This is a genomic window from uncultured Paracoccus sp., from assembly GCF_947496875.1.
GTDB lineage: Bacteria > Pseudomonadota > Alphaproteobacteria > Rhodobacterales > Rhodobacteraceae > Paracoccus.
Genome location: NZ_CANMEH010000001.1, coordinates 115,344 through 171,176 on the forward strand (window position 1 = coordinate 115,344; position 55,833 = coordinate 171,176).

The window sequence follows — 55,833 nt, forward strand, 5'->3', positions numbered from 1 at the left end:
GGCTTGTTGTAATAGGGCGTCACCACCAGCGCGGCGTCGGCGCCGACCTGTTCGGCGTGCTGGATCAGGCCGATCCCCTCGCGCGTCGAGTTGGACCCCGCCCCGGCGATCACGGGGATGCGGCCGGCGACGATGCGCACGACCTCCTCGATCACCAGGCGGTGCTCGTCATGGGTGAGGGTCGGGCTTTCCCCGGTGGTGCCGACCGGGACCAGGCCGTGGCTGCCCTGGTCGATCTGCCACTCGATCAGCCTCTCCAGTGCGGGCAGGTCCAGCTCTCCCTCCTCGGTGAAGGGGGTGACGAGCGCGGGCAGCGAGCCTCGGAACATGATGGCATCCTGACGATCGGGTGTGTCACAGGCGGGCATATCGCCCGCGGCGCGGCTTGCCAAGGATTTGAGTTGCCGTGACGGGGCGGCCTTCGCACAGTGCAACCATGAGACGATCGCTTCGCGCCCATGTGGCCGTTCTGACACTGACTGTGCTCGCCGTGGTGGTACCGCCGCAGGGGGCGCGGGCCGAGGACGCTGCCGCGCTGACGCGGGCCTGGGCCGCGGCGGGTGCGCGGGACTGGGCCGGTGCGCAGGACGCGGCGCGTCAGTCCGGGCCGATCGCGCAGGACCTCGTGCTGTGGCAGCAGTTGCGCGCGGGTCACGGCACCTGGCAAGATTACCGCGATTTTGCCCGCCGCAATGCCGACTGGCCGGGGCTGGACCTGCTGCATCGTCAGGGCGAGGCGCTGCTGCGGCCCGATCTGCCCCCGGACGAGATCATCGGCTGGTTCGGCACTCGGCGCCCGACGACACTGACCGGCGAAACCGCATTGCTGGCGGCGCTGCGGGCGACCGACCCGCAGGCCGCCGACGCCGAGGCGATCCGGTTCTGGATCGAGACGCCGCTGGACCGCGCCGAACTGGCCAGCTTTGCCGCGGCGCAGGGCGAGTTGCTGGCACCGCACCATGCCGACCGCCTGGCCCGCCTGCTGGACCAGGGCGAGTGGGCGGCGGCCGAACTGATGCTGACCCCGGGGATTGCGGCACCGCCGCGTCGCCCGCCCGACCGGCCGTCCGGTCCCGCCGGCGACCCGGCGAACGCCGCTGGCCTCGGCACGGGCAGCGGCGGGGGTGACGTGCGGACACCGACCCCGCCGCTGGTCACCGAGCCCGCGGCCGATCTGGCCCGCGCCCGGATCGCCCTGCAGGCTGGCCGACCCGGCGTCGACGACCTGATCAAGGCGCTGCCCCCGGCCCTGCGCGATGATGCCGGGCTGGCGATGGACCGGTTCACATGGCGGGTCGCGGCCAAGCAGACCGACGCTGCCCGCGCGCTGCTGCTGGAGCGGTCGGGATCGGCCGAGGCGCTGCGCGATCCCGCCCGCTGGGCGTCGTTCCGCGTCGATCATGCCCGCGCGGCGCTGCGGGCCGGGGACTGGGCGCTGGCCGGACGCTTGGCGGCGGCGCATTTCCTGCCCGCCGATCACCGCGATCACGCCGATCTCGAATGGCTGGCCGGCTATGCCGCCCTGCGGGCCGGTGATCCTGATCGCGCCCTGGGCCATTTCCGCCACCTGCAGACGGTCGTCGGCAGCACGATCTCCACCGCCCGCGCGCTGTACTGGCAGGGCCGCGCGATGCAGGCCGACGGCGATGCCGACGGCGCCCGCGCCGCCTATGCCCGCGCGGCACGCGACCAGTCGGCCTATTACGGCCAACTGGCGGCCGAGCGGCTGGGACTGCCGATGGATCCGGCGCTGGCGGTCGGCGGGCCTGCGGTGGACAGCCTGCCGGACTGGCGCGGATCGGAACTGCGGTCCAGCCGGGTCTGGCAGGCGGCGCTGTGGCTGGTCGCCGCCGGTGATCCGGCCAGCGCCCAGCGGTTCCTGCTGCATCTTGCCGGAACGGCGCCGGCCGAGCAGATCGGCGGCATGGCGCGGCTGATGATGGAGCTGCGCCGCCCCTGGGATGCGCTGCGCCTGTCCAAGCAGGCGACGGCCAAGGGGGTGGTGTTTCCCGCGGCGCATTTCCCGCTGACCGGGCTGGAACGCAGCGAGTTGGGCCTGCCCGCCGAGCTGGTCCTGGCCATCGCGCGTCAGGAAAGCGAGTTCAACCACAGCGTCAGCAGCCATGCCGGGGCCAAGGGGCTGATGCAGGTGATGCCCGAAACCGCCCGGGCCATGGCGCGCCGGATCGACGAGCCCTTCGTGCAGGCGCGGCTGACCACCGACGCGGCGTACAACGCGCGGCTGGGGGCGGCCTATCTGCAGGGGCTGCGCGAACGGTTCGGCGCCTCGATCGCGCTGGTTGCCGCAGGCTACAATGCCGGGCCGGGGCGGTCGGCCCGCTGGCTGCGCGACTTCGGCGATCTGCGCCAGCCGGGGCCCGACGGCGCCGACCCGGTGGACTGGGTCGAGATGATTCCGTTCGACGAGACCCGCAACTACGTGATGCGGGTGGCCGAGGCGCTGCCGGTCTATCGCGCCCGCATCGCGGGACGGCCGGCGCCGATCGTGCCGACCTGGGATCTGCGTGGCGGGCTGTTGCCGCTGCCGGCGCTGTCGCCGCTGCGGCTGGCGCTGTCGGATCGCCCACCCGGCCGGCCGATCCGGGTCGCGGCGGCGCCGCCCGGGGCCGCGCTGGCGATCCGGATGCCGTGGCGGGGTCCCGCGGCCTCGGGCGATGAGGCCACGCCGGGGCAGGCCGTGCCCGGTCGCCCGCCGGCCGACGCGACGACGATGCGCTATCCGCAGGGCGCAGCGGTGGACCTGTCCATCGCCCTGCAGCGGGCGAGGCCGCTGATGGCGGGGGACCGTGCGCCCCCGGCCGGAACGCTCAGCGCCGCGGGTCAGCCATCCGGGCGCGGATCTGGGCCCGCCACCAGGTGAACAGTCCGGCCGCCACGACGATGACGGCGCCCAGCACGACATTGGGCGCGACACGCTCGCCGAACAGCAGCACGCCGATGATGCTGACCCAGACCAGCTGGGTATAGGCAAAGGGCTGCAGGCTGGACGCCTCGGCCAGCTCGTAGGCGCGGATCAGCAGGTAATGCCCCAGCACTGCGGTCAGGCACAGCCCCAGCATCCACGGCCAGTCGACAAGGGCCATCGGGGTGGCGTTGGCCAGCCCGACCACGGTGATCCCGGCCGCGCCGGCAATGCCGGTCCAGAAAAAGCTGACCGTCGCCGGGTCATCGCGCGAGACCAGCCGGGTCAGCAGCCCGTAGACGGCGAACATCAGCGACGAGATCAGCGGCAGCGCCGCCCAGGGGCTGAAGACCCGCAGCCCCGGCTGCAGGATGATCAGGATCCCGACGAACCCGACCCCGACCGCCAGCCAGCGCCGCCAGCCCACCCGTTCGCCCAGCATCGGACCCGACAGCGCCACCACCAGCAGCGGATAGGCGGTGAACAGCGCGTGGGTTTCCACCAGTCCCAGATGGACGAACGACATCTGCATCAGCGAGACCTCGGCCACCAGCAGCAGGCCGCGCAGGGTCTGCAGGACCGGGCGGCGGGTCCGCGCCGCGGCGCGCAGCCCACCCGCGGCGCGCGCCGCCATCACCGCGACGAACGCCGCGAAGAACCAGTAGCGCAGCATGACCACGAAATAGGTCGGGTAGCGTTCGCCCAGGTGCCGCGACAGGGCGTCCTGCCAGGCGAACACCAGGCTGACCAGGCACATGATCAGGATCGCCCGGTTCTGCTGCCCGGACGAGGTCGCATCCCGCGGCGCCGCCGACGGCTCGACCGTCGTGATCCCGGCGGCCGGGGTCAGGGGGGTCGAGGCCGCCAGCGCCGCCGGCACGGCCAGCGCCTGGTCCGGGGCCGGCGTGGTCAGCGCCGGGCTGGCCTGCGCGGGATCGGGATCACCCGCCGCAGGACGGTCCGGCAGGTCGTGAAGGGCGGGGGGCATGGCGGCAGGGATGCGGAGCGGTGGCCGCTCAGCTTTCGCGGATGATCTGGGCCAGGCCGTCGAACAGCTGCGTGTTCGCGGCGATCAGGGCGCCCGATTCGAGGGGGGAGCCGTTCGGTTCGACCGCCTCGACGAAGCCGCCGGCTTCCTTGACCAGCAGGATGCCGGCCGCCACGTCCCACGGCTGGATGCCGCGTTCCCAGTAGCCGTCGAAGCGCCCGGCCGCGACATAGGCGAGGTCCAGCGCCGCGGACCCCCAGCGCCGCACCCCGGCGACCTGCGGCATCAGCCGCGCCAGATCCTTGAGCGTGGCGGGCAGGTCGCGGCGGCCGCCGAAGGGCACGCCGGTGGCGAAGATCGACTCGATCAGCCGGCGCCGACCCGACACCCGTAACCGGCTGTCGTTGAGGAACGCGCCGGCCCCGCGCTCGGCGCTGAACAGCTCGTCCTTGGCCGGGTCCAGGATCACCGCCGCGACGATTTCTCCCTTGTGTTCCAAGGCGATGCTGACGCCCCAGTGGGGCAGCCCGTGCAGGAAGTTGGTGGTGCCGTCCAGCGGATCGACGATCCAGCGGCGGGTCGGATCCTCGCCCGGCTCGGCGCCGGTTTCCTCGCCCACCCAGCCATAATTCGGGCGGGCGCCGCGCAGTTCTTCCTTGATGATGCGCTCGGCCTCGCGGTCGGCGCGGGTGACGAAATCGCCGGCGCCCTTGACGCTGACCTGCAGGTTCTCGACCTCGCGGAAGTCCTTGACGAGGCTGCGGCCGGCCTTGCGCGCGGCCTTGATCATGATGTTGAGATTGGCGCTGGCCATGCGGTCGGTCCTTTCGGGGTTGCCGGCGGGCATAGGCGAGACGGGGCGGAAAGGGAAGCCGGGGTGGGCGCGGGCGCGGCGCCCGTCGGGGCGTTGCGGGATATGCGATGTTCATGCAGCGTTCATGCAGTTTTCATGCATCGTTCCGGTGGGCAGCGAACGTTGCGTCGCGGTCCCCGCGGGAGCGGTCCGGTCCTCGGGGTGGCGGTCCGCCGCCGGTCTCGTCGGGCCGCAGTGTGGCCAGGATGGCTGCGGCGCCTGCCACGACCAGCGCATCCTCGACCAGCCCGGTGGCGGTCTGGCCGTGGTCCTCCATCGCCGCCATGCGCGCCCGCCAGCCCGGCCAGGATGCGATCACCGCGGTGGCCCCGCCGACCGCCGCGCCCCGCCAGAACCGGCCGCGCGGTGCGAGGGCGCCGCCGGCGATGCCGCCGGTGACCAGCCGCGCGACCAGCCCGGCCGGCACGATGCGGTCGGGCGCGGCCTTCATCTTGTCGCCGGCCAGTTCGGCCAGGGCCAGCGCCAAGGCCCCGGCGACCACCACGGGGTCCCCCATGATGCGCGGCGCGGCGCGGTCGCGCGGCAGGTCGCCGCGTGCGGCCGGCACGGCGATGGCGGCCAGCGGCGTCATCGAACGCTGGCCCCCGACGAGGCCCATGAGGAACGAGGCGAGCATGGCGAACTCCTGCACCGGTTCGGGCCCAACGTCGGGCGTGACCGGTCCGGTTCCGCCGGACCCGCAGCGGCGGTCGATAACGGCTGGGGCCCCGGCAGGGCGGATCAGCGCGCCGCGCGGGCCAGGCGCAGCATGTCGGCGGCAAAGGGCAGGTCGCGGTCCTTGTCGCGCAGCGCGGCATAGAGCCGGCGGGTGACCGGCGGATCGCCCAGCGGCAGGGTGACCAGATCGGGATTGTCGCGTTCCCGCGCCATCACCCAGTCGGGCAGCACCGTGATGCCGCGCCCCGAGGCGACCAGCAGCAGCGCCACGTCGGTCAGCTCGATCTCGCGCACCGCGGCGGGCCGGGCACCGGCGGGGTCGAGGAAATGGCTGAACACGTCCAGCCGCGCGCGGTGCATCGGATAGGTGATCAGAGTTTCGGCCGCGAGGTCGGAGGGCAGCGCATGGCTGCGCCCGGCCAGCCGGTGGCCGGCGGGGACCACCAGCAGCGGCCGATAGTCGAACAGCGGCTCGAACACGACGCCGGGCAGATCCTCGGGGTCGGACGAGACGACCAGATCCGCCTCGCCCCGGACCAGCGCCGGCAGGGCGGTGAAGGCGAGACCGGCGCGGATATCGATGTCGATCTGCGGCCACTGGTGGCGGAACGCGTCCAGCGCCGGCAGCAGCCAGTTGAAGCAGGCGTGGCATTCCATGGCGATGTGCATCCGGCCGCCGCGGGTCGCGGCCGGGCCGCGGAACTCGGCCTCGACCGCCTCGACCTGGGGCAGAACCGCCTGGGCCAGCCGCAGCAGCCGCATGCCGGCGGGGGACAGGCGCAGCGGCCGGGTCTGGCGCAGGAACAGCGCCACGCCCGCCTGATCCTCGAGCCCGCGGATCTGGTGGGACAGGGCCGACTGGGTGATGTTGAGCACCTCGGCGGCGCGGCCCAGCCCGCCCTTGTCGTGGATGGCGCGGATCGTCCGCAGGTGGCGCAGTTCCAGATGCATGAGGGGGATTCATGGAGAAGTTGTGGGGTATGAATTTGTCTCACGCCCGCGGCTGTGGCACAAGCGGCGTTCGAAAGGATCCGCCATGACCTCGCCCGCCCCCTCCAGCGCCACTTCCGGCGCCCCCATCAGCCCGGCCGCCAGTGCCGCCGCGAGCCCGGCCGCCGGCCCGTCCCGTCAGCCGGACGCGCAGCGGTCTGCCGCACCGGCGGTCAGCTTCGAGTTCTTTCCGCCCAAGTCGCTCGACCAGTCGTTCCGGCTGTGGGAGACGGCGCGGGCGCTGGCGCCGCTGAACCCGGATTTCGTGTCGGTGACCTATGGCGCGGGCGGCACCACGCGGCAGCTGACCCACGAGGCGGTGGTGGCGCTCGCCGGGCATTACGGCCTGACCGTGGCGGCCCATCTGACCTGCGTGGACGCGACGCGCGAGCAGACGATGCAGATCGTGGACGATTATGCCCGCGCCGGGGTGCGCGAGATCGTGGCGCTGCGCGGCGACGCCCCGGCCGGCCAGGACCGGTTCGTCCCGCATCCCGACGGGTTCGCCGATTCGGTCGAACTGATCGCCGCGATCGCGGCGCGGGGCGGTTTCACGATCCGCTGCGGCGCCTATCCGGAGCCGCATCCCGACAGTCCCGACACGACCGCCGACGTGACCTGGCTGAAGCGCAAGATCGACGCCGGCGCGTCATCGGCGATCACCCAGTTCTTCTTTGACCCCGACACCTATTTCCGGTTCCGCGATGCCTGCACCGCGGCAGGGATCGACGCGCCGATCATCCCCGGCATCCTGCCGATCCAGTCCTGGGCGGGGGCCAAGCGGTTCGCCGCGCGCTGCGGCACGGCGGTACCGCAATGGGCCGAGGACGCGTTCACGGCCGCCGGCAAGGCGGGCGAGCGGCAACTGGCCACCGATCTGGCGACCGACCTCGGCCGCCGGCTGATCGAGGGCGGGGTGGACCGGCTGCATTTCTATACGCTGAACCGGCCGGAGCTGGTGCTGGACGTCTGCGCGGCGCTGGGCGTGCAGGCCGACCCGGCGCGCGCCGTGGCCTGACCGGCTGATCCGAATCTTGCCGCAGGGTCGGACGGTCAGCTCAGCGCGAGCGCCGTAACCTGCCGCATTTCCCCGAAACCGTTGAAGCGGGTGTTGGTGACCACCGAATAGGCGCCGGCCCCGTGGAAGATGACGTAGTCGCCTTCGGCGATGTCGTCGGGCAGCGACATCTCGCCCGGCAGCCGGTCGACCGAATCGCAGGTCGGGCCGAACACGGTGCGGCCGTGATCGCCGCCGGCCCGGCGGGTGCCGTCGGGGGTCAGCACCTCGAGCCGGTCGAGGTTGCCGATGATCGGCAGCTCGGTCAGGCCGCCATAGACGCCGTCGTTCAGGAACACCGCCTGGCCGTCGCGCACCGCCTTGACCCGGGTGATCAGCGAGAACGCGTCGGCGCACAGCCCCCGACCGGGTTCGCAGACCAGCGCCGGGGCATCCGGGCCGAACGCCTCGGCCGTGGTCCGCCCGATCAGGTCGAAGATCGCTTGCAGGTCCGGTTCGACCCCGTGCACCCGCCAGGACGGAAAGCCGCCGCCCACGTTCAGCCGGGCGGCGCGGACGCCGGCGGCGTCACAGATCTCGCGGGCGGTCCGGATATAGGTTTCCCAGGCGCCCGGGTCCACGCACTGGGTGCCCGGGTGGAAGGTCAGCGAGGCGATGTAGCCGCGCGCCGCCACGTCGCGCAGCAGCTCGGCGGCGAGTTCCGGCGGGGCCCCGAATTTCGAGCCGAAATCATAGGCGGCGCCCAGCACCGGCAGCTTGAAGCGGGGCGAGATCTCGCAGCCCTCGACCGGCACCTGAGCGAACAACTTGTCCAGTTCGCTGCGGCTGTCGACTGACCAGGCCTTGATCCCGGCCTGCACGGCATGGGCGATTTCCGGCTGGCTGCGGACCGGGTTGTGGTAGTGCCGGGCCGCCATCGGGGCGAGCCGGCCGATCAGGTCGATTTCGAAGGGCGAGGCGACGTCGAAGCCACGAATCCCCGCGGTGACGAGGTTCTGGATCACCGCCTCGTCCGGATTCGATTTCACCGCATAGGTCACCAGGCCGGGGAATCCGGCGATGAACTGGCGCGCCCGGTCCTGCAGCAGCGTCGGCGCGAACACCATCACCGGGTTTTCCGGTTGCAGGCTGCGGATGATTTCTGCCGGATTGTCCCAGACGGTCTTGGCCTGCCGGCCCTCGCTCAGTCCCATGCGGCTTTCCTCCGGTCGGTTGCGGGCACAACGCAGAATTGCGCCAATAGGGTTCCGGGAGGACGGGGAAAAGAGGTTTTTCGCGGGCGCGGCGCTAGCCGGCCGCGACCGCTGCGGGGCGGGGCGCGGCGTCAGCCCGGGCCAGCCGGAACCGGTCCACGAAGTCCTGTCCGCGCGCGGGATCGCCGCGCAGCGTCACCAGCCCGGCGCCGGTCACCTCGGCCAGCTTCCGGGGGCCGTAGACGGCGGCGGCCATGGCGTTTGGCGGGCCGCTGAACAGCAGGTCGCCCGCCGGCCGGGCGGCCCGGCGAACCTGCATCCCGGCGTCGGTCAGGGTGACGGCAAAGCCTTCGTCGTCCATCGCGAAGCCCGCCTGCAAGGGGGTGGAGGGCGGGTCCACCAGCATCGCCTGCATCGACAGCATCAGCGCCGTGGGGCTGATCGGCAGGGTCGGGTCGTGGCCGGGAATGCCAGCCCCCCAGTGGCACAGCGCCCGCAGCACCGGACCCAGCGCCAGACCCTGCGCGGTCAGTTCGTAGACCTGGACGCTGGCCGGGGGCGGCAGGTCGGCGCGCCGCAGGATGCCCGCCGATTCGAGGTCGGCCAGCCGCCGGGTCAGCATGTTGGTGGCGATCCCCGGGACCCGCGCCCGGATCGCGCCGAACCGTTTCGGCCCCAGCATCAGTTCGCGCACGATCAGCAGCGCCCAGCGGTCGCCGATCAGGTCGAGCGCGTGGGCCGCGATGCAGCCCTCGCCATAGGTTCTGCGGGTGTCCGGCAAGTTTCTGCCTCCGTGCTGGTCCATTGAAAGTTGTCAGTTGCAAAATGCAAGTAAGATCGGCAGGCTGCGGTTGCAAGACGCAGCTTTCCAGGACGCAGGCCTTCGAGGACGCAGGCCCACATCGAAAGGAACGCGGGATGACCTATTACACGGGATCGGTCGCGGCGGTGCCCACGGCGAATCGGGACTCGTATCGCGACCATGCCAGACGCGCCTGGCCGCATTTCGAAAAGCGCGGTGCGCGGCGCATCGTGGAATGCTGGGGCGAGGACGTGCCGCCCGGCAAGGTGACCGACTTCCAGCGCGCGGTTCAGGCGACGGCCGACGAGACGGTGGTGTTCTCCTGGATCGAATGGCCGGACCGGGAAACCTGTGACGCGGCCTGGCAGGACATGATGGCCGACCCGAACATCCCCGTCGAGATGGGCGAGATGCCGTTCGACGGCAAGCGCATGATCTGGGGCGGGTTCGCGCCGCTGGTCGCCGAGGGAAGCGACCGCGGGGTGGGGTATGTCCAGGGCTTCGTCACCCCGGTGCCGACCGGCAACAAGGCGCCCTACGAGGCGATGGCCCGCAGCGCGTGGGACGAGATGTTCCGCCCCAATGGCTGTCTGGGCAGCGTCGAATGCTGGGGCGAGGACGTGCCCCGCGGCAAGCAGACCGACTTCTATCGCGCGGTTGATGCCAGGGACGACGAGACGATCGTGTTTTCCTGGGCGGCGTGGCCCGATCGCGCCACCTGCGACGCCGCCGCCCGCGCGATGGAGGCGAGCATGGCCGGCCAGCCGATGCCCGAGATGCCGTTCGACGGCAAGCGGATGTTCTGGGGCGGCTTTGCCCCGGTGTTCGACAGCGACCGCGACTGATCGCCGGCCTGTTGGCCGCATCGGATCGGCGGGATGATCGCCGACGGGGCCGGGCGGTCCGGCCCCGCCGCTGACCGCGAAAGGACGGACCCATGAACATGCACGGACGACCCTGCTGGTTCGAACTGTCGACCAGCGACGTGGACGGGGCAGCGGCCTTCTATGCGCCGCTGTTCGACTGGACGATCGGCGCCAGCGCGATGGAGGCCTTCGACTATCGCCTGGCCATGTCCGGCACCGAGGCGGTGGCCGGGTTGATGGGGCTGGAGCGCAGCCCGCCGGGCACGCCGCCGAACTGGATGATCTATGTCTGCGTGGATGATGCCGACGCCACCGCCGGGCTTGCCGCGGACCGGGGCGGCACCGTCCTACACCAGCCCACCGACATCCCGGACACCGGGCGATTCGCGGTGCTGGCCGACCCGCAGGGGGCGGTGTTCGGCATCCTCGCACCCGCGCCGATGGACCCGCCGCCATCGCCGGATCAGGGGGCCTTTAACCAGCAGAAGGCGGGGCGCGGCAACTGGGTGGAGCTGATGTCGACCGATCCGGGCGCGGGGTTCGCGTTCTACGCCGCCCTGTTCGGGTGGACCCGAGGCGAGGCGATCGACATGAGCGGTGGGGACATGGGCGGCCCCGCCGCGGCAGGGTCCGGCCCGGGCAGCATCTATCAGCTGTTCCGCTGGCAGGGCACGGATATCGGCGGGATGATGGGGCTGGGTGATGCGCCGATGCCGGTCTGGCTGCCCTATTTCGGCGCCAACGGAATCGACGCCGCCATCGAACGCGTCAGGGCGGGGGGCGGCAAGCTGTGCCACGGCCCGGTCGAGGTGCCGGGCGGCGCCTTCATCGCCGTGCTGAACGACCCGCAGGGCGCCTGGTTCGCCATCGTCGGGCCGAAGGACGTCACCCCCTGAGCCCCGGTCATGCGAGGAAACGCCATGCTGACGATCACCACCTTTGACTGGGTGCCCGAGATGGCCCGCGGCTATGTCCGCGACCTGCGGGTGCGCTGGGCGTGCGAGGAGGCGGGGCTGGATTACCGCGTCGACACGGTGCCGTCCGTGTCGAGAACGCCCGGGCACCTGGCCCGCCAGCCCTTTCACCAGGTGCCGATGCTGCGGGACGGCGACCTGTCGCTGTTCGAGACCGGCGCGATCCTGTTGCATCTGGCCGAGAAGTCCGACGCGCTGATGCCCGAGAGCACGCGGGCCGAAGTTACCCAATGGGTGATTTCCGCCCTGAACACGGTCGAGCTATGGGCGCTGCCGTGGCTGGTCGCCCGGTTCTTCGAGAAGGACGAGGCGGCGGCAACCAAGGCCTCTGTCCTGATGAACGAGCGGCTTCGGCAGATGAACGCGGTGCTGGAGGGGCGCGACTGGCTGGTGGCCGACCGTTTCACCGCCGCGGATATCATCATGGCCGACGTCCTGCGTCCCGTCCATGATCTCGGCGCCCTGGCCGATTTCCCGGCGGCCGCGGCCTATGTGACGCGGGCGACGGCAAGGCCGGCGTTCGGCAAGGCGCATGCCGACCAGCTGGCGCATTTCGAGGCCGCCGCGCCGCCGGCGAGCCTGGCTGCGTCCTGATCCCTGCCGCTTGGCCTTTGCCAAGCCAGCGGCTATTTCGGTCGGCAACCGAAAGGACGCCGACCGATGAGCATGGACAAGACCTTCGACGCCGCCGCCGCCGAGGCCCGGATCAGCGCGGACTGGGAACGGCAGGATGCCTTTCGCGCCGGCGCCAACGCCCGCCCGGGGGCCGAACCCTTCGCCGTGATGATCCCGCCGCCCAATGTCACTGGCAGCCTGCATATCGGCCACGCCTTCAACAACACGCTGCAGGACATCCTGGTGCGCTGGCACCGGATGCGCGGCTTTGACACGCTGTGGCAGCCGGGCCAGGACCACGCCGGCATCGCCACCCAGATGGTCGTCGAGCGGCGGATGGCCGAACGGGGCGAGCCCGGCCGGCGCGAGATCGGGCGCGAGGCGTTCGTGGAGAAGATCTGGGACTGGAAACAGGAATCCGGCGACACGATCATCAACCAGCTCAAGCGCCTCGGCGCCTCCTGCGACTGGTCGCGCAACGCCTTCACCATGTCCGGCGCCCCGGGCGCGCCGGCCGGCGAGGAGGGCAATTTCCACGACGCGGTGATCCGGGTCTTTGTCGACCTGTACGACAAGGGGATCATCTATCGCGGCAAGCGGCTGGTGAACTGGGACCCGCATTTCGAGACCGCGATCAGCGACCTGGAGGTCGAGAACCGCGAGGTGCCCGGTCATATGTGGCACTTCAAGTACCCGCTGGCGGTGAATCCCGACACCGGCGAACGAGAGACCTACGAGTATGTCGAGCGCGACGCCGACGGCACCGTCACCCTGCGCGAGACCCGCGACTATATCTCCATCGCCACGACCCGGCCCGAGACGATGCTGGGCGACGGCGCGGTGGCGGTTCACCCGTCGGACAACCGCTATGCGCCGATCGTCGGCAAGCTGTGCGAGATCCCGGTCGGGCCGCAGGCGCACCGCCGCCTGATCCCGATCATCACCGACGAGTATCCCGATCCCGATTTCGGGTCGGGCGCGGTCAAGATCACCGGGGCGCATGACTTCAACGACTATGGCGTGGCGATGCGCAACGGCATCCCGCTCTATGCGCTGATGGACGGGCGGGGGGCGATGCGCGCCGACGGGCTGCCCTACGAGGAATCGGCCGCCATCGCGACCCGCGCGGCGCGGGGCGAGGATGTCGGCGACGTGTCCACCGTCAACCTGGTCCCCGAGGAGCTGCGCGGCCTGGACCGGCTGGAGGCCCGCGCCATCATCGTCGATCAGATCACCGCCGAGGGGCTGGCCGTCACCGACGCCGAGGGCCGGCCGCTGGTCGAGAACAGGAAGATCATGCAGCCGTTCGGCGACCGCTCGAACGTGGTGATCGAGCCGATGCTGACCGACCAGTGGTTCGTCGACACCGCCCGCATCGTCGGCCCGGCCATCGCCGCCGTGCAGGACGGCCGCACTGAGATCCTGCCCGAGCAGCACCGCAAGGTGTATCTGCACTGGCTGGAAAACATCGAGCCCTGGACGATCAGCCGGCAGTTGTGGTGGGGCCACCAGATCCCGGTCTGGTACGGCATCGACCTGCATACCTCGACGTTCCGCGACGCCGAGGGCGACAACGCCCTGGACGAGGTCGAGCTGCTGTCGCTGCTGACCACGGATCACCTGATCCATTCCGGCGACCGCCATCATTGCGCGGCGCAGTTCGACGGCGTGGTCGACCGGTTCCGCGACGATCTGGCCGGCCTGCCGGCGCCGCTGCACGCCGCCCGGGTGATCGAGGTCGCCGACCGGGACGCGGCGGTGGCCGAGCTGGCCCGCAGCCTGGCCGACTACAACCTGTCGCAGGATCCCACCCATCTGGTCTATCCGGTCTGGCGCGACCCCGACGTGCTGGACACCTGGTTCTCGTCCGGCCTGTGGCCGATCGGGACGCTGGGCTGGCCCGAGAACACCCCCGATATGCGGCGGTATTTCCCGACCTCGACGCTGGTCACCGGGTTCGACATCATCTTCTTCTGGGTCGCCCGGATGATGATGATGCAGCTGGAGGTCGTCGGCGAGGTGCCGTTCCGCACCGTCTATGTGCACGGGCTGGTGCGCGACGAGAAGGGCGCCAAGATGTCGAAGTCGAAAGGCAACGTCATCGACCCGCTGGAGCTGATCGACGCCTATGGCGCCGATGCGCTGCGATTCACCCTGGCCGGCATGGCGGCGATGGGCCGCGACCCCAAGCTGGGCCCGAAGCATGTCGAGGCCAGCCGCAACTTCGTCACCAAGATCTGGAATGCCACCCGGTTTGCCGAGATGAACGGGGTGCGCGGCGGCGGGCCGCGGCCGGACCCGCAGCACATGGTCAACCGCTGGATCATCGGCGAGGTCGCCCGCGCCGCGCGCAGCACCGACGAGGCGCTGGCCTCGTACCGGTTCAACGACGCGGCGAACGGGCTCTATGGCTTTGTCTGGGGCACCGTCTGCGACTGGTACGTGGAGTTCGCCAAGCCGCTGTTCGACGGCGAACATGCCGCCGAGACCCGGGCCACGATGGGCTGGGTGCTGGACCAGTGCTATACCCTGCTGCACCCGGTCATGCCGTTCGTCACCGAGGAGCTGTGGCGCCTGACCGGCGACCGGGACCGGATGCTGGTGCATGGCGACTGGCCGGAACTGGGCGCGGACCTGATCGACCCGGCTGCCGACCGGCAGATGAACTGGGTGATCGGGCTGATCGAATCGATCCGCTCGGCCCGCGCCCAGATGGGCGTGCCCGCGGGCGCGCGGCTGGACCTGATCGTGACCGAGGCCGATGCCGCGGCGCGGGCCGCGCTGGACGCCAATGCGCAGCTGATCGAGCGCCTGGCGCGGGTGAATCCGCCGCGCGATGGCGCGGCGGTGCGGGGGACCATCGCGGTGGGCGCGCCGGGGGCGTCCTTTGTCCTGCCGATCGGCGACGTGATCGACGTGGCCGCCGAGACGGCGCGGCTGAACAAGGCGGTGGACAGGGCCACCAAGGACGCAAGCGGGCTGCGCGCGCGGCTGGGCAACGACCGCTTCGTCCAGAGCGCCGACCCCGAGGTGATCGAGGACACCCGCGCCAAGCTGGCGGCGCTGGAGGACGAGACCGGGCGGCTGAACGCCGCGCTGGCGCAGCTGCAGGCGATGTGATGCACTGGTTCGAGCGGATCGCGCAGCGCCAGATCGACGCCGCGGTGGCCCGGGGCGAGCTGACCGGCCTGCCGGGCGAGGGCAGGCCGCTGGACCCGGAACGTCTTCGGGAAAGCGCCGACGACGTGCTGCACCGGATGATGGCCGAGGCAGGCGTGGTCCCGGCCGAGATCGAGCTGGCCCGCGAGATCGCGGCCGCGCGGGCGGTGCTGGCGCAGATCGAGGACCCGGCCGAGCGCAAGCGCGTGCAGAGGCAGATCGCGATGAGCGAGCTGAAGCGCGCTGTCGCGCAGGACGCGCGGCGGCATTTCAGCCGCGGCTAGGCGTTATCCGCCGGCGCTGGCGCCCGGCCGCTACAGCCGGAATCCGTCGGGGATGCGGTTGGTGCCGTCCAGCACCAGGTCGGCGAGCAGTCCCGCGACGGCGGGCGCCATGCCGAAACCGATCTTGAACCCGCCATTCGCGACGAAATGGCCCGGACGTCCCGGCCACGGCCCGATCAGCGGCGCACGGCTGGCGGCCCGCGGCCGGAGGCCGGCCCAGCGATCGATGATCGCGGCCCCCTGCATCGCCGGGCAGAGGGCGACGGCGCGGGCGACCAACTCGTCCAGCTGCGCGTCGGTGCCGGTGCCAACGGCGTCCCGTTCGCTGGTCGATCCGACGGCGGTGGTGCCGTCCGCGTGGGGCACGATGTGGACGCCGTCGGCAAAGACCTGGGCGGCGTCGGGTGCGGCCAGCGCCAGCAGCGCCGACTGTCCCTTGACCCCGGTCCCCGCCGGCCGCCCCGTCTCGGCGGTCAGCGCCGCCAGCCCGTCGGTGCCGGTGGCCCAGATCACCGCGCCGGGCGGATCGGGCCACGCGTCCGGGTGCTGCGGTCCGGCGGCCTCGGTGACCGTGCCGCCGGTGGCGCGAATCGCCGCCGCCAGGGCCGCCAGCGCCCGCCTGGGGGCCAGCCGTGCCGTCAGGTTGTCGAACAGCCACAGCCCGTCCGGGCTGACGGAAACCAGAGGCCCGGCGGGCGCATCGGTCAGCCGCATCCGGAAGGGGTCGGGCCAGACCGCCGCCGCCGCCGCGATCCGCGCCTGCACCCGGTCCAGCGCTGCCGTTGCAACCGGCTGCAGCCGCCCCTGCCGGGCATAGCCCGGGTCAACACCGCCGGCGGTCGCGACCTCGGTCCACCAGGCAGCGGCCCCGACCAGCGCGTCCAGCTGCACCTGTTTCTTGGGGTTCCAGTTCTCCGGCGCGTGCGGGGCCAGCGCGCCGACGGTTCCGCCGCTGGAGCCCGCGCCGATCCGGTCCGCCTCGATCACCGTCACGCGGGCCCCGCGGCGGGCACATTCCCAGCCGCAGGCCAGGCCGAAGATGCCGGCGCCGATCACCGTGATGCGTCTTGCCATCCGCGCGGTCCCTCGTCATTGGCCCGGGGCGGAGGTAGCGCGAATGGACGACAGGCACCAGAACGGGCTGGACTGGCGCGACGGCGTGCCGGTGTCGCGGCGCTTCGACGATCCCTATTTCAGCCTGGCCGGGGGGCTGGCGGAAACCCGGCACGTGTTCCTGGCCGGCAACGACCTGCCGGCCCGCCTGCGCCCCGGTTTCCACGTGGCCGAGACGGGGTTCGGGACCGGACTGAACCTGCTGGCGCTGGCCGAGGTGGCGACCGTGCCGGTGCGCTTCACCAGCTTCGAGGCGTTCCCGTTGTCAGGGAACGATCTGGAGATCGCCCATGCCGCCTTTCCGTCGCTGGGCGCGCTGGCGCGGGACTTGCGGGCGGGATGGCCCGGGCCGCAATTCCGGGTCGGGGCGGTCGAGGTCACCCTGATCACGGGCGACGCGCGGGACACGCTGCCGCGCTGGACCGGTCAGGCCGACGCCTGGTTCCTTGACGGGTTCTCGCCCGCCAGGAACCCCGAGCTGTGGTCCGCCGCGCTGCTGGCCGAGGTCGCGCGCCACACCGCGCCGGGCGGCAGCTTTGCGACCTATACGGCGGCGGGCCATGTGCGCCGCGCCCTGGCGGACAGCGGGTTCACGGTGCGGCGCTGCCCGGGTTTCGCCGGGAAACGGCACATGAGCCGTGGCACCCTCAGCGCCGGACCTGCGGGATCCGGCTTGCGTGATAGCTGACCGGCCGGTGCGGCGGGTGGCCGTGGGTGCGGTTCCAGAACGCCCGGCCGCCCCGGCGCCGGAACACCGGATAGGCCAGCAGCACCCCGGCGGCGAACCCGCCGGCGTGGGCGAAATACGCGACCCCCACCTCGCCGCCCAGCATCGAATAGCCGGAAAACAGCTGCAGCGCGAACCAGATGCCCAGCATCACCCAGGCCGGGATGGTGAAGATCTTGATCAGGATGATGATGATCACCACGACATCGACCCGGGCCCTGGGGAACATCAGCAGATAGCCCCCCATCACCCCGGCGATCGCCCCCGACGCGCCGACCATCGGGATGCCGCTGGACGGGTCTACCACGATCTGCGCCGCGGCGGCGGCGAGCCCGCAGAGCAGGTAGAACAGCAGGAACCCGCCATGGCCCATCTGCTCTTCCAGGTTGTCGCCGAAGATCCACAGGAACAGCATGTTGCCGCCCAGATGCAGCAGCCCTGCATGCAGGAACATGTGGCTGAGCAGCCCCCAGGTGTTGATGCCATTCAGCACTGCGACGGGATAGAGCGCCAGATCCTCCCACAACTCGATCTGCCCGCCCAGCCAGGGCGAGGTCAGCAGGAACATCGCGATGTTCAGCCCGATCAGCGTCAGCGTGACATAGGGCGTCGTATGGGACGGGTTGTGGTCGCGGATCGGGAACATCGCGCTGGCCTTTCGCTGCGGCATCGGGCGCGGCCGCGCCGCCGGAGAAACGCGTGGCGTCCGGTGAAGTTGCGTGGCGGTCCGAAAACCCGGCGTGGTGCGTCGCCGGAACGGTCGTCAGGGCCCCAGCAGTCGGGGCAGCGGCCGGGGGGGCGAAGATGAGCGCGCGGATCCATGCCGAGCGGCTGAGATCCCCTAGATCCGGTGCGAGGTGAAAGGGTCAGCTGCCGCGGACTTCAAGCCGCCGCAGGACCCGATCAGGCGGCGAGGCCGCGGCTGCCCATTGCCAGGTATTTCTCGCGCCGGCTGCGGATCAGGTCGGCGGGCTTGGTGTCCCTGACCTCGTCCAGCATGGCGGCGATCTCGCGCCCGACCTCGGCGACCGCGTCCGGTCCGTCGCGCTGTGCGCCGCCGACCGGTTCGGTGATGATCCGGTCGATCACCCCCAGGCGTTTCAGGTCCTGCGCGGTCAGCCGCAGCGCCTCGGCCGCCTCGCGCATCTTGTCGGCGTCCTTCCACAGGATCGAGGCGCAGCCCTCGGGCGAGATCACCGAGTAGATCGAGTGTTCCAGCATCGCCACGCGGTCCGCGGTCGCCAGCGCCACGGCCCCGCCCGAGCCGCCCTCGCCGACGATGACGCTGACCAGCGGCACCCCGATCTGCAGGCATTTCTCGGTCGCGCGGGCGATCGCCTCGGACTGGCCGCGTTCCTCGGCGCCCTTGCCGGGATAGGCACCGGGCGTGTCGATCAGGGTGATCACCGGCAGCCCGAACCGGTCGGCCATGTCCATCAGGCGGATCGCCTTGCGATACCCCTCGGGGCGGGCCATGCCGAAATTGCGGTGGATCCGCGATTTCGTGTCGTTGCCCTTTTCATGCCCGATCACCACCACCGGCTGGTCGTGGAACCGCGCCAGCCCGCCCATCACCGCGTGGTCGTCGCCGAACGCCCGATCGCCGGCCAGCGGCGTCCATTCGCTGAACAGCGCGTCGATGTAGTCCTTGCAGTGCGGCCGGTCGGGGTGGCGCGCGACCAGCGTCTTTCGCCACGGGTCGAGGTTCTTGTAGAGGTCGCGCAGCAGGTCGGCCGCCTTGCGGTCCAGCGCCGTCGCTTCCTTTTCCAGGTCCACACCCTCGCCCTTGCGGGCCAAGGCGCGCAGTTCCTCGGCCTTGCCTTCCAGATCGGCGAGCGGCCGTTCGAATTCGAGATAGGTCATCGGGCAGTGCCTTTCGGTCGACGCGGTCTATATGCTGGGCGGGTCCGGCGATTGCAACGCGCCCGCCCCGCCGCTCAGCCCGGCGGGTCGTCCCAGCGGGACAGCGCAGCCTCGTCGGCGTCGGTGGCGGCGACCCAGTCGCGCGGCCCCTCGGGGCCGATGTCGCGTTTCCAGAACGGGGCGCGGGATTTCAGCCAGTCCATCAGGAAGTCGGCGGCCTCGAACGCGCCGCGCCGGTGCGGGGCCGCGGTCGCCACCATCATGATCGCCTCGCCCACCGCGATCCGGCCATGCCGGTGGACGACCAGCACGTCGGTCAGGCCGAAGCGCTGCATCGCGGCGGTCGCATGCGCCTGCAGCGCGCGCTCGGTCATGCCGGGATAATGTTCGATGTCCAGCGCCACGATCCCGCCATCGCCGCGAACCAGCCCGGTAAAGGTCACCACCGCGCCGGCGCCGCTGCCGAAGCCGTCCAGCAGCGTGGCCGGGTCGAAGGGCTGCGGCTGGACGAGGACCCGCATCAGCCGCCGGTCATCGGGGGAAAAAATGCGACCTCGCGCGCCCCGGTCAGCGGCGCGTCCAGGTCGGCCAGCTGCTGGTCGATCGCGACGCGCACCGCGGTCAGGTCGGACAGGGCCGCCGCGTGCCAGTCGTCGCGTCCGGCCAGGTCGGCGGCCAGGTCGCGCACCGTCGCGGCGTCGGTGTCGATGCGTTCGCGGGGGACGCCCACGCGTTCGCGCAGCCAGGCGAAATACAGCACGTCGAGTGTCATGGGCGATCCCTCAGCCACGGGCGGGCCTTGTTGAAATAGTCCCAGCCGGTGATCGCGGTCAGCAGCGCCGCGACCCAGATCGTCAGCAGCCCCATCTGGGTTGCGAGATCCGACCAGTCGTCCGACCACGGCAGCCGCGCCTCGCCCACCAGCGGCGGCCGGCCATCCTCGAAATACTCCAGTCCCGTGCCCAGGAACATGAACGAGATCGCGACCATCTGCGCCGTCGTCTTCCACTTGGCGATCTTGGTGACCTTCAGCTTGCCGGCATCCGCCCCCAGGAATTCGCGCAGGCCGCTGACGAACACCTCGCGGAACAGGATCACGGTCGCGGGCAGGATCAGCCACGGGTTCATGCCGGAATAGCCGGTGATCACGACCAGCGCGATCACCACCATCGCCTTGTCCGCGATCGGGTCCATCGCCGCGCCAAAGCGGCTTTCCTGGCCCCAGCTGCGCGCCAGATACCCGTCGAACCAGTCGGTCACCGCCGCCACCACGAACAGGGTCAGCGCCGCCCAGTCGGCGAAGGGCCGGCTGAAATACAGGAACATCAACGGCACACCCGGCGCGGCGATCAGGCGCAGCAGCGTCAGGATGTTGGGCAGGGTCCATTTCATGGCGGCAAGCTATCCCCGGGGGCGCGCAAGGAAAAGGGGAACCGGGACACGCGGCGGTCACGTTCGCCGGACGGCAGGCCCGTGCGGCGCCGCGCGACCCGCCTCAATCCGACCCGAACAGCCCCTTCAGCCCCCGGGTGACCAGGTTACCGACCTTGGGCCGGGGCTGGGTGAGGAAGGGCAGGGGGCGGCACACCTCCATCGCGGCGACGCCGACGCGGGCGGTCAGGGCCCCATTCACGATTCCCTCGCCGAAGCGGCGGCTGACTTTGGCCAGCACCCCGCCGCCCGCGACGGTCTGGATCAGGTCGTCGCCGGCCGCCACCGCGCCGGTCGCGACCAGATGCGCGATCACGGTGCGGGCCAGCCGCCAGCCACCGACCGCGCCCGCGCGCCCGCCATAGATTTCCGCCATCCGCCGGATCATCCGCAGATTCGCCGCCATCGCCGCGGCCACATCGGCCAGCGCCAGCGGGATCAGCGCCGTGGCGGCGGCCACGGTTCGGGCCGCGGCCTCGATCTCGCGCCGGGCCTGCTGGTCCAGCGGGGCCAGCAGCTCGGCCTCGGCCATGCCCAGCAGGGTCGCCGCGTCGAACACCTCGCCGCGCCGTTCGGCCAGGCGCTGCCGCGCCCAGGCAAGCTCCGGCCGCCGGGCATAGAGCGCGTCGAGCCGGTCGACGGTCGCCCGGGCGCCGGCCAGATCGCCCCGGGCCAGCGCGGCGCCGGCATCGCGGTGGATCGCGTCGATCCGGGCGAACCGCGCCCAGGCCGCGTATTCCCGCACGCCCACCGCCAGCGCAGCCAGGGTGAAGGCGGCGAACAGCGCGATGCCGACCCAGCCCAGCACCGGATAACGGGCCATTAGGTCGTCGAAGAACCGCAGTGCCGCCATCGCCAGCAGGAAGCTCAGCAGCGCGACCGCCGAATTGACGAAGAACCGGGTCACCGGGGACGGGCCGCCGCCGACGATCCGGGTCACCATCTCCATCGTGCGGGGGCGCGGCAGGGGCGCAGCGTGGCCGTCGTCGATCGGCGGCGCGTCGGCGGGGGACGGTGGCGCGGTGGCGCCGCGCGGGGGCCGGGCGTCGCGTCCGTCACCCCCGCCCGCCGCGCCGGCGCGCGGGGCGGCGTGGCCCGGCTGCGGCGGCGCATCACCTGCCCGCAGCGTCGGCCCCGACCCGCGGGTGGGCCGGGGCGAACCGGAGGTCGCGGAGGCCGGCCGCGCCGCGCCCTCGCTTCCCGGGTCGGCCGGCCCGTAGTCGATCAGCACCGGCCGCCGCCGCGGCGGCGGGGTGGTGCCGGGGTCGCGCGGCCCGTTCTCAGCCATGGGACACTCCATCCGATCCGGCGCCGCCCGGGACCGCGGCGCGCATCACAGCCGGTCCCCGAACAGGAACTCGGCGGCCCGGTCCAGCCGGATATGCGGCGGCCCGTCGCCGGTGCGCAGGGTGGCCGGCGCCGGGGCAAAGTTCATGATCGCATAGTCGGCATCCAGCCATTGCGTCGCCCCCGCGCGTGCCGGGGCCAGCAGGTCGGCGGGGTTGTCCGGCAGCTCGCCCGGATAGAAGGCCGCCTGGCGGCCATCCATCAGCGTGCCGCGCACCGCGGGCAGGTCCTGCCCGTCCTGGTGGATCATTTCCTCGGTCGTGGTGCGCAGGGCGGCGATCGCCATCGCATCGGTCCGGGCGCCTTGGAAATCGGCGCGGTCGCGGGCCTCGCGCAGCATCGCGGTCAGGATGTTGGTCAGCCGCTGGTGCTGGACGTGGTGCAGGTGGTCGGCCTTGGTGGCGGCGAACAGGATGCGTTCGACCCGGCGGGTGCCCAGCAGTTGCGCCAGCCATCCGGCCCGACCGGGGCGGAACGCCGACAGGATGTCGGCCATCGCCCGGCGGGTATCCTCGACCGCGCGGGGTCCGGCGTGGATCGCGCCCAGCACGTCGGTCAGCACCACCTGCCGGTCGATGCGGGCGAAATGGTCGCGGAAGAACGGCTTGACGACCCGCGACTTGTACGCGTCGAAGCGGCGCTGGAACTCGCGCGCGATCGGCCCCGGGCGGCCGCCGGGGGCCGGTGGCAGCGGCGCAAATGTCAGCGCCGGCGAGCCGTCCAGTTCCCCCGGCAGCAGGAACCGGCCCGGGGTGCAGTCGGAAAAGCCCGCGTCGCGCGCCGCGTGCAGATAGGCGGTATAGGCGGCCGCCAGCCGCTGCGCCGTCGGCTCGTCGAACCCCGCGCGGGCGTCCACGGATGACGCGGCGGCCAGGTAGGCGGCGGCGCCGGGGCGGTCCTGCATCCGGTCCAGCACCTCGGCCGACCAGGCGGCAAAGCTCTTGTCCATCAGCCGCAGGTCCAGCAGCCATTCGCCGGGATAGTCGACGATATCGAGATGCACGGTGCGGATACCCCGCAGCCCGCCGAACATGCCGCGGGGCTGCACCCGCAGCGACAGCCGCAGCTGGCTGACATGGCGGGTGCCCTCGGGCCAGTGCGGGTCGGGGCCGGTCAGCGCCGCCAGATGCCGTTCGAAGTCGAAGCGCGGCACCGTGTCGTCGGGCTGAGGCTGCAGCCAGGCGGCCTTCAGCGTGCCGTCGGCGGCGGCCCGCAGCGCCGGCATCCGGCCGCGGTCCAGCAGGTTCGCCACCATGGAGGTGATGAACACCGTCTTGCCCGCCCGGCTCAGCCCCGTGACGCCCAGCCGGATCACCGGATCGCCCAGACCCAGCCCCCGCATCAGCCCTTCGGCAGTATCACTCAGACCCATGCGTATCCCGGCCCCTCTGGAACGGCCCGCAACATAGGTCGGCCGCGACGGGATGTGTAGGGCGCGCCGGCCCGGCTGGCATCGGGGCGCGTTTCGCGGCACACCGGCGCCATGCCCGCCCCCCCCGCATCATACGCTTCGCCCAGTGACGGCTCGCCCCGCCTGCCGATCGAGGACGCGCTGCCGGAGCTGCGCCGGGCGCTGGCCGCGCAGGGCCGGGCGGTGCTGGTCGCACCGCCCGGCGCCGGCAAGACGACGCGGGTGCCGCTGGCGCTGCTGGACCGGATCGCCGGGCGCATCCTGATGCTGGAACCGCGGCGGCTGGCGGCGCGGGCCGCCGCCGAACGGATGGCGGCGACGCTGGGCGAGCGGCCGGGCGACACCGTCGGTTATCGCATCCGCGGCGAGGCGGTGCCCGGCGCCCGGATCGAGGTCGTGACCGAGGGCATCCTGACCCGGATGATCCAGTCGCAGCCCGATCTGCCCGGCGTGGGCTGCGTGATCTTCGACGAATTCCACGAGCGCAGCCTGAACGCGGATCTGGGGCTGGCGCTGGTCTGGGAGGCGCGCGCCGCGTTGCGCCCCGATCTGGCACTGCTGGTCATGTCGGCGACGCTGGACGCGGCCCCGGTCGCGGCGCTGCTGGACGACGCGCCGGTGGTGCGATCCGACGGGCAGGCCTTTCCGGTTGAGACCCGCTGGCTCGACCGTCCGCTGGCTGCAGGGGCGCGCCTGATCGCCGAGGCCGCGCGCCTGATCGCACGGGCCGCGGCCGAGACGCGCGCGGACCCCGGCGGCACGATCCTGGCGTTCCTGCCGGGCGAGGGCGAGATCCGCCGCGTCGCCGCGCTGCTGGCGGCCGAGCCCGGGCTGGAGGCCGAGATCGCCCCGCTGTTCGGGGCGATGGACCTGCGCGCCCAGCGGGCGGCGCTGGCCCCCCCGGGCGCGACGCGGCGGATCGTGCTGGCAACCTCGATTGCCGAAACCTCGCTGACCATCCCGGGCGTTCGGGTGGTGGTGGATGCCGGTCGCGCCCGGCGGTCGCGGTTCGATCCGGGGTCCGGGATGACCCGGCTGGTCACCGAGCGGGTCAGCCGGGCCGAGGCCGACCAGCGCCGCGGCCGCGCCGGGCGGGTGGCGCCGGGCATGTGCTACCGCATGTGGGCGCGGGCCGAGGAGGGCGCCCTGCCGGAATTCGCGCCGCCCGAGATCGCGACCGCGGACCTGACCGGACTGGCCCTGGAACTCGCCGCCTGGGGGACCGCCGACGGGACCGGGCTGGCGTTCCTGACCCCGCCGCCCGCCGCCCCGCTGGCCGAGGCGCGGGCGCTGCTGGCCGGGCTGGGGGCGCTGGACGACCCCGGGCCGGAGGGGCGGATCACCAACCATGGGCGCGCCCTGGCGGCGCTGCCGCTGCATCCGCGGCTGGGCCACATGTTGCTGACCGCCGGGCGGGGCGCGGCCGAGCTGGCGGCGCTGCTGGCCGATCGCGACCCGCTGCGCGGCGCGCCGGCCGATCTGGCGCTGCGGCTGCAGGCGCTGGCCGATCCGCGGGGCTTTGCGGCCCGGCATCCGTGGGACCTGCAGCCGGCAGCCATCGACCGGATTCGGGCCGAAGCCGCGCGGTTGCGCCGGATGGCGCCGGCGGCCCGTGCCGGTGCGCCGCTGTCCGTGGGGGGGATGGCCTCGCTCGCCTATCCCGACCGGATCGGCAGGCGGCGCCCGGGGACCGCGCCGCGCCATGTCCTGTCTGGCGGCCGGGGCGCGGTGATGGCGGAGGACGATCCGCTGGCGGCGGTGCCGCTGATCGTCGCCACCGACCTGGACGGAGACGCGCGCGAGGCGCGAATCCGCATGGCCGCGCCGCTGGATGAGACCGAGTTGCGGGCGCTGCACGGCGGCCGGATCGTCACCGAACAGCGGGTCGAATGGTCGCGCCGGGACGGTCGGGTGGTGGCCCGCGCCCAGGAACGGCTGGGCGCCTTGGTGCTGGCCGAGCGGGCGCTGGAGGACGTCGATCCGGGGCTGCTGGCGCGGGCGGCGGTCGAGGGGCTGCGCGACCTAGGGTTGCCGTGGACGGCGGCGGCGCGGCGGCTGCGGGCGCGCATGGCGCTGGTCGAGGGTTTGGGGCCGGTGGACGACGCGGCGCTGCTGGACGATCCGGGCTGGCTGCTGCCCTATCTCGGCGGGGCGCGCAGCGCCGCCGAGCTGAAGGCGCTGGACCTGGTGCCGGCGCTGCTGGCGCGGATCGGCTGGGACGGGCAGCAGCGCCTGGACCGCGTCGCACCGTCGCATTTCACCACCCCGCTGGGGCGCCGCGTGCCGATCGACTATGACGCCGAGGTGCCGACGATCTCGGCGCGCCTGCAGGAATTCCTGGGGGTCACGCAGCACCCGCAGGCGGGCGGACGGGCGCTGCGGGTGACGCTGCTGTCGCCGGCGTCACGGCCGATCGCGGTGACCACCGACCTGCCGGGATTCTGGGCCGGCGCCTATCCCGAGGTGCGCAAGGAGATGCGCGGCCGCTATCCCCGCCATGTCTGGCCCGAGGACCCGACGGCCGCTGATCCGACCCTGCGCGCCAAGCCGCGGGGGACCTGAAATCAGCGTGCAGGATCATGCGACGTTCACGCATGGTTCATGCAGTTTTCATGCATTGTTCCGGGCCGCGAACGGGATTGGCCAAGGGCATGCCGCGCCAGCCGCCGTCTGAAGACAGGGGCTGTCCGCAAACCTTATCGTCCGCTTTGCGGGACACAGCTGCGGTGGCTGGAAAGTCATGGCCGATGCCCGCGCTCTCCGTCCTGGATCTTTCGGAGGACACGGCAGGGGTTGCCCGCGGCAAGCACGCCGGCCGGAATGTCGCGGGTGACGACACTGCCCGCCCCGATCACGGCGCCCGCGCCGATGCTGACGCCCGGCAGGATGAGGGCGCCCGCCCCGACCCACACGTCGGGTCCGATCGTGATCGGCTGGCCATACTCTTCCTTGCGGCGCAGCCCGGCATCCAGCGGGTGCATCGGGGTCAGGATCTGCACGCCGGGCCCGAACATGCTGTAATCACCGATGGTGACCCTGCAGACGTCCAGCACCACGCAGTTGAAGTTGAAGAAGACGCGTTCGCCCAGCTCGATGTTGCTGCCGTAATCGCAATGGAAGGGTGGCTGCATCCAGACCGATTCGCCGCCTTTGCCGAAAAGGGCGATGCACAGATGCCGGCGAAGATCCTCTTCCGCGTCAGGGGAGGCGTTGAGCTGCTGGCAAAGATCCCTGGCCCGGCGTCTCTCGGCGACGAGAGCGGGATCGAGGGCGTTGTACAGGTCGCCGGCCAGCATCTTCTGTTTCGCCGTCTTCATCGGCCCCGCTCGTCACGACATTCACTGAGTCGATGGTCAGATAGGCATGGATGCGGATCGGTGACATGGTGAGCCGGGCGATGAGAAGGACCGGAGCGAAGACCGATGCCGCACGGCTCCCAAAAGAAAAGGCGCCGCGATTGCGGCGCCTGATCGGGATCGGGGCGGGCCGGATCAGAACCGGAAGGAGGCGTTCACGCTGATGGTGCCGAAATCCCAGTCGACCTCGTCGTCCAGCCCGTCGGCATCGACATCCTGATCCACCTCGAAGCTGCTGTTCATCCATTCGAGGCCGACCATGAAGCGCGGGGTCGCCATGAACTTGGCGCCCAGGCCATAGGCGAACCCGGTCTCGGTGGCGTCGCCCGAGGGCGAGTCGATTTCGGCGCGGGCCAGGCCGATCGCGGCATAGGGCAGCCACCTGCCGGCGTCATAGCCGGCCAGCAGCTTGCCGCGCAGCAGGTTGCCATCGACCTCGCCGAGTTCGTCGTCCAGGTCGAGCCCGTCGAACTCGAAATCGTCGAGCCTGTCATAGGACAGTTCCGCGCCGCCGACGAAGCGACCGTAATCGCGCAGGTAGCCGGCGTGCACACCATAGTTGCGCGCGTCGACGTCAATGTCGGACGGGACGAAGCCGGCCGGATAGTCGATCTCGCCGTCGGTCTTGCCGCCCTGCAGGCCGGCGTAGAAGCCGGTCCAGTCATTGCCGTATGACGCGACCGGCGCGACATCCAGCGGCGATTCGATCACCGGGGTTTCGACCACGGGCGCGGCGTAACCGCCGGCCGAGGCCGCAGCGGCGCTGACGGCGACGAGACCGGCGGCCAGAGACATCTTGAACATGACACCCTCGCAAAAGCTGTTGATGGGGTGAAGTTACGCCCCGGACGCCCGCATGTCAGCGGGGGCGGCGCGGTTTTGCCGCGGACTGTGGCCCGGTTAACACATAAGAAGATGTGAATGTATGACCGTTCAGGGTCTGATCACCACCGGGACGCCCTTGCCCACCATGGCAAAGATCTCTTCGATCTCCTCGTCGCCCACGGCGATGCAGCCGGCGGTCCAGTCGGGCTTGCGCACGGCGTTGCCGTAGGGGCCGCGACCGTGGATCATGATGTCGCTGCCGGCGCTGCGGCCGAAGGCCAGCGCCCGTTCGACGTCGGGGCTGTGCGGATAGGAGATGCCCAGCGACAGGTGGTACTGGCTGGCCGGATTGTGGCGATCGATGAAATAGACGCCCTCGGGCGTGCGGCCGTCGCCCTCGAACATCTTGGGGCCGACCGGCTGGTTGCCGAGATCGACCTGGTAGCCCTTGAGCACCTGGGTGCCGCTGAGCAGGTACATCCGGCGGTCGGACTTGTCGACGAAGATCTGGGTGACCGGCGGACCGGAATAGCTGCGGAACTTGGACGCGGGTTCCGTTCCCCCACAGGCCGCCAGCGCGGCCAGCATCGTCACCGCCAGGGTGGCGCGCATCATACGAATCATCTCTGCCCCATCTGCCGCTGTTTCAGCGTGTCGTTTGACGGAAATCTACCATCCGGGGCGCGGTCCCGCCAGCGCCGAGATGCAGCCGGAGCCAGGGGCGATACGTCGAATGCCGCCGATCAGCTGCGGCGGAACCCGGCGACAGTCTCGACATGGGCCGACCAGCGGAACTGGTCCACCACGTCGATCGTGGTCAGTTCATAGCCGCCCTGGACCAGCCGCCGCGCGTCGCGGGCGAAGGTGACCGGGTCGCAGCTGACCCAGGCCACCACCGGCACCCGGCTGTCGGCCAGCGCCGCGGCCTGGGCGGCGGCGCCGGCGCGCGGCGGGTCGATCACCACAGCGTCGAAGCGGGCCAGTTCGTCCGGCAGCAGGGGCCGGCGCGCGAGGTCGCGGGTTTCCGTGGTGACGCGGCGCAGCCCGGGGGCGGTGCGCCAGCCGGCGTCCAGCGCCGCCAGCGGTTCCGCGAGACCCTCAACCGCGTGCAGGTCGGCGGTTTCGGCCAGCGGCAGGGTGAAGGTGCCGATCCCGGCGTAGAGATCCGCGATCCGGGTGGCGCCGCCGACGATCCGGCGCACCGCCTGCAGCAACGCGGCCTCGCCCTCGGCCGTGGCCTGCAGGAAGGCGCCGGGCGGAGGCACCACCTGCGCGCGCCCCATCGGCAGCGCCGGCATGCGGCGGATCAGCGGCACGCCGCTCCAGTCCAGCCGCGCCCAGTCGGCGGCGTCCGCCAGCGCCGCCAGATCGGCCAGCAGCTCGGCGCTTGTGGGTTTGCCGCCGGTCACTGCCACGTCGAGACCTGCGGGGGTTTCGGTCACCGTCAGCGCCAGTTCGCCCGACCGCGAGCCGCCGCGCAGCACGAGTTCGCGCAGGTTGGGCAGGGCGGCCAGGATCGCCGGACGGACAACCAGGCAGTCGGTGACATCCACGACCTGGTCGGAGGCGCGGGCGTGGAACCCGACCAGCGCGCCTCGTTTCGTGCGCCGCCCGGACAGCACCGCGCGCCGGCGCGAGCGGGGCGGCGAGGTGTGGATGCCGTTCACCTGCGCCGTGATCCCCTGCGCCGCCAGCGCCGCGGTAACCACGCCGGTTTTCCAGCTGGCCACGAAATCGTCGCGGGCGTGCATCAGTCGGCAGCCGCCGCAGGCGCGGTAATGCGGGCAGGGGGCCCGGACCCGGTCGGGCGAAGGGGCGACGATCCGCGGCGCCGCGATCACGCCGGCGGCGGCGGTGCCCTCGATGTCTTCGCCGGGCAGGGTCATGGGGGCGAAGGCGCGGTCTGGCGGGTGGTCCGGTGCGCAGTCCGCGTCCGGTTGCGCCACCGCGACGCCATCGCCGCGGCGGTTCAGGCGGTCCACCCGCCAGCGGGTAAGCGAGCCGGTCGCAGTGGCAGCGACATGGGGTGAGGCGGGGGCCGGGACAGGCGCGTCCGCAGCCCCGCTCGCCCTCCCGATCGTCCTGCCGGCCGCCGGCGGGGTCACTCGGCCGCCTCTTGCCCGTCCCGGGCCTGCTGGTCGTCCTGTTCGTCGGTGGACAGGAACCCGCCCGACTGCCGGTTCCAGTAGCGGGCGTAGAGCCCGCCATGGGCCAGCAGCTGGGCATGGGTGCCCTGTTCGACGATCCGGCCGTCATGCAGGACCACGATGCGGTCCATCTCGGCGATGGTGGACAGGCGGTGGGCGATCGCCAGCACCGTCTTGCCGCGCATGACGCGGGTCAGCGCCTCCTGGATCAGGGCCTCGACCTCGCTGTCGAGCGCGCTGGTCGCCTCGTCCAGCACCAGGATCGGCGCGTCCTTCAGAAAGGCGCGGGCCAGGGCGATGCGCTGGCGCTGGCCGCCCGACAGCTTGACCCCGCGTTCGCCCAGATGCGCGTCGTAGCCGGTGCGGCCGGTGGCATCGCGCAGCCCCAGGATGAAGTCGTGCGCCTCGGCGGCGCGGGCGGCGGCGACCAGTTCCACCTCGGTGGCGTCGGGGCGGCCGTAGAGGATGTTCTCGCGCGCCGAGCGGTTGAACAGGGCGGTGTCCTGGGTGACCATGCCGATGTTGCGGCGCAGGCTCTCCTGGGTGACGCCGCGCACGTCCTGCCCGTCGATGCGGACGGCGCCGCTTTCGACGTCGTAGAGCCGCAGCAGCAGCGCGACCAGCGTCGACTTGCCCGCCCCCGAGGCGCCGACGATGCCGATCCGTTCGCCGGGGGCGACCGACAGGGTCAGGTCGGCGATGCCGCCGGTCTCGCGGCCATAGGCGAACGCCACCCGGTCGAAGTCGAGCCGCCCGGCCACCCGGCCCAGCCCCACGGCGTCGGGGGCATCGGTCAGGTCATGGGCGACGGTCAGGGTGTGCATCCCGTCCTCGACCTCGCCGATCGAGCCCCAGATGCCCATAAGCGCCATGCTGACCCAGCCGGTCATCTGCGCCAGCCGCAGCGAGATCGCGCCGGACGCGGCGATGTCGCCGGGCGTGGCCTGGCCGCGCGCCCACATCAGCATCGCGCCGCCCACCAGCACCACCGGCAGCAGCCCGGCGACGACGGTCAGGGACAGGCGGAACCAGGTGTTCACCCGCCCGAAATCCAGCGCCCGGTCGCGGAACGTGCCCATCGCGCCCAGCGCGGCCTGATCCTCGTATTCGTCGCTGGCGAACAGCTTGACGGTCTTGATGTTGGTGATCGTATCGACGACCTGGCCGGTGATCATCGCCCGGGCGCTGGCCCGGGCCTTGGACCGGCGGCGGATGCGGGGCAGGAAATAGCGGATCAGCTGCAGATACATCGCCAGCCAGACCAGCAGCACGACCGCGCCCCACATTTCCACCGACACCAGATAGATGGCGCTGCCCACCACCGCCGACAGCGCGAAGGTCGCGGTGTTGACCATCTCGCTGGCGACATCGGTGACGGCGCGGGCGGTCTGCATCTGCTTCTGCGCGATGCGGCCGGCAAAGTCGTTGTCGAAGAAGGCGACGGCGTGGCCCATCGTCCAGCGGTGCAGCCGCGACAGCACCAGCGGCAGGATGTTGGGGGTGATGATCACGTTCGAGGTGGCGGTCGACACGCCGATGATCGCCGGCCGGATCACCACGAAGAACAGCACGAACAGGGTGATCAGCGGCCAGTTGTCGCCCAGCGTGCGCCCGTCGGCCGTCCCGGCGGCCAGATCGACGACCGCGCCCAGCAGCATCGCCGAGGCGACCTCGGCGGCCCCCGACAGGGCCGAGGTCACCCCGGCCACGCCCAAGCCCGGCCAGGCGCCGCGCAGGCACCAGCGAAAGAACGCCAGCAGCGTCGCCGGCGGCGGCCCGTCGGCGGGGCGGAAGGCGTCGATCATGCGGGACAGGCGCTCGTGCATCAGTCGGCCTTTCCGGTCAGCCGGGCGATGTCGATCAGCGCCGGCGCGGGCAGCAGGAATCCCGATTCGATCCACGCGGCCTCGGCCGCCCGCAGCCCGGCGCCGAGGGCGGGCCCCTGTAGGTCGCCGGTCAGATCGGCGGCCCGGATCGGCAGGACCTGCGCGGCGGCGTGCCGGATCCGGTCCGGCCAGCCCGGCGGCGGGGTGGTGCCGCGGCCGGCCCGCAGCAGCGCGATCCGGGCGGCGCGGGCGGCGCCCAGACGATAAGCGGCCTCGTCTAGCGGTCCGGTGAAGCCCAGTTCCGCCAGGGCCCGCGTCTCATCGCGCGACAGGCGCAGCGCGGCGGCCGGATCGGCCCCGCCCAGCGCCGCCAGCCGAACCCGCCAGTCGGGCGCGATACCGTCAGCGTCGGGGAAATCGGCCCGGCGCAGCTCTGCCGCGATCCCCGCCTCGGCGGCGACGAGGGCAGGCAGCGCCGCCGCGTCGGCGCCGGGCAGGATTCGGTCCAGCACGCCGCAGTCCGCCATCAGCCGCATGGCGTCGGTCGGGTCGGGGGCGGCCAGCAGCTTGCGCATCTCCGCGCCGATCCGTTCCCGCGAGATCCGGTCCAGCCCCCCTGCGTGGCGGGCGCAGGCGCCCAGCGCGTCCGGGTCGGCGGCGCCGGGGTGACCATATTGCGCGTGAAAGCGGAAGAACCGCAGGATCCGCAGGTAGTCCTCGGTGATCCGCGCGTCGGCGTCGCCGACAAAGCGCAGCCGCCGTGCGGCCAGGTCCGGCAGCCCGCCCACCGGGTCGATGACCGTGCCGTCGGGGCGGGCGTAGAGCGCATTCATGGTGAAATCGCGGCGGTGAGCGTCCTCGGACAGGTCGTCCGAAAAGGCCACGACCGCATGCCGGCCGAAGGTCTCGACGTCGCGGCGCAAGGTCGTGACCTCGAACGGGCGGCCGTCGGCGATCACGGTGATGGTGCCGTGCTCGGCCCCGGTCGGCACCGCCTTGAGCCCGGCTGCCCGGGCCAGCGCGGTGGTCTGGTCGGGGCGGGCGTCGGTGGCGATGTCGATGTCGACCACCGGCACGCCCAGCAGGGCGTTGCGCACCGCGCCGCCGACGATCAACGCCTGATGGCCGTCCAGCGCCGCCAGGACTCGGCGCAGCGCCGGGTCGGCGGTGATCGCGGCGGGCAGGCGCGCCGGCATCGCGCCGCCACCGTCCACGTCTTTGGCAGCGGCCGGGGGCGCGGCGGGGCCGGTCATGCCGACAGCCTCAGTGCCAGCGAATGCAGCACCCGGGCGGTCGCGCCCCAGATGTAATAGGGGCCCCACGGCGCGACCCGATAGGACCGCCAGTCGCCCCGCCAGCGCCGCCGTTCGAAGCGATAGCTGGCCGGGTCGGCGATATGGGCGAACGGCACCTCGAACACCTCGTCCACCTCGCCCAGTTCGGGGACGGGGGTGAAATCGCCGTGGATCAGTCCGACCACCGGCACCATGCAGAAGCCGGTGACGGTCAGGTGGCCGGGCATGGTGCCCAGCACCTCGACCTGGGCCGGGGGCAGGCCCACCTCTTCATGCGCCTCGCGCAGGGCGGCGGCGGTCTCGTCGGCGTCGCCGGGATCGACCTTGCCGCCGGGCAGGGCGATCTGGCCCGGATGGTGGCGCAGGCCGCTGGCCCGCTTGGTCAGGATCAGCCGGCCGTCGGTCCGGAATGCGGCAAGCACCCCCGCCGGCCGGGGCGCGGGATGCGGCACCGCCCCCCAGCTCGGGACCGGGGCATCCGCGGCACCGGCCCCCGTTGCCGCGCCGGTGGCGGCCGGGATCGCGTTGCCGTCGAAATCGGAACTGGGGCCGGTCAGCTCGGTGCGCAGGGCGGCCAGAAGCCGGGCCCGGATGTCGGCGGGCGCGCCCGCGTCGGGATGCGTTTGCGCGCGCCCACCCACGGCCGCAGGGGCGAGGCGCCCCGCAACCCGATCATCGTCCCGGTTCCGGTGCCCCTCGGTCATGCGCCCGCCCTGGTCACTCGGCCACCTCGATCGGGTCGCCGTTCTCGTCGATCGTCGCCTCGAACCCCAGGCTGCGGGGGTCGAACTCGTAATGCGCGCCACAGAACTGGCAGTCGGCGGTGACCCGCCCATCGGCCGTGGTCATGTGGGCAATGTCCTTGGCCGAATAGATCGACAGCGTGCCGCGGACCCGGTCGGGGCTGCAGGAACAGCCGAACTCGACCCGCTGCGGGTCGAAGACGCGGGGCGTTTCCTCGTGGAACAGGCGCACCAGCAGGTCGGTGGGGGCGACGGTCGGGCCGATCAGCTCCAGCGCGTCGACGGTGTCGAGCAGATGGTTGGCCCGGTTCCAGTCCTCGGATTCCCCGCCCTGCAGGATGTCGGCCGCCTCGATCAGCCCGCCCAAGCCGCTGCCGCCCGCGGCGGCAGGGTCCATCGGCTGACCGGGCAGGGTCTGCAGCATCACCCCGCCGGCGCGCCAGCGTTCCCTGTCGCCGGGCAGGACCGAGCGCGCCTGGGCCAGCGCAAAGCGGGTAGGCAGCTGTTCGGACTGCGCGAAATAGGTCTGCGCGCAGGCTGACAGCGACCCGCCGGAGAGCGGGGTGATCCCCTGGTAGGGGACGTTGCCGGGGCCTTGGTCGATCAGGATCGCGAAATACCCCTCGCCGATCAGGCCGAACGGATCGGCGGTCGGGGCGTCGTGCAGGCGGTCGGCGTCGAAGCTGGCCCAGGCGCGCATCCGCGCCGGCCCGCCCTCTTCGGCGGGCGCAAAGAAATCGGCGGCGAGCGTCCGGACCGGCCCGTTGCCGCGCACCTGCAGCGACAGTTTCCAGCGCAGCTTGACGGTCGGCCCGATCAGGGCTGCCAGCAGCGCCAGTTCGGCGACCAGCGCGGCCACCGAGGCCGGGTAGTCGTGTCGCGACAGGATATGTTCCAGCACCCCGTCGAGCCGCGCGACCCGGCCGCGCACGCCCGACCGGTCCAGCTGGAACGGCAGGACGGTGTCGTCCCAGACGATCTGGTTGATGTTGGTCATCGTTGCCTTTCGGAAATCTGGCGCACCCGTGCGGGTGCGGTGTCGCCAGACTATATATGGCCCCGATCGCCGATCCCAAGGTCGCGGCCCTGCCGCCACGCCCCGACGTGCCGTCGCCGTCCGGAGATCCGGCCGCTTCGCGCGCGGTCGGGCGGCGCCGGGGCCGCCCGCGGGGGCTCCGCTCAGGCGGCGCGGTCCGCCGGAACGGCCGCCGCGCCGTGGCCCGGCCCGTCCACCCAGCCGGTCAGGTTTTCCGCGACCAGGTCGGTCAGCAGGGCGATATGGGCGTCGTCGTCGTTCAGGCAGGGCACGTAGGTGAAGTCCTTGCCGCCCGCATGTTCGAAGCTTTCGCGGATCTCGCCGTTGATCTCCTCCAGCGTCTCGATGCAGTCGGTGGCGAAGGCGGGCGAGATCACCGCGATGTCGGTGATGCCGCGGCGGGCCAGGTCGGCCACGTGCTCGACCGTGTAGGGGCGCAGCCATTCCTCCTTGCCGAACACCGACTGGAAGGTGGTGTCGATCGTCTCGGCGGGCCAGCCCAGCCGTTCGCGCAGCAGGCGCGTCGTCTTCTGGCACTGGCAGTGATAGGGGTCGCCCTGCATCAGGTAGCGCCTGGGCATCCCGTGATAGCTGCAGACCAGCTTTTGCGGGCGCCGGCCCTGCAGCGTGCGTTCGACCGACTGGGCCAGCGCGTCGATATAGTCGGGGCGTTCGAAATATTCCGCGACGGTGCGGACCGCGGGCTGGCGGAACTGCTTCATCAGCGCCCGGAACAGCTCGTCATTGGCGGTGCCCGTCGTTGCCCCGGCATATTGCGGATAGAGCGGCAGGAACACGATCCGGTCGCAGCCGGCCTGCACCATCCGGGTCAGCACCGATTCCGTCGACGGGTTGCCGTAGCGCATGCAGAAATCGACCATCACCCGGTCGCCCCAGCGCTGCGCGCAGGACTGCGCCAGCTTGTCGACCTGCTGGCGGGTCAGGGTCATCAGCGGGCTTTCGTTCCGCTCGGTGTTCCAGATCGACCGGTAGTTCGCGCCTGAGGTGAACGGCCGCTTGGTCAGGATGATCGCCTGCAGCAGCGGCTGCCATTTCCAGCGCGGGATGTCGATGACCCGCCGGTCGGAAAGGAACTGGTTCAGATAACGGCGCATCGACCAGTAATCATGCCCGTCCGGGGTGCCGAGATTGGCGACCAGCACGCCCACCTTGGGGGTCGGGATGGCGGGGTGATCCGCGGGCGCGTGGCGCGGCTGGTAGAGATCGGCGGAGACGTCTTTGGGCATCGGTACCTCTGGCGGCGGCTGGGGGCGGACGGGACGGTGGGCAAAGGGTTGGGGTCGCAGGGTTGGCGGTGGCCGGGATGGCGGCGGGTCAGGATCGGGCGCGGGCCAGCGCCTCGGCAAGGGGCATCCGGGCGGTTCCGGGGCGAAGCGGGCGGGGCTGGCTGTCGGCCGGGGCCCAGCCGGTCAGCACCACCAGGTCGAAACCGACCTGGATGCGTCCCGGTTCCTGCGGATCGGCGGCGATCTGCGACAGGATCGCCGCGGCGCGGGCAAACAGCGACCGCGTGGCGAAACGGCGGGCGCGCAGGGCCAGGGCGTTGCCCTCGCCCATGGCGCGCAGGTCGCGGGCCAGGTGGAACAGGTCGCGATAGCTGACCAGCTGGGTCATCTGGTCGGCCACCGGCAGGGCCAGCCCGGCGCGGGACAGCAGCGCGCCCAGATCGCGGATCTCGCCGAACGGCAGCAGCCGCGGGGACAGCCCGCCGGTCAGTTCGACCTCGGCCCGGGTCAGCGCCGCCCGCAGCGGCGCCAGCGTCTCGCCGCCCGGCAGGATCGCCAGGAACAGCCCGTCGGGGCGCAAGGCACGGGCGCATTGCACGATTTGGCCCACCGGATCGTCGGCCCAGTGCAGGGACAGGGCGTGGATCACCAGGTCGAAGGCGCCGGGCGCGAGGTCCAGCACCGGATCATCGGCGACCACCCGGGCCCCGGGAAAACCCGCCTGCCACGGTCCGGGCAGGCCGGTGACCACCGCGACGTCCGTAAAGTCCCTGTTAATGTCGACCAGCCTATCCTGCACCTCGTCCAGCGCCAGCCGGTGCAGCCAGTCCGCGGTGCCCGTACGCGCGGCGCGCGCCCGCTGGCGGAGCAGCGCGGCACGGTCGGTCAGGCGGGGCGTTCCCGCCGCTGGGTCAGGGGGCCGGGTCATCAGCATGCAACTTAGGGTGCTTCGGGGCGCGATGAAAGCGGGGCTGCGGCTGGTCTATCCGCCACATTGCCTGTCCTGCGCGGACTCCGTGGAAATCGACGGGTCGCTGTGCCCCGTCTGCTGGCGGGACGCCGATTTCATCGCCGGCACCGCCTGCAGCCGCTGCGGCGCGCCGCTGCCCGATGACGGCCATCCGGTCGCGGCGCTGGCCGGACCGCCGGATCCCGGCGACGATGTGATCTGCGACGACTGCCTGACCGTGGCCCGCCCGTGGGAGGCCGGGCGCGCGGCGCTGGTCTATGCCGGGACCGGACGGGGGCTGGTGCTGGCGCTGAAACATGGCGACCGGCCCGATCTGGGGCCGCCGCTGGGACGCTGGCTGGCGCAGGCGGCGGCGCCGCTGGTGGTGCCGGGGATGGTGGTGGCGCCGGTGCCGCTGCATTTCGGACGGCTGGTCCGGCGCAAGTACAACCAGGCCGCGATGCTGTCCGCCCAGGTGGCGCGGGTGCACGGGTTGGCGCATCTGCCCGACCTGCTGTGCCGGACCCGGGCCACGCCCGCGCAGGACCACGGCAGCGTCGCCGATCGGTTCCGGAACGTCGCCGGGGCGCTGGCGATCAACCCACGCCGGGCCGACGCGGCGGCCGGCCGGCCGGTGCTGCTGGTCGACGACGTGATGGCCTCGGGCGCGACGCTGGCCGCGGCGGCCGAGGCGCTGGTGGCGGCCGGCAGCGGGCCGGTCCGCGTGGCCGTGCTGTGCCGCGCGGTGCGCGAGCGATGAGCATCGCGGTCGCATCGCCGGTCTTTTCTTTCCCCTCGCCGGTCCCCATCCTGTTGCCATGCTGCGCATTTCCGACACCATCACCATTCACGACTGGGAACTGTCCGAACAGTTCACCCGCGCCCAAGGCCCGGGCGGGCAGAACGTGAACAAGGTGTCGACCGCCGTCGAGCTGCGGTTCGAGGCGGAACGCTCGCCGCATCTGCCGGCGCCGGTCAAGCGGCGGCTACAGCGGCTGGCCGGGCGGCGCTGGACCGCGGACGGGGCCGTGATCATCCAGGTGCAGGACACCCGCAGCCAGGCCCGCAACCGCGAGATCGCGCGCGACCGGCTGGCCGAGCTGATCCGCCAGGCGCTGGTCGCGCCGCGCAAGCGCATTCCGACCCGGCCGACCCTGGGCAGCCAGCGCCGCCGGCTGGCCGCCAAGACCAGCCGTGGCGTCGTCAAGTCCCTGCGCGGCGCCGTGGACATCGAGGAATGATCGCCCATCGCCTGCGCGACACGCTGGGCCGGATGCTGGGGTCGCACCCGCCGCTGATGCAGGTGGGGGCGCTGTGCGAGGATCCGCGCACCGGCCGTGTGCTGCTGATCACCAGCCGCGACACCGGGCGCTGGATCATTCCCAAGGGCTGGCCGATGCCCGGCCGCAGCCTGGCAGAGGCCGCGATGCAGGAAGCCTGGGAAGAGGCCGGGGTCGAGGGCCGGGTCGGCGCGGCCGAGCTGGGCCGCTATCGCTATGACAAGGTGCAGGATCGCGGCTTTGCCGTGCCGGTCGAGGTGCGGGTGTTCCCGGTCGAGGTCCGGGCGCTGGCCGACCAGTTCCCCGAACGCTCCGAACGGACCCGCCGCTGGTTCGAACCGGCCGAGGCCGCCGGGCTGGTGGACGAAACCGGGCTGGCGCGGCTGATCCGGGACCGTGCGCGCGCGCAGCAGGGCGGCCGTCGCCCCTAGGGTGCGGTGCCGCGTTGAAGCCTCGGCCCGCCGCGTCTAGCCTGCCGCGCGATGGCCCGGCGTTTTCTCGACCTTCGCACCCTTGACAAGGATCTCGGCCGGCTGTCGGCGGCCGAGCGGGCCGGACTGCACAGCACCCGGCCGCTGCTGCGGCTGGGCGCAGCGGTGCTGTTCGTCGCGGCGATGGCGATGCTGGGCACCGCCGCGCTGTCCGGGCAGGCCACGCTGGCAACCGCGGCGGCCGGTGTGGCCCTGGCCGCCTATCTGGCGCTGGCGATCGGCGCCAATGACGTGACCAATTCGCTGGCACCCGCGGTCGGGGCCGGCGCGATCCGCGCCGGCCTGGGGCTGTCGCTGGTCGCGCTGGCGGAAATCGCCGGGGCGGTGCTGGCCGGGGACCGGGTCAGCACCACGCTGAGCCTGGGGATCGTCGATCCGGCGCTGATGCTCGCCGGCCACGCTGCGGCACCGGTGATGCTGGCGGCGCTGCTGGCCGCGGCGCTGTGGATCAGCCTGGCCACCTGGGCGGGGGCGCCGGTCAGCACCACCCATTCGGTCGTCGGCGGGATCGCCGGGGCCGGACTGGCGACGTTCGGCGCGCAGGCGGTGAACTGGTCCGGCATCGCGCTGATCGCCGGCGGGTGGGTGGTGTCGCCGGCGGTGGCCGGGCTGGTCGCGGCGCTGCTGCTGGCGGTGCTGCGGCAGCGGGTCGACCTGGCCCCGGACCGGCACCGGGCGGCCCGGCGCTGGCTGCCGGGGCTGGTCGGACTGATGGCGGCGCTGATCGTACTCTACGTGGGCGCCGGGCTGATGGGGCAGAACTTGCGGATGCTGCTGCCGGTGGTCGCGGCCGCCACCGGGCTGGCGGCGTTCGCCGCGCGCCGGACGCTGGACCGGCAAGGCCCGGACCCGGCGACCGGCCGCGCCCGTCTGGATCGGCTGTTCGGCATCCCGCTGGTGCTGGCCGCGCTGCTGATGGGCTTTGCCCACGGTGCCAACGACGCCAGCAACGTCACCGCGCCGCTGTGGCTGATCCTGCAGGCGGCAAGCCCGGCCGCCCGGGCCGCCAGCGGCGCCGGGGTGGTGGCGGTGCAGCCCGGCTGGGTGACGCTGGTCGCGGGGGCCGGACTGGCACTGGGCGCGGTGCTGTTCGGCCGGCGGCTGGTCGACATGGTCGGAAGCAAGATCACCCGGCTGAACCCGGTGCGGGCGTTCTGCGTGTCGCTCGCCACCGCCATCGTGGTGCTGGCGGCGTCCTGGCTGGGCCTGCCGGTCAGCACCACCCACGTCGCGGTGGGCGGCGTGTTCGGGGTCGGGTTCTACCGGGAATGGGAGGACATGCGCCGCCAGCGCCGCCGCAAGCAGCTGCCCCCCGAAGAGGTGCACCGCCGCACCCTGGTGCGCCGCGTCCATGTGCGCCGGATCCTGTTCGCCTGGGCGATCACCCTGCCGGTCGCCGCGGCGCTGGCGGCGCTGTTCGCGGCGGTGATGATGTGAGGGGGAGAAGCTGCTGGTGCCGTCGGGCACCAACAGTCCTCACTCCTCCGCGCGGCGCGCCTTGATTGTCGCGACGCCGGTCTTGCGCGATACGGCCGATGATCCATGATGCAGGACAGCCGCGCCGGTCCGTGACCCTGCGCGCAGTTGGCTCAGACCCGGAGGTTGCCATGTCGCTTGTCCTCTACGGCCATCCGTTCTCATCCTACACGCAGAAGGTGATCATCGCGCTCTACGAGAACGCCACGCCCTTCGAATTCCGCTGCATCGGGCCCGAGACGCCCGAGCACACCGAAGACTGGCTGCGCCGCTGGCCGATAAAGAAGTTTCCGCTGCTGCTGGACGGCAACCGCGAGGTGGTCGAGACCAGCATCATCATCGAATACCTGCATCTGGTGCATCCCGGCCCGGTGGCGCTGCTGCCCCCGGACCCGCTGGCGGCGCTGGAGGTGCGTTTTCTGGACCGGGTCTTCGACCTGCACGTCATGGATGCGGCGCAGCACGCGGTGAACGGCGCGCTGACCGGCGATCCGGCGCGGCGCGCCGAAGGCGTCGCGCTGTCGCAGGAAAAGCTGGAACGCGCCTACGCCTGGGCGGAAGGTCATCTGGCCGGGCGGACATGGGCCGCGGGGGCGGATTTCACGATGGCGGATTGCGCGGCGGCCCCGTCGCTTTTCTATGCCGACTGGGTGCATCCGATCGCCGAGGCCCATCCGGGCCTGCGCGCCTATCGCGCCCGGCTGCTGGCCCGGCCCTCGGTCGCCCGTGCGGTCGACGAGGCGCGGCCATTCCGGCCGCTCTTCCCCTTGGGGGCGCCGGATCGAGACTGATCGCCGGCTTTCACGTCAGTCCGGTGCCGACGCACGGTCGGCGCGACCGGCTGGGCCCGCCCGCCTCAATACGCCTTGAACGTCATCGTGGTCAGGGTGCGCGAGATGCCGGGAATGTCGAACAGCTTGTCGTCCAGGTAGCGGCCGACGTCCTGGTCCTCGGGGATGTAGACCTTGGCCAGCAGGTCGAAATCGCCGGACGTGGAATAAAGCTCGCTGACCACCTCGCGGTCATAGATCGCGTCGGCGACCTCGTAGGTCTTGCCGGGGGTGCAGCGGAACTGGACGAAGACGGCGCGCATCGGACACCTGTGCAGGAGGGGTGGGCAAAGTTTATCCCGCGGCGGCCGCCCGGGTCCAGCCCTGCGCGGATCGCGGCGGGGATATTGCGCGGTACGCGCATCCGCCGTAAGCCGTGCGGATGACATGTCGCACCCCGCCTTTCCCGCGCGCTTGGCCCGTCTGCGGCCGACGCTGATGCCACGACCGGCCGGTCTGCCGCCCGGCCCGGCGGCTGCCATGCCGTGAGCCGGCACCCCGACAATCACCGCTTCTTCCAAGGCCCAAACGGCCAACTGCAAAGGACCGACCCATGATCGACGCCGTCCTGCCGACCTACAACCGCGCGCCGCTGTCATTCGACCGCGGCGAAGGGGCCTGGGCCATCGCGGCGGACGGGACGCGATACCTGGATCTGGGCGCCGGCATCGCGGTGAACGCGCTGGGCCACGCCCATCCGGAGCTGGTGCAGGCGCTGACCGAGCAGGCCGGGCGGATCTGGCACGTGTCCAACCTCTACCAGATCCCGCAGCAGCAGGCGCTGGCCGACCGGCTGGTCGCGGCGACATTCGCCGACACCGTGTTCGTGACGAATTCGGGAACCGAGGCCGCCGAGCTCGCCATCAAGATGGTGCGCAAGTACTGGGACCATGCCGGCGACCCCGAGCGGATCGAGATCGTGACCTTCGAGGGGGCGTTCCACGGCCGGTCCACGGGGGCGATCGCGGCCGCCGGGTCCGCCAAGATGACGGGCGGCTATGGCCCGCTGATGCCGGGCTTCGTGCAGGTGCCGTGGGGCGACGCGGACGCGCTGCGCGCCGCCGTGTCCGACCGGACCGCCGCCATCATGGTCGAGCCGATCCAGGGCGAGGGCGGGATTCGGGCGCTTGACGACGCCATGATGCGGCTGCTGGACGAGTTGCGGCAGACGACCGGGTGCCTGCTGGTGTTCGACGAGGTGCAGTGCGGGATGGGCCGGACCGGGCGGCTGTTCGCGCATGAATGGTCCGGCGTGACGCCCGACATCATGATGGTCGCCAAGGGGATCGGCGGCGGCTTTCCGCTGGGTGCGGTGCTGGCCACCGAAAGGACGGCGGCACCGATGACTGCCGGCAGCCACGGGTCCACCTATGGCGGCAACCCGCTGGCCTGCGCGGTGGGCTGCAAGGTGCTGGACATCATCGCCGATCCCGATTTCCTGGCCGAGGTGAACCGCAAGGCCGGGCTGTTCCGGCAGCGGCTGGAGGGCCTGGTCGACGGCCACCCCGACGTCTTCGAAGCGGTCCGCGGGCAGGGGTTGATGCTGGGGCTGAAATGCCGGGTGCCGCCGGCCGACGTCGTCCGGGCCGGCTATGCCGAGCATCTGCTGACCGTGCCGGCCGCCGACAACACCCTGCGGCTGCTGCCGCCGCTGACGATTTCGGACGACGAGATCGCCGAGGCGGTGGCGCGTCTGGATCGCGCCGCGGCGCGGGTGACGGCCGAGGCCGGACGGTCGGGCGACCGCGCCGCCAGCTGAGCGGCTATCCTACCTTCCGGCGGCCCTGTCGGGCCGGTGCGGCCGCGGTGCGGCTCACAACCAGGGCAGGTCGGCGCGCCACGGCGGATCCGCGCCGGCGCGGCCGACGCTGAACGCCGCCAGCTGCACCCCCCGCCACAGCGCCTCTTTCAGCGTCGCGTCGTCCGCCGCGACCGGATCGCGCAGGGCGCCGCTGTCCTGCAGGCCCGACAGGAACCCCGCGTCGAAGCTGTCGCCGCCACCCACCGTGTCCACCACCGGCACCGACGGCGCCGGCTGATGCAGCGGTACCCGGCGGCGCCGGATCAGGGTCGCGCCCCGGGCGCCATCGGTGTGCAGCACCAGCGCGTCGCCGCGCGCTGCGATCACCCGGGCCGTCGCCCTTGGCGGCTGGTCGGGGGCGAGCCACGCCAGGTCCTCCGACGACAGCTTGATGATCGAAGCCTGCGCCATCAGCCGGTCCAGCCGGGGCCGGAATGCCGCCCGGTCGCCGATCACCGCCGGCCGCAGGTTGGCGTCCAGCATGACCGGGCGCCTGGCCGCCACGGTCTGGGCCACGAGTTTCTCGATGGCCGCCCCGCTCGGGTCCAGCGCCAGGCTGATCCCGCCGATGAACAGCGCCTGGGTCGTCGCCGGCAGGGCGGGCAGGTTTTCGGGGGTCAGTGCCGTCGCCGTCGTCCCGGTCAGGGTGAAGCGATAGCGCGCCTCGGCCCCGGTCAGCGTCACCTCGGCCGTGGCGGTCGGCCGCTCGGTCACCGGACATGGCGACAGGTCCACGCCGGCGGCGGCCAGCAGGCCGTGCAGCAGGCGGCCATGGGCGTCGGTCGACAGCGGCCACAGGAATCCCGCGCGGTGGCCAAGCCGGCCCAGCCCCAGGGCGGTGTTGAACACCGATCCGCCCGGGACCGCCCGCCGGCCGCCCCCCGGCGCGGGCAGAAGGTCGATCAGCGCCTCGCCCGCGCACAGGATCACGGCGTCAGTATCCCCGGATCACGTAGCCGCCGCCTGGGGAAAAGCCGCCCGGCAGGCCGATGTCCGGCGGAATCGCGTAGCCGCCGGGCGTGGACCAGCCGCTGCTGCCGAAGGAGACATAGCCGGACTGGTTGGCCATGAACAGCAGCGCGGCCGCCACGATCGCGACCAGCAGCACGGCCAGCGCGATCTTCCACGCCGACCACGGGCGGTCGCCGTGCACGCGGCCGGACTGGCCGTTCACAACGAACCGATAGCTCTTGCCGTTGTACTTGTAGGCGGCGCTCCAGATCGGCAGCAGGATGTGCTTGAAGGTCTCGGCGCTGTGTTCGGTGCGCATGTCGCCGATCTGCTGGACGTCGCCGCCGATGTCGCGGCGCACGTCCATCGCGATGACGCTGGCCATTTCCTGCCGGGCGATCCCGTGCCCCTCGGCCAGCGGGATGGTATAGCCCTCGGCCGTGAAGCCGGCCAGGTATTCGGGGCGGTAGGGCACCAGATGCGACAGATCCCACGGCGTCAGCGCGTCGGTGAAACGGCGCGGTAGCGACGCCGAGGCCAGTACCAGCACGTCGTTGAAGGCACGCGCGACCCGGCCCGACACCGGCGTCCAGCGGGTCCGCAGGACGCGCTGCGGCACCCGCTGCATCCGGCCGTTCACCTGCGCCATCACGTAGACGGTTTCATAGTAGTGATCGCCCCGCTGCCCGTGATAGGCGGTGCGGGTGTCGGCGTCGAAGGTCCAGAACGGCGAATAGATGCCCGTCATGCGACGGCCCCGCCGTGCATAGGCGGTCAGCCCGTTGGGTGCGAACCACAGGCTGTGCAGCCAGTCCTCCAGCGCGGCCTTGGCCTGCGCCTCGGTGAGGACAAAGGGCAGCACCCCCTGCGGCTTGATCTGGCGGGTGGCACCCGTATCGGTGACGACCGGCGTGGCGCAGAACGGGCAGGTCGAGGCGTGCCGTTCGCCCGTGATCTCGATCCTGGCGCCGCAGTTCGGGCAGGACAGGGTGCGGACCGTTTCGGTCAGGTCGCTGCCGGCATCCAGCCGCAGGCCGCGTTCCAGCGGGATCTCGACCAGATCCACCGCCTTGTGCTGCGCGTCCCACTGCAGGGCCCGGCCGGTCGCCGGATCCCGCAACAGCAGGTCGGCCCCCGCGGTGCCGCCGCCCTGCTGGCGGCTGGGCGCCCGGGCGGCGCCCGGCGGGATCGTCTGCTCGTGCCCGCAATAGGGGCAGGTCAGGACGTTCTGGCCGGGGCTGAACTGCAGGCTGCCACCGCAGTTTTCGCACGGATAGCGGTATTCGGTCTGGGGCGTCGGCATCGGGCCGCCTTGCTGCAGGTCGGACCCGGACCGTCCCGCAGCGGGCGAGGGCCGGGCCGAACGGTCGCGGATCAGGTCACTCGCGCGGGGGGGACGGGGGCTGCGCCGGCAGCGGCGGCGGCAGCATGGTGAAGAGCTGCGCCAGCGCCGGCACCTCGTCGGCGGCCAGCCAGCCGTCCTGACCCGGCGCCCAGACCAGCGTGTCGCGCGTGAACTGGCCCGCCTTCATCATCCGGCCCAGATCGCTGCGGCCGAACGGACCCTGGGCGGCGCCGTCGATCGCGACGTGCCACACGGTGTCGGGGGTCGTCGCCTGGGCGGCGATCATGCCCGGCTGCGGCGGCGGCTGCATCTGCGGCTGCATGGACGGCATCGGCTGCGCCGCCGTGCCCCAGGGCCCCTGCTGCCAGCCGAGCTGCCGCGCGCCCATCCCCATCCCCAGCGCCGCGCCCATCCCGGCGCCCAAGCCCGCGCCCATCCCGCCGTCGCGGGTGGAGGCGTTCAGCATCGCCTCGCCCTGTGCGTACTGGCTGAACCGGTCCAGGTCGCCGACGATCCCGATCGAGGTGCGCTTGTCGAGCATCTTCTCGACCTCGTCGGGCAGGCTGATGTTCTCGATGTAGAATTCGGGGATGGTCAGGCCGTACTGGCCGACCGCGGGGGCGATCGCCCGGGCGACGACCTCGCCCAGCTGCTGGGTGTTCGCGGCCATGTCCAGCACCGGGATGCCGCTGCCGGCGATCATGCGGGAAAATTCCTGCACGATGATGTTGCGCAGCTGGAACGAGATCTCGTCGCTGGTGAATTCGCCGTCGGTGCCGACGATTTCCGCCATGAACCGCGCCGGATCGGTGACCCGCATGGAATAGGTGCCGAACGCCCGCAACCGGACCGGCCCGAATTCCGGGTCGCGGGCGATGATCGGATTGCGGGTGCCCCATTTCAGGTTGTTGAAGCGGGTGGTGTTGACGAAGTAGATTTCCGATTTGAACGGCGAGCGGAAGCCGTGGTGCCAGTGCTGCAGCCGGGTCAGCACCGGCATGTTGTTGGTTTCCAGCATGTAGAGCCCGGGGCCAAACACGTCGGCGATCTGGCCTTCGTGGACGAACACTGCTGCCTGGCCCTCGCGGACGGTCAGCTTGGCGCCGTACTTGATCGCATTGCCGCGGGTCTGGAACCGCCAGACCATCGTGTCGCGGGTGTCGTCGGTCCATTCGATGACGTCGATGAACTCGCCGGTCAGGAAATCGATGATGGGCATGGCAGGTCTCCGTCAGCGGAAGGGCGTTGCGGGTACAATCCCGCGGATGCAGGCGCGGTTCCGGGTCAGGCGCCCCCCGAATGCCGGGCCGGTTCCGCTGGTGGGGCGCCGGTCAGTTCGGCGGCGATCCGGGCCGCGATGGGCCGCGCCTCTGCCTCGGTCATGCCGGGCCGCAGGCGGCGGTCATAGAGGATCCGCAGCAGCAATTCGTCGTGCCGCGTCAGCAGCGCGAATTCCTCGTCATCGTTGAAGATCGAGGGCCGCACGGCGGGGCTGTCGTTGGTCAGGCCCAGCCCCTGGGCCAGCTCCTCGTGGATGCAGGACAGGCGCATCCGCTCGGGCAGCTCGGCCCGGATCACCGCCACGGCGCGCACATACTCGGGCGCGGCGCCGCGCGAATAGGCGAACACCGTGCAGTAGTTCTGCGGCTTCAGATCGACGATCGCCTGCACGTCGGCGGCGGGAATGCCCGGCACCAGCCGCGCGAGGCGTGGCCCGACGGACCGGCGGTCGTCCTCGGACACGAACAGCACCGCGAAGTTGCCCCCCGATCCGGTCAGCGTGATCGGATGGCCGCTGGCCTGCGACAGCCGGGCCGCATAGTCCGCGACGGCGGCCCGGTCGCGGGTGCGGGTGGCGGCATCGACCGAGGCGCCGAAGTCGAGCTGCAGCCGCACCGGGCCGGACCAGCGCCGCAGCGGTGCGTCGTGGACGCGGCGGACCAGCGCGCCCCCTTGGCGCTCGTACTCGTCGCGCAGGGCCACCGCGACAAAATCCTCGACCAGCCGCGCCGCGTCGGTGGGGACGTCGCCGCGGTCGGTCCGCATCAACCCCCTGGCGATCAGCGTGTCCTCGATCCCCGCGAGATAGCGGCGCATCGTCTGGCTGGCCGGGCTGGGCGGCTGCGCCGCCGCGGCCTCGGCCGCGCGCGCCCGCTCGGCGCGTTCCTTGCGCAGCGCCGCCTGCCGGACCTCGGACGGGGGCTCCGCCGGGCGCGGCGCGGGCGCCGCGGCCGAGGCGTCCGTTGCGGCGCCATCGTCCGGCGCCCCGGACCGGTCACCGGTCGCGCAGCCCGCCAGCGCCAGCGCCGACGTCAGCAGCAATACCCCGAGCAGGCGCGGGGGCGCGGCACGGCCGCGCTGCCCCGCCGCAGGAACGGCGGGACAGGCGGCACGGATCGGCGCAGGGACGGACACGTCGGCAGGTCAGGTGGTCGGACGCGCCGCAGCCGGGGCCGCGCCCATCGTCTGCGGCGCCTTCTGGCGGGCACTGGCGGAGGCCAGCGTGTCGCGCAGCTCGACCTCCATCTTCTGCAGGTCCTGTTCGGCGGCGGCGCGGCGGGCCTTGCCCTCGTCGGCGATCCGCAGGCTGTCCTCGATCGTGGCGATCAGTTCGGCATTGGCGGTGCGGACGGCCTCGATGTCGAACACCCCGCGCTCCATCTCGGTGCGGATCTTGACGTTCGCGTCGCGCAGGTTCTTGGCGTTCGCGGTCAGCAGGTCGTTGGTCAGGTCGCTGGCCTGCTTGACGGCCTGAGCCGCCTGGGCGCCGCGCTGAATGGTCACGGCCTGCGCCAGCTGGGTTTCCCACAGCGGCACGGTGTTGACGAGGGTCGAGCTGATCTTGGTGACCAGCGACTTGTCGTTTTCCTGCACGAGCCGGATCGACGGCAGCGACTGCATGGTCACCTGCCGGGTCAGCTTCAGGTCGTGCACGCGGCGTTCCAGGTCGTCGCGCATGGCCCGCAGGTCGCGCAGTTCCTGCGCCTCCATGATGTCGCCGTCGGTCTTGCTGGCGGCCACCTCGGCCTCTTTCGCGGGGATCACCTTTTCGTCCAGTTCGCGCAGCTTGCCCTCGCCGGCGGCGATGTAGAGCGCGAGCTCGTCATAGAAGTCGAGGGTGCGCTCGTAGAGGACGTCCAGCGACTTGATGTCCTTGAGCAGCTGGTGCTGGTGGGTTTCCAGGTCGACGGTAATCCGGTCGATCTGGCTTTGCACCTGTTCGTAGTTCGCGACGAACTTGGCAAACGGGGCGGAGCGGCCCAGCAGCTTTTCCCACCAGGAGCGTTCGCGGCGCACGTCCAGCTCGCTGACCGAGAAGCCGCGGATGGATGACACGATGTCGCGCAGGCTGTCGCCGGCGGGACCCACGTCCTTGTTCTTGACGTCGGCCAGCATCTTCTGGCTGATTTCCTGCAGACCGGCCTGGGCGCGCGATCCGAAATGCACGATCGACCCGGTGTCCTTCAGATTGATCTCGTCCATCCGCCTGCGGATTTCCTCGGCCACCGGCGGCTCGGCCTGCTGCAGGGGCACGACCTCGCCCGCCGGCTCGGGCAGCACCAGCGATGTGACGTTGTGAAGTTCGTCTAGCGTGGCTTCTGCCCGGCGCTGCGTCTCGATGGTCATCGGTGCTGTCCCCGTGGGTTCGAAAGATGAAGGGTCGTCCGGACCCCGGATCGGGGCCGACGTGCTGCGCTATCAACCAGATGCGATCGGAATGGTTCCGGTTGGAACGACCCCGCGACGAATGGCCCCGGCCTGACCGCCGGAGCCCGGCCGTCGGGCCGGGCGGACGCCGCGCCGCCCGCCTTCCCGTCAGCGTTGCACCATGCTGGGGCCGCGTGTATGCATCGCGCCGATGAAATGCTGGAGGGAGCAGCCATGCGCAGGGTCGTCGTCACCGGGATGGGGATGGTCACGCCGCTGGGATGCGGGGTCGAGGAAACCTGGCGGCGGCTGCTGGACGGGCAGTCCGGCGCAGGGCCGATCACCCGGTTCGATCCGTCCGACGTCGTGACGAAATACGCCTGCGAGATCCCGTTCGGGGATGGCAGCGACGGCAGCTTCAACCCGGACGACTGGATGGAGCCGAAGGACCGCCGCAAGGTCGATGACTTCATCCTGTACGCCATGGCGGCGGCGGACCAGGCGGTGCGCGATGCCAGATGGGACAACCCCTCCGACGAGGAGAAGCTGCGCACCGGGGTGATGATCGGGTCGGGGATCGGGGGTCTGAGCTCGATCGCCGAGACCGCGGTGCTGATCAAGGAGCGCGGGCCCAAGCGGGTTAGCCCGTTCTTTATTCCCGGGGCGCTGATCAACCTGGCGAGCGGCCAGGTGTCGATCCGCTATGGCTTCAAGGGGCCGAACCACGCGGTGGTGACGGCCTGTTCCACGGGCGCCCACGCCATCGGCGACGCGGCCCGGCTGATCGCTTACGGCGACGCCGACGTGATGGTGGCGGGCGGGGCCGAGGCGCCGATTTCCGAGATCGGGATCGCCGGGTTCAACGCCTGCAAGGCCCTGTCCACCAAGCGCGACAACGACCCGCAGCGCGCCTCGCGGCCCTGGGACGTCGATCGGGACGGCTTCGTGATGGGCGAAGGCGCGGGTATGGTGGTACTGGAAGCCTATGACCACGCCGTGGCACGGGGCGCGAAGATCCATGCCGAGGTGCTGGGTTACGGGCTGTCCGGGGATGCCTATCACATCACCGCGCCCAGCGAGGACGGCGACGGCGGCTATCGGTCGATGCAGGCGGCGCTCGACCGCGCCGGGCTGACCCCGGACCGGATCGACTATGTCAACGCGCACGGCACCAGCACGATGGCCGACGTGATTGAGCTGGGCGCGGTCGAGCGGCTGCTGGGCGAGGCCGCGGGCGGGGTCACGATGTCGTCGACCAAGTCCGCGATCGGGCATCTGCTGGGGGCGGCGGGCGCCGTCGAGGCGATCTTCTGCATCCTGGCCATACGCGACCAGATCGCGCCGCCGACGATCAACCTGGACGAGCCGGCCCGGGCCACGCCGATCGACCTTGCCGCCAACGCGGCGGTGCGGCGCAAGATCGACATCGCGCTGTCCAACAGCTTCGGCTTTGGCGGCACCAACGCCAGTCTGGTGGTGGGCCGGGTCGCCGAATGATCTGGCGAAACATCGCCTCGAACCTGCTGACGCTGCTCATCGTCCTGCTGATCGGGGTGGCCATCGCGGTGGCCTGGGGGCGCAACCAGTACACTGCCCCGGGCCCCAGCGCGACGGCGCAGTGCGTGACGGTGGCGCAGGGTGCCAGCCTGACGGCAGTGTCGCGCCAACTGGTGGAACAGGGCGTCGTCAACAACGGCTACATCCTGCGCACCGGGGCGGATTACGAAGGCAAGGCGGACCAGCTGAAATTCGGCAGCTATCTGGTGCCGCCGCAGGCCAGCATGCAGCAGGTGGTCGACACGATCACCGCGGGCGGGCCGTCGACCTGCGGGACCGAGGTGATCTTTCGCGTGGGCGTGCGGGCGAACAGCGTGGTCATGCGCGACATCAATCCCGAGACCGGCAACTACGAGGATCGCGTCACCTTCGATCCGGCGGCCGAGGCGGCGCCGCCCGAGGTCGTGCAGGCCATCGATCAGCCCGGAGCACGGCTGCGCGTCGCCATCGCCGAGGGCGTGACCAGCTGGCAGATCGTCGAAGGGCTGAAGGCCGCGGAATTCATGACGGGCGCCACCGGCGACGTGCCGCCCGAGGGATCGCTGGCCCCCGACACCTACGAGGTCGAGAAGGGCGCCGACCGGGGCGAGCTGCTGGACCGGATGCAGGCGAGCCAGACCGCCATCCTGCAGCGGGCGTGGGAGGCGCGGCCCTTCGGGTTGCCCTACGAGTCCCCCGAGGAGGCGCTGATCATGGCGTCGATCGTCGAAAAGGAAACCGGCGTCCCCGAGGAGCGACGGATCGTCGCCAGCGTGTTCGTGAACCGGCTGAACCAGGGAATGCGGCTGCAGACCGACCCGACAGTCATCTATGGGGTGACGGAAGGCCGGGGCATCCTTAACCGCGGCCTGCGGCGGTCGGAGCTGGATCGGCAGACGCCCTACAACACCTATCTGATCGAGGGACTGCCGCCGACGCCGATCGCGAACCCGGGCCGCGCCGCGATCGAGGCCACGCTGAACCCGGAAGACACCGAGTACCTGTTCTTTGTGGCCGACGGGTCCGGCGGTCACGCGTTCGCCCGCACGCTGGAGGAGCACAACGAGAACGTCCGGCGCTGGCGCGAGATCGAGGCGCAGCGTGGCGAGCCGACCGACACCCCCGTGCAGGGAGAGTGACTGTCCGTCCGCCGGATGGAGCGAATCCGTCGTTTGCAGGCGTGGTGCAGGAAGGGGCGTTTGTCGCTCCGAACCGATCCAGCGGGTCCGCTGAACGCCCATCCGCCGCACGCGTTGCACGACGGGCGGTGGGGTGTTGCACAACCTAAGGTGTTGCGATCCTAGGATGAAGTCGCCTTAAGGGGCTTTCGGCGGCGTGTCCCGGATTGACTTTGCGAACGCTCGAGGGTAGAACAACGACATGCTGAGAGAGGTGGGCAAGCGGCCCGGGCACCACGCCCGAGGCCGTTTTTTCATGTCTCTGCTCGTGCGGACAGACACACGAGGGGCAGGGCAAACATAAATGGGCATGATGTTCGATCCGGGCACGACGATCCCGGAAGGTCCGTATGCGGCCGGGGGACCGCAGTCCGAGGCCGAGGCCGAGGCGCGCAAGTCGGTTCTGGAGCTGTGGGAGGGCATCTTTCACAGCTACGCCGACGATCTCGAGAAGGCGCGGCTGAAGGTTCAGGCGGGCGAGTTCGATCAGGTGAAGGACAGCAGGCAACTTGCCCGCGACCTGCGCGCGGCGGCGCATCTGGTGCTGGAAGAGAGGAACAAGCTTGACAAGCTTCGCAAGGAAATTGCCGGGGACGTCGGAGGCGGAGCGCTCGACCTTGCCGCGGCACGAGACGAGATCGGGCGCCGCCTGGCTTGCCTGCGCCGAGCCGGCGGAGGTTGATGCGTTCCTGTCGGGGCTGTCGGACAACGCGCTGGCCGCGCTGCCCTGGCTGTTCGAGTTCTGGGCGCTGCCCCACCAGTTGCCCCCCCAAGGGGACTGGAAATCCTGGGTGATCATGGGCGGGCGCGGCGCCGGCAAGACCCGCGCCGGGTCCGAATGGGTGCGCATGCAGGTCGAGGGATCGACGCCGCTGGCGGACGGCGATGCGCGCCGGGTGGCGCTGGTCGCGGAAACCCATGACCAAGGCCGCGAGGTCATGGTGATGGGCGACAGCGGCATCCTGGCGTGTTCTCCACCCGACCGCCGGCCCGTCTGGGAGGCCGGGCGCCGGCGGCTGGTCTGGCCGAACGGGGCCATTGCGACGGTCTATTCGGCGCATGAACCCGAGGCTTTGCGGGGGCCTCAGTTCGATGCGGCGTGGGCCGACGAACTGGCCAAGTGGAAGAAGGGCGAGGAAACCTGGGACATGTTGCAGTTCGCGCTGCGGCTGGGCCAGCATCCGCAGCAGGTCGTCACCACCACCCCGCGCAACGTCGGCGTGCTGAAGTCGATCCTGAGAAATGCGTCGACCGTGGTGACCCATGCGCCGACGGATGCGAACCGCGCCTTTCTGGCGGAAAGCTTTCTGGCCGAGGTCGAGGCGCGCTATGCCGGAACCCGGCTCGGCCGGCAGGAACTGGATGGCATCCTGCTGGACGATGTCGAGGGCGCGCTGTGGAGCACGGCGGCGCTGGAGGCGTGCCGGGTCGACGGCGCGCCGCGGCTGGACCGCATCGTGGTCGCCGTCGATCCGGCGGTCACCGGCAACGCTGGCAGCGACGAATGCGGAATCGTGGTTGCGGGCGTGGTCTGCCAGGGACCGCCGCAGGACTGGTGCGGCTATGTGCTGGAGGACGCATCCGTCCGGGGCGGACCCACGGAGTGGGCCCGTGCCGCGATCGCCGCCCGCGAGCGGCACGGCGCCGAACGCCTGGTCGCCGAAGTGAACCAGGGCGGCGATCTGGTCGAGAGCGTGATCCGCCAGGTCGATCCGCTGGTCCCGTTCCGCGCGCTGCGTGCCGGCAGGGGCAAGGGGCTGCGGGCCGAGCCGGTCGCCGCGCTGTACGAGCAGGGAAGGGTCAGCCACCTGCGCGGCCGGGAGGGAAGGCTGGGCGTGCTGGAGGACCAGATGTGCCGGATGACGGTGCGCGGGTTCGAGGGACGCGGCTCGCCGGACCGGCTGGATGCGCTGGTATGGGCGCTGCATGAGCTGATGATCGAGCCGGCCACGCATTACCGGCGCCCGCAGGTGCGCGGGCTCTAGAAGGCTGTTCGGGCGCAGGCGGATCCGCGACTGCGCCCGCCGGCACGATGACGAAGGCTGGAGGCAAGGGCCGTCCCGGTGGGGGCGGCCCTTGTTCCTTGCACGGGACAGGAGAGGCGGATGGCATTGCGGTGGTTCGGACGCAGGAACGGAGAGGCTGACGCAGCCCTGCCCGCGCCGGTCGAGACAAAGGCGAGCGCAACGGGGCGGGTCGTCGCCCTTGCTGCCGGATCGGGCCGGGTGGTCTGGTCGCCGCGTGATGTCGGCAGCCTGACCCGCGCGGGATTCACCGGCAACCCGGTCGGGTTCCGGGCCGTCAAGCTGATCGCCGAGGCGGCAGCAGCCGTCCCGCTGGTTTGTCAGGACGCAAGGCGGCGCTATGACACGCATCCGGTGCTGGACCTGATGCGGCGGCCCAACCCAGCGCAGGGCCGGGCCGAGCTGTTCGAGGCGCTGTTCGGGCAGCTTCTGCTGTCGGGGAACGGCTACCTCGAGGCGGTGGAGCCCGCGGCCGGGGGGCTGCCGGTCGAACTGCATGTGCTGCGTTCGGACCGCATGAGCATCGTCCCGGGGCAGGACGGCTGGCCCGTAGCCTATGAGTATGCGCTGGACGGGCGCAAGCACCGCTTCGACATGACCGGCAGCCCCGATCCGATCTGCCACATCCGCAGCTTTCACCCGCTGGACGATCATTATGGCCTGTCACCCCTGCAGGCGGCGGCGGTGGCCATCGATGTCCACAACAGCGCCAGCGCCTGGTCCAAGGCGCTGCTGGACAATGCGGCGCGTCCGTCCGGCGCGATCATCTACAAGGGGACGGACGGGCAGGGCATGCTGAGCCCCGACCAGTATGACCGCCTGGTGAGCGAGATGGAGATGCACCATCAGGGTGCCCGCAACGCCGGGCGCCCGATGTTGCTGGAGGGAGGCCTGGACTGGAAGCCGATGGGCTTCTCGCCCAGCGACATGGAGTTCCACCAGACCAAGGCCGCAGCGGCCCGTGAGATCGCCCAGGCGTTCGGCGTGCCGCCGATGCTGATGGGCATCCCCGGCGAGGCGACCTATGCCAACTATGCCGAGGCGCATCGCGCCTTTTATCGGCTGACCGTGTTGCCGCTGGTGACGCGGGTTGCGGCAAGCGTGGCCTGGTGGCTGTCGGAGCATCAGGGCAGCGAGATCGACCTGAAACCGGATCTGGACCAGATCCCGGCGCTCGCGGAAGAGCGCGACCAGCACTGGGCACGGGTGGGTGCGGCGGATTTCCTGACCGAGGCGGAGAAGCGCGCGGCACTCGGCCTGCCGCCCATCGCTCGGTCCGCATCCGGAGGGTGAGATGGAAGGTTCGAGGTTCGTGAAGGAACCGTTCGACTGGCACGACCAGCGCTTCGACACCCAGGAGCGCATCATGGCGCTGCAGTTCGGGCAGGTCGATCGCCGGCTGGAGCGGATCGAGTCGCTGATCGAGGGTCTGGAGAAGCGGCTGTGGATGACCGTCTATGGTGTGGTCGCAGTCATCCTGACGCAGGCGGTGCAATCCATCCTGCAGTTCGGACCACAGGGAGGTTGAGCGTGCGGATGGATGATCTGGGGCTGGAACTGAAGTTCGCGGGGGGGACCCCCACCCTCACCGAGGGCAGCGTCATCGAAGGCTATGCCAGCCTGTTCGAGACCGCCGACCAGGGCGGCGACATGGTGATGCCCGGTGCCTACGCCGCGAGCCTGGCGCGGCTGTCCGCGCGTGGCGGGAAGGTGCGGATGCTGTGGCAGCACGACCCGTCCCGGCCGATCGGGGTGTGGGACGAAATCCGGGAGGACACCAGGGGCCTACGGGTGAAGGGCCGGCTGCTGCCGGAGGTGGCCCAGGCGCGCGAGGCCGCGGCGCTGGTTCATGCGGGGGCGATCGACGGCCTGTCGATCGGCTATCGCACGATCCGCGCCGAACGCGACGCGCAGGGCCGAAGGCTGCTGACGGAAGTGGAATTGTGGGAAGTGTCGCTGGTGACGTTCCCGATGCTGCCCGAAGCGAAGGTCGGCCGCAAGTCGGACGAAATCGAGGGCGACCTGGACGTCCTGGCGGACGCGTTGTGGCGGGCCGCCGCGGTGTTGCGGGCCCACTGATTGCGGTCGAGCTGACCGGAGCAGCGCCGCAAAGGTGATTGCAGCGGTCTGTCGCCTGCCGCGTGGCGCGGACCCGCGGGCAAATTTCGAACAAGGAGAGAGTGGGATGGCCGAGGTTGGAGCCGAGCGGGCGCAAGCCGACGAGGTGAAATCCCATGCAGGCGCCGCGATGCCTGTACGGGTGACGGACGCGATGGCCGAGTTCGTGGGCGAGCTGGCCCGGTTTCGCAAGACGATCGAACACAAACTGCAAGCACAGGACGAACGCATGACCATGCTGGATCGAAAGACCGCCCTTCGGGGCCGTCCGCCGCTGTCGACCGCAGCGGATATCGAGGCACCGCATCAGAAGGCGTTCGCGGCCTATCTGCGCCGGGGTGACGATGACGCGCTGCGCGGGCTGACGCTGGAGGAGAAGGGACTGACCGTCGCGGCGGACGGCGGCTTTCTTGCAGCGCCGCAGATCGCCGCCGAGGTGCAGGATGCGCTGCGGTCCGCCGGGTCGCTGCGCAGTGTGGCCAATGTCGTGACGGTC

General features: G+C 71.5%; 54 protein-coding genes (2 of these 54 running past the window's edge). 23 read left to right on the forward strand and 31 right to left on the reverse strand.

The genetic code is table 11. From position 1 onward, the window contains the following. Nucleotides 1-329, reverse strand: partial view of a 4-hydroxy-tetrahydrodipicolinate synthase gene (gene dapA / locus Q0938_RS00525; protein WP_299358032.1) — the 5' end (the start) only. Its footprint begins 547 nt before the window's first position; only the first 329 of its 876 coding nucleotides appear in the window; its start codon is at nt 327-329; its stop codon lies beyond the left edge, outside the window. 107 nt (nt 330-436) lie between these two features. Between dapA and Q0938_RS00530 the strand changes: the two genes are divergently transcribed. After that, the gene (locus Q0938_RS00530; RefSeq protein WP_299358034.1) at nt 437-2,881 is read left to right on the forward strand and encodes a lytic transglycosylase domain-containing protein; all 2,445 of its coding nucleotides are present in this window, start codon (nt 437-439) and stop codon (nt 2,879-2,881) included. Here the strand turns inward: Q0938_RS00530 and Q0938_RS00535 are convergent. From Q0938_RS00535 to Q0938_RS00550, 4 genes are all read right to left on the reverse strand, one after another. Further along, on the reverse strand, nt 2,829-3,911 hold the full coding sequence (locus Q0938_RS00535) for a DMT family transporter (RefSeq protein WP_299358037.1): 1,083 nt from the start codon (nt 3,909-3,911) through the stop codon (nt 2,829-2,831). The two genes, Q0938_RS00530 and Q0938_RS00535, sit on opposite strands and share 53 nt — an antisense overlap. A 28-nt stretch (nt 3,912-3,939) precedes the next feature. Next, entirely contained in the window at nt 3,940-4,725 is a 786-nt protein-coding gene (locus Q0938_RS00540) for an inositol monophosphatase family protein (protein ID WP_299358040.1), read from the reverse strand. A gap of 133 nt (nt 4,726-4,858) precedes the next feature. Further along, a complete protein-coding gene (locus Q0938_RS00545) occupies nt 4,859-5,401 on the reverse strand; it encodes a hypothetical protein (protein ID WP_299358042.1) in 543 nt (180 codons plus the stop codon). A gap of 104 nt (nt 5,402-5,505) precedes the next feature. Further along, entirely contained in the window at nt 5,506-6,393 is an 888-nt protein-coding gene (locus Q0938_RS00550; protein ID WP_299358044.1) for a LysR family transcriptional regulator, read from the reverse strand. An 85-nt stretch (nt 6,394-6,478) separates the two neighbouring features. Here Q0938_RS00550 and metF point away from each other — a divergent pair, with 85 nt between their 5' ends. Further along, entirely contained in the window at nt 6,479-7,450 is a 972-nt protein-coding gene (gene metF / locus Q0938_RS00555; protein ID WP_299358046.1) for a methylenetetrahydrofolate reductase [NAD(P)H], read from the forward strand. A gap of 35 nt (nt 7,451-7,485) precedes the next feature. On the opposite strand, the gene Q0938_RS00560 is transcribed toward metF, so the two are convergent. After that, on the reverse strand, nt 7,486-8,643 hold the full coding sequence (locus Q0938_RS00560) for a type III PLP-dependent enzyme (RefSeq protein ID WP_299358049.1): 1,158 nt from the start codon (nt 8,641-8,643) through the stop codon (nt 7,486-7,488). A gap of 94 nt (nt 8,644-8,737) precedes the next feature. Then, nucleotides 8,738-9,424, reverse strand: coding sequence for a helix-turn-helix domain-containing protein (locus Q0938_RS00565; RefSeq protein WP_299358052.1), 687 nt, complete (start codon nt 9,422-9,424; stop codon nt 8,738-8,740). A gap of 137 nt (nt 9,425-9,561) precedes the next feature. Between Q0938_RS00565 and Q0938_RS00570 the strand changes: the two genes are divergently transcribed. From Q0938_RS00570 to Q0938_RS00590, 5 genes are all read left to right on the forward strand, one after another. After that, nucleotides 9,562-10,290 carry a DUF1428 domain-containing protein gene (locus Q0938_RS00570; protein WP_299358055.1) on the forward strand — a complete coding sequence of 243 codons (729 nt, stop codon included), beginning with the start codon at nt 9,562-9,564 and terminating at the stop codon, nt 10,288-10,290. Nucleotides 10,291-10,382: 92 nt separating this feature from the next. After that, nucleotides 10,383-11,207 carry a VOC family protein gene (locus tag Q0938_RS00575; RefSeq protein ID WP_299358058.1) on the forward strand — a complete coding sequence of 275 codons (825 nt, stop codon included), beginning with the start codon at nt 10,383-10,385 and terminating at the stop codon, nt 11,205-11,207. Between the two features lie 24 nt (nt 11,208-11,231). Continuing rightward, on the forward strand, nt 11,232-11,879 hold the full coding sequence (locus tag Q0938_RS00580; RefSeq protein ID WP_299358061.1) for a glutathione S-transferase: 648 nt from the start codon (nt 11,232-11,234) through the stop codon (nt 11,877-11,879). A gap of 66 nt (nt 11,880-11,945) precedes the next feature. Next, a complete protein-coding gene (locus Q0938_RS00585; RefSeq protein ID WP_299358063.1) occupies nt 11,946-15,020 on the forward strand; it encodes a valine--tRNA ligase in 3,075 nt (1,024 codons plus the stop codon). Then, nucleotides 15,020-15,343 carry a DUF1992 domain-containing protein gene (locus Q0938_RS00590; RefSeq protein ID WP_299358065.1) on the forward strand — a complete coding sequence of 108 codons (324 nt, stop codon included), beginning with the start codon at nt 15,020-15,022 and terminating at the stop codon, nt 15,341-15,343. Before Q0938_RS00585 ends, Q0938_RS00590 begins: the two co-directional genes overlap by 1 nt. 30 nt (nt 15,344-15,373) lie before the next feature. On the opposite strand, the gene Q0938_RS00595 is transcribed toward Q0938_RS00590, so the two are convergent. Beyond that, on the reverse strand, nt 15,374-16,417 hold the full coding sequence (locus tag Q0938_RS00595; protein WP_299358067.1) for an FAD-binding oxidoreductase: 1,044 nt from the start codon (nt 16,415-16,417) through the stop codon (nt 15,374-15,376). Nucleotides 16,418-16,460: 43 nt separating this feature from the next. Here Q0938_RS00595 and mnmD point away from each other — a divergent pair, with 43 nt between their 5' ends. Then, entirely contained in the window at nt 16,461-17,144 is a 684-nt protein-coding gene (mnmD, locus tag Q0938_RS00600; RefSeq protein WP_299358069.1) for a tRNA (5-methylaminomethyl-2-thiouridine)(34)-methyltransferase MnmD, read from the forward strand. Here mnmD and Q0938_RS00605 read toward each other — a convergent pair. The 7 genes from Q0938_RS00605 to Q0938_RS00635 form a co-directional block, all read right to left on the reverse strand. Next, nucleotides 17,104-17,829 (reverse strand): rhomboid family intramembrane serine protease, encoded by a 726-nt coding sequence (locus Q0938_RS00605; RefSeq protein WP_299358071.1) that lies wholly within the window; start codon nt 17,827-17,829, stop codon nt 17,104-17,106. The genes mnmD and Q0938_RS00605 overlap by 41 nt on opposite strands. Before the next feature lie 257 nt (nt 17,830-18,086). Further along, the gene (locus Q0938_RS00610; protein ID WP_299358073.1) at nt 18,087-19,046 is read right to left on the reverse strand and encodes an acetyl-CoA carboxylase carboxyltransferase subunit alpha; all 960 of its coding nucleotides are present in this window, start codon (nt 19,044-19,046) and stop codon (nt 18,087-18,089) included. Between the two features lie 74 nt (nt 19,047-19,120). Beyond that, entirely contained in the window at nt 19,121-19,567 is a 447-nt protein-coding gene (locus Q0938_RS00615) for a molybdenum cofactor biosynthesis protein MoaE (protein WP_299358075.1), read from the reverse strand. Continuing rightward, nucleotides 19,567-19,818 (reverse strand): molybdopterin converting factor subunit 1, encoded by a 252-nt coding sequence (gene moaD / locus Q0938_RS00620; protein ID WP_299358077.1) that lies wholly within the window; start codon nt 19,816-19,818, stop codon nt 19,567-19,569. Before moaD ends, Q0938_RS00615 begins: the two co-directional genes overlap by 1 nt. Further along, complete coding sequence (pgsA, locus tag Q0938_RS00625) at nt 19,815-20,438, reverse strand: CDP-diacylglycerol--glycerol-3-phosphate 3-phosphatidyltransferase (protein WP_299358079.1); 624 nt, start codon at nt 20,436-20,438, stop codon at nt 19,815-19,817. The genes moaD and pgsA overlap by 4 nt, the downstream gene beginning before the upstream one ends. Nucleotides 20,439-20,541: 103 nt before the next feature. Next, nucleotides 20,542-21,765: a TIGR01620 family protein gene (locus Q0938_RS00630; protein WP_299358081.1), complete on the reverse strand. Its 1,224-nt coding sequence runs from the start codon at nt 21,763-21,765 to the stop codon at nt 20,542-20,544. 45 nt (nt 21,766-21,810) lie between these two features. Further along, nucleotides 21,811-23,196: a YcjX family protein gene (locus tag Q0938_RS00635; RefSeq protein ID WP_299358083.1), complete on the reverse strand. Its 1,386-nt coding sequence runs from the start codon at nt 23,194-23,196 to the stop codon at nt 21,811-21,813. A gap of 111 nt (nt 23,197-23,307) precedes the next feature. On the opposite strand from Q0938_RS00635, the gene hrpB reads away from it, so the two are divergent. Next, nucleotides 23,308-25,797, forward strand: a complete 2,490-nt coding sequence (gene hrpB, locus Q0938_RS00640; RefSeq protein ID WP_299358085.1) for an ATP-dependent helicase HrpB — start codon at nt 23,308-23,310, stop codon at nt 25,795-25,797. 176 nt (nt 25,798-25,973) lie between these two features. Here hrpB and Q0938_RS00645 read toward each other — a convergent pair whose 3' ends face one another. From Q0938_RS00645 to Q0938_RS00690, 10 genes are all read right to left on the reverse strand, one after another. Further along, nucleotides 25,974-26,552 carry a sugar O-acetyltransferase gene (locus Q0938_RS00645; protein ID WP_299358087.1) on the reverse strand — a complete coding sequence of 193 codons (579 nt, stop codon included), beginning with the start codon at nt 26,550-26,552 and terminating at the stop codon, nt 25,974-25,976. 174 nt (nt 26,553-26,726) lie between these two features. After that, on the reverse strand, nt 26,727-27,395 hold the full coding sequence (locus Q0938_RS00650) for an outer membrane beta-barrel protein (RefSeq protein ID WP_299358089.1): 669 nt from the start codon (nt 27,393-27,395) through the stop codon (nt 26,727-26,729). Between the two features lie 129 nt (nt 27,396-27,524). Next, a complete protein-coding gene (locus Q0938_RS00655; protein WP_299358091.1) occupies nt 27,525-28,031 on the reverse strand; it encodes a L,D-transpeptidase family protein in 507 nt (168 codons plus the stop codon). Between the two features lie 128 nt (nt 28,032-28,159). After that, complete coding sequence (locus tag Q0938_RS00660) at nt 28,160-29,362, reverse strand: class I SAM-dependent RNA methyltransferase (RefSeq protein ID WP_299358683.1); 1,203 nt, start codon at nt 29,360-29,362, stop codon at nt 28,160-28,162. A 155-nt stretch (nt 29,363-29,517) separates the two neighbouring features. Continuing rightward, nucleotides 29,518-31,389: an ABC transporter ATP-binding protein gene (locus tag Q0938_RS00665; RefSeq protein ID WP_299358093.1), complete on the reverse strand. Its 1,872-nt coding sequence runs from the start codon at nt 31,387-31,389 to the stop codon at nt 29,518-29,520. Continuing rightward, nucleotides 31,389-32,585: a CCA tRNA nucleotidyltransferase gene (locus Q0938_RS00670; protein WP_299358686.1), complete on the reverse strand. Its 1,197-nt coding sequence runs from the start codon at nt 32,583-32,585 to the stop codon at nt 31,389-31,391. The genes Q0938_RS00665 and Q0938_RS00670 overlap by 1 nt, the downstream gene beginning before the upstream one ends. 53 nt (nt 32,586-32,638) lie before the next feature. After that, on the reverse strand, nt 32,639-33,388 hold the full coding sequence (locus Q0938_RS00675) for a CoA pyrophosphatase (RefSeq protein WP_299358095.1): 750 nt from the start codon (nt 33,386-33,388) through the stop codon (nt 32,639-32,641). 13 nt (nt 33,389-33,401) lie between these two features. Beyond that, nucleotides 33,402-34,424 carry an Hsp33 family molecular chaperone HslO gene (locus Q0938_RS00680; protein ID WP_299358098.1) on the reverse strand — a complete coding sequence of 341 codons (1,023 nt, stop codon included), beginning with the start codon at nt 34,422-34,424 and terminating at the stop codon, nt 33,402-33,404. A 182-nt stretch (nt 34,425-34,606) separates the two neighbouring features. Then, nucleotides 34,607-35,710 (reverse strand): ferrochelatase, encoded by a 1,104-nt coding sequence (hemH, locus tag Q0938_RS00685; protein WP_299358101.1) that lies wholly within the window; start codon nt 35,708-35,710, stop codon nt 34,607-34,609. Nucleotides 35,711-35,798: 88 nt separating this feature from the next. Further along, nucleotides 35,799-36,638, reverse strand: a complete 840-nt coding sequence (locus tag Q0938_RS00690) for a methyltransferase domain-containing protein (protein ID WP_299358103.1) — start codon at nt 36,636-36,638, stop codon at nt 35,799-35,801. A 4-nt stretch (nt 36,639-36,642) separates the two neighbouring features. On the opposite strand from Q0938_RS00690, the gene Q0938_RS00695 reads away from it, so the two are divergent. The 5 genes from Q0938_RS00695 to Q0938_RS00715 all read left to right on the forward strand — a co-directional run bounded on the left by Q0938_RS00695 (nt 36,643) and on the right by Q0938_RS00715 (nt 40,697). Beyond that, a complete protein-coding gene (locus tag Q0938_RS00695; protein WP_299358105.1) occupies nt 36,643-37,419 on the forward strand; it encodes a double zinc ribbon domain-containing protein in 777 nt (258 codons plus the stop codon). 58 nt (nt 37,420-37,477) lie between these two features. Continuing rightward, nucleotides 37,478-37,900 (forward strand): alternative ribosome rescue aminoacyl-tRNA hydrolase ArfB, encoded by a 423-nt coding sequence (arfB, locus tag Q0938_RS00700; RefSeq protein ID WP_299358107.1) that lies wholly within the window; start codon nt 37,478-37,480, stop codon nt 37,898-37,900. Then, the gene (locus Q0938_RS00705; RefSeq protein ID WP_299358110.1) at nt 37,897-38,370 is read left to right on the forward strand and encodes an NUDIX hydrolase; all 474 of its coding nucleotides are present in this window, start codon (nt 37,897-37,899) and stop codon (nt 38,368-38,370) included. Before arfB ends, Q0938_RS00705 begins: the two co-directional genes overlap by 4 nt. A gap of 51 nt (nt 38,371-38,421) precedes the next feature. Then, a complete protein-coding gene (locus Q0938_RS00710; protein WP_299358111.1) occupies nt 38,422-39,867 on the forward strand; it encodes an anion permease in 1,446 nt (481 codons plus the stop codon). Nucleotides 39,868-40,037: 170 nt separating this feature from the next. Then, nucleotides 40,038-40,697 carry a glutathione S-transferase family protein gene (locus Q0938_RS00715; protein WP_299358113.1) on the forward strand — a complete coding sequence of 220 codons (660 nt, stop codon included), beginning with the start codon at nt 40,038-40,040 and terminating at the stop codon, nt 40,695-40,697. Nucleotides 40,698-40,762: 65 nt separating this feature from the next. Here the strand turns inward: Q0938_RS00715 and Q0938_RS00720 are convergent, their stop codons facing one another. Then, nucleotides 40,763-40,999 carry an Lrp/AsnC ligand binding domain-containing protein gene (locus Q0938_RS00720; RefSeq protein ID WP_299358115.1) on the reverse strand — a complete coding sequence of 79 codons (237 nt, stop codon included), beginning with the start codon at nt 40,997-40,999 and terminating at the stop codon, nt 40,763-40,765. A gap of 290 nt (nt 41,000-41,289) precedes the next feature. Here Q0938_RS00720 and Q0938_RS00725 point away from each other — a divergent pair, with 290 nt between their 5' ends. Next, nucleotides 41,290-42,495 carry an aspartate aminotransferase family protein gene (locus tag Q0938_RS00725; protein WP_299358117.1) on the forward strand — a complete coding sequence of 402 codons (1,206 nt, stop codon included), beginning with the start codon at nt 41,290-41,292 and terminating at the stop codon, nt 42,493-42,495. Nucleotides 42,496-42,549: 54 nt separating this feature from the next. Here the strand turns inward: Q0938_RS00725 and Q0938_RS00730 are convergent, their stop codons facing one another. The 5 genes from Q0938_RS00730 to Q0938_RS00750 form a co-directional block, all read right to left on the reverse strand. Further along, a complete protein-coding gene (locus Q0938_RS00730) occupies nt 42,550-43,467 on the reverse strand; it encodes a carbohydrate kinase (protein WP_299358119.1) in 918 nt (305 codons plus the stop codon). 4 nt (nt 43,468-43,471) lie between these two features. Further along, nucleotides 43,472-44,791 (reverse strand): zinc ribbon domain-containing protein, encoded by a 1,320-nt coding sequence (locus Q0938_RS00735; RefSeq protein ID WP_299358121.1) that lies wholly within the window; start codon nt 44,789-44,791, stop codon nt 43,472-43,474. Between the two features lie 76 nt (nt 44,792-44,867). After that, on the reverse strand, nt 44,868-46,052 hold the full coding sequence (locus Q0938_RS00740; RefSeq protein WP_299358123.1) for an SPFH domain-containing protein: 1,185 nt from the start codon (nt 46,050-46,052) through the stop codon (nt 44,868-44,870). Between the two features lie 65 nt (nt 46,053-46,117). After that, a complete protein-coding gene (locus tag Q0938_RS00745) occupies nt 46,118-47,248 on the reverse strand; it encodes a DUF2927 domain-containing protein (protein WP_299358125.1) in 1,131 nt (376 codons plus the stop codon). Between the two features lie 9 nt (nt 47,249-47,257). Beyond that, nucleotides 47,258-48,460 carry a toxic anion resistance protein gene (locus tag Q0938_RS00750; protein ID WP_299358126.1) on the reverse strand — a complete coding sequence of 401 codons (1,203 nt, stop codon included), beginning with the start codon at nt 48,458-48,460 and terminating at the stop codon, nt 47,258-47,260. A 255-nt stretch (nt 48,461-48,715) separates the two neighbouring features. Between Q0938_RS00750 and fabF the strand changes: the two genes are divergently transcribed. The 8 genes from fabF to Q0938_RS00790 all read left to right on the forward strand — a co-directional run. Further along, the gene (gene fabF / locus Q0938_RS00755; RefSeq protein ID WP_299358128.1) at nt 48,716-49,978 is read left to right on the forward strand and encodes a beta-ketoacyl-ACP synthase II; all 1,263 of its coding nucleotides are present in this window, start codon (nt 48,716-48,718) and stop codon (nt 49,976-49,978) included. Next, nucleotides 49,978-51,156, forward strand: coding sequence for an endolytic transglycosylase MltG (gene mltG, locus Q0938_RS00760; RefSeq protein WP_299358688.1), 1,179 nt, complete (start codon nt 49,978-49,980; stop codon nt 51,154-51,156). The genes fabF and mltG overlap by 1 nt, the downstream gene beginning before the upstream one ends. A gap of 343 nt (nt 51,157-51,499) precedes the next feature. After that, nucleotides 51,500-51,877, forward strand: coding sequence for a permease (locus Q0938_RS00765; RefSeq protein WP_299358130.1), 378 nt, complete (start codon nt 51,500-51,502; stop codon nt 51,875-51,877). Further along, nucleotides 51,813-53,180 (forward strand): terminase family protein, encoded by a 1,368-nt coding sequence (locus tag Q0938_RS00770; protein ID WP_299358132.1) that lies wholly within the window; start codon nt 51,813-51,815, stop codon nt 53,178-53,180. The genes Q0938_RS00765 and Q0938_RS00770 overlap by 65 nt, the downstream gene beginning before the upstream one ends. 120 nt (nt 53,181-53,300) lie before the next feature. Further along, complete coding sequence (locus tag Q0938_RS00775) at nt 53,301-54,512, forward strand: phage portal protein (RefSeq protein WP_299358134.1); 1,212 nt, start codon at nt 53,301-53,303, stop codon at nt 54,510-54,512. A gap of 1 nt (nt 54,513) precedes the next feature. Continuing rightward, nucleotides 54,514-54,747, forward strand: coding sequence for a hypothetical protein (locus Q0938_RS00780; RefSeq protein WP_299358136.1), 234 nt, complete (start codon nt 54,514-54,516; stop codon nt 54,745-54,747). 8 nt (nt 54,748-54,755) lie between these two features. Next, entirely contained in the window at nt 54,756-55,298 is a 543-nt protein-coding gene (locus Q0938_RS00785; RefSeq protein ID WP_299358690.1) for an HK97 family phage prohead protease, read from the forward strand. 169 nt (nt 55,299-55,467) lie between these two features. After that, nucleotides 55,468-55,833, forward strand: the 5' portion of a protein-coding gene (locus tag Q0938_RS00790) for a phage major capsid protein (RefSeq protein ID WP_299358692.1). 765 nt of this gene lie beyond the right edge of the window; the window shows 366 of its 1,131 coding nt (coding positions 1-366); its start codon is at nt 55,468-55,470; its stop codon lies beyond the right edge, outside the window.

Bases quoted from the DNA above. Each gene is read 5' to 3' on its own strand.
- Q0938_RS00530 (WP_299358034.1), top strand. From the start codon at position 437: ATGAGACGATCGCTTCGCGCCCATGTGGCCGTTCTGACACTGACTGTG.
- Q0938_RS00535 (WP_299358037.1), bottom strand. From the start codon at position 3,911: ATGCCCCCCGCCCTTCACGACCTGCCGGACCGTCCTGCGGCGGGTGAT.
- Q0938_RS00540 (WP_299358040.1), bottom strand. From the start codon at position 4,725: ATGGCCAGCGCCAATCTCAACATCATGATCAAGGCCGCGCGCAAGGCC.
- Q0938_RS00545 (WP_299358042.1), bottom strand. From the start codon at position 5,401: ATGCTCGCCTCGTTCCTCATGGGCCTCGTCGGGGGCCAGCGTTCGATG.
- Q0938_RS00550 (WP_299358044.1), bottom strand. From the start codon at position 6,393: ATGCATCTGGAACTGCGCCACCTGCGGACGATCCGCGCCATCCACGAC.
- metF (WP_299358046.1), top strand. From the start codon at position 6,479: ATGACCTCGCCCGCCCCCTCCAGCGCCACTTCCGGCGCCCCCATCAGC.
- Q0938_RS00560 (WP_299358049.1), bottom strand. From the start codon at position 8,643: ATGGGACTGAGCGAGGGCCGGCAGGCCAAGACCGTCTGGGACAATCCG.
- Q0938_RS00570 (WP_299358055.1), top strand. From the start codon at position 9,562: ATGACCTATTACACGGGATCGGTCGCGGCGGTGCCCACGGCGAATCGG.
- Q0938_RS00575 (WP_299358058.1), top strand. From the start codon at position 10,383: ATGAACATGCACGGACGACCCTGCTGGTTCGAACTGTCGACCAGCGAC.
- Q0938_RS00580 (WP_299358061.1), top strand. From the start codon at position 11,232: ATGCTGACGATCACCACCTTTGACTGGGTGCCCGAGATGGCCCGCGGC.
- Q0938_RS00585 (WP_299358063.1), top strand. From the start codon at position 11,946: ATGAGCATGGACAAGACCTTCGACGCCGCCGCCGCCGAGGCCCGGATC.
- Q0938_RS00590 (WP_299358065.1), top strand. From the start codon at position 15,020: ATGCACTGGTTCGAGCGGATCGCGCAGCGCCAGATCGACGCCGCGGTG.
- Q0938_RS00595 (WP_299358067.1), bottom strand. From the start codon at position 16,417: ATGGCAAGACGCATCACGGTGATCGGCGCCGGCATCTTCGGCCTGGCC.
- mnmD (WP_299358069.1), top strand. From the start codon at position 16,461: ATGGACGACAGGCACCAGAACGGGCTGGACTGGCGCGACGGCGTGCCG.
- Q0938_RS00605 (WP_299358071.1), bottom strand. From the start codon at position 17,829: ATGTTCCCGATCCGCGACCACAACCCGTCCCATACGACGCCCTATGTC.
- Q0938_RS00610 (WP_299358073.1), bottom strand. From the start codon at position 19,046: ATGACCTATCTCGAATTCGAACGGCCGCTCGCCGATCTGGAAGGCAAG.
- Q0938_RS00615 (WP_299358075.1), bottom strand. From the start codon at position 19,567: ATGCGGGTCCTCGTCCAGCCGCAGCCCTTCGACCCGGCCACGCTGCTG.
- moaD (WP_299358077.1), bottom strand. From the start codon at position 19,818: ATGACACTCGACGTGCTGTATTTCGCCTGGCTGCGCGAACGCGTGGGC.
- pgsA (WP_299358079.1), bottom strand. From the start codon at position 20,438: ATGAAATGGACCCTGCCCAACATCCTGACGCTGCTGCGCCTGATCGCC.
- Q0938_RS00630 (WP_299358081.1), bottom strand. From the start codon at position 21,765: ATGGCTGAGAACGGGCCGCGCGACCCCGGCACCACCCCGCCGCCGCGG.
- Q0938_RS00635 (WP_299358083.1), bottom strand. From the start codon at position 23,196: ATGGGTCTGAGTGATACTGCCGAAGGGCTGATGCGGGGGCTGGGTCTG.
- hrpB (WP_299358085.1), top strand. From the start codon at position 23,308: ATGCCCGCCCCCCCCGCATCATACGCTTCGCCCAGTGACGGCTCGCCC.
- Q0938_RS00645 (WP_299358087.1), bottom strand. From the start codon at position 26,552: ATGAAGACGGCGAAACAGAAGATGCTGGCCGGCGACCTGTACAACGCC.
- Q0938_RS00650 (WP_299358089.1), bottom strand. From the start codon at position 27,395: ATGTTCAAGATGTCTCTGGCCGCCGGTCTCGTCGCCGTCAGCGCCGCT.
- Q0938_RS00655 (WP_299358091.1), bottom strand. From the start codon at position 28,031: ATGATGCGCGCCACCCTGGCGGTGACGATGCTGGCCGCGCTGGCGGCC.
- Q0938_RS00665 (WP_299358093.1), bottom strand. From the start codon at position 31,389: ATGCACGAGCGCCTGTCCCGCATGATCGACGCCTTCCGCCCCGCCGAC.
- Q0938_RS00670 (WP_299358686.1), bottom strand. From the start codon at position 32,585: ATGCCGGCGCGCCTGCCCGCCGCGATCACCGCCGACCCGGCGCTGCGC.
- Q0938_RS00675 (WP_299358095.1), bottom strand. From the start codon at position 33,388: ATGACCGAGGGGCACCGGAACCGGGACGATGATCGGGTTGCGGGGCGC.
- Q0938_RS00680 (WP_299358098.1), bottom strand. From the start codon at position 34,424: ATGACCAACATCAACCAGATCGTCTGGGACGACACCGTCCTGCCGTTC.
- hemH (WP_299358101.1), bottom strand. From the start codon at position 35,710: ATGCCCAAAGACGTCTCCGCCGATCTCTACCAGCCGCGCCACGCGCCC.
- Q0938_RS00690 (WP_299358103.1), bottom strand. From the start codon at position 36,638: ATGACCCGGCCCCCTGACCCAGCGGCGGGAACGCCCCGCCTGACCGAC.
- Q0938_RS00695 (WP_299358105.1), top strand. From the start codon at position 36,643: ATGCAACTTAGGGTGCTTCGGGGCGCGATGAAAGCGGGGCTGCGGCTG.
- arfB (WP_299358107.1), top strand. From the start codon at position 37,478: ATGCTGCGCATTTCCGACACCATCACCATTCACGACTGGGAACTGTCC.
- Q0938_RS00705 (WP_299358110.1), top strand. From the start codon at position 37,897: ATGATCGCCCATCGCCTGCGCGACACGCTGGGCCGGATGCTGGGGTCG.
- Q0938_RS00710 (WP_299358111.1), top strand. From the start codon at position 38,422: ATGGCCCGGCGTTTTCTCGACCTTCGCACCCTTGACAAGGATCTCGGC.
- Q0938_RS00715 (WP_299358113.1), top strand. From the start codon at position 40,038: ATGTCGCTTGTCCTCTACGGCCATCCGTTCTCATCCTACACGCAGAAG.
- Q0938_RS00720 (WP_299358115.1), bottom strand. From the start codon at position 40,999: ATGCGCGCCGTCTTCGTCCAGTTCCGCTGCACCCCCGGCAAGACCTAC.
- Q0938_RS00725 (WP_299358117.1), top strand. From the start codon at position 41,290: ATGATCGACGCCGTCCTGCCGACCTACAACCGCGCGCCGCTGTCATTC.
- Q0938_RS00735 (WP_299358121.1), bottom strand. From the start codon at position 44,791: ATGCCGACGCCCCAGACCGAATACCGCTATCCGTGCGAAAACTGCGGT.
- Q0938_RS00740 (WP_299358123.1), bottom strand. From the start codon at position 46,052: ATGCCCATCATCGATTTCCTGACCGGCGAGTTCATCGACGTCATCGAA.
- Q0938_RS00750 (WP_299358126.1), bottom strand. From the start codon at position 48,460: ATGACCATCGAGACGCAGCGCCGGGCAGAAGCCACGCTAGACGAACTT.
- fabF (WP_299358128.1), top strand. From the start codon at position 48,716: ATGCGCAGGGTCGTCGTCACCGGGATGGGGATGGTCACGCCGCTGGGA.
- Q0938_RS00765 (WP_299358130.1), top strand. From the start codon at position 51,500: ATGGGCATGATGTTCGATCCGGGCACGACGATCCCGGAAGGTCCGTAT.
- Q0938_RS00775 (WP_299358134.1), top strand. From the start codon at position 53,301: ATGGCATTGCGGTGGTTCGGACGCAGGAACGGAGAGGCTGACGCAGCC.
- Q0938_RS00780 (WP_299358136.1), top strand. From the start codon at position 54,514: ATGGAAGGTTCGAGGTTCGTGAAGGAACCGTTCGACTGGCACGACCAG.
- Q0938_RS00785 (WP_299358690.1), top strand. From the start codon at position 54,756: ATGGATGATCTGGGGCTGGAACTGAAGTTCGCGGGGGGGACCCCCACC.